Source organism: Streptomyces sp. NPDC020362, assembly GCF_040642095.1.
Lineage (GTDB): Bacteria > Actinomycetota > Actinomycetes > Streptomycetales > Streptomycetaceae > Streptomyces.
The window spans coordinates 20,369-62,556 of the sequence record NZ_JBFAET010000039.1; the positions used below are offsets into that span (position 1 = coordinate 20,369).

Sequence of the window (42,188 nt, forward strand, 5' to 3'; positions counted from 1 at the left end):
GACTTCACCGTGCTGATCGCCGCCGTCGAGCCGTTCGCGCCGTTGGTCAGTGCCAGCTCCCTCGGGGAGAGCACCGGCGGGCGGGTGGAGGGCGTACGGCGGGAGGAGCCGGTCCACGCGGGCCGCGGCGGGCGCTTGTGGATCGTGGCGAAGACCTCGGCGATCTCCTCCTTGCCCAGGGTCTCCTTCTCCAGCAGGTGGAGGACGAGCTGGTCGAGCACGTCGCGGTTCTCGACCAGGATCTCCCAGGCCTCGTTGTGCGCGGTCTCGATGAGCTTCTTGACCTCTTCGTCGACCAGCGCGGCGACCTCTTCCGAGTAGTCGCGCTGGTGAGCCATCTCACGTCCGAGGAAGGGCTCGCTGTTGTCGCCGCCGAACTTGATCGCGCCGAGCCGCTCGGTCATGCCGTACTGCGTGACCATCGCGCGGGCCAGGTTGGTGGCCTTCTCGATGTCGTTGGCAGCGCCGGTGGTCGGGTCGTGGAAGACCAGTTCCTCGGCCGCGCGGCCGCCCAGCATGTAGGCGAGCTGGTCGAGCATCTCGTTGCGGGTGGTCGAGTACTTGTCCTCGTCCGGGAGCACCATCGTGTAGCCGAGGGCACGGCCGCGGGAGAGGATTGTGATCTTGTGGACCGGGTCGGAGTTCGGTGAGGCCGCCGCGACCAGGGCGTGGCCGCCCTCGTGGTACGCGGTGATCTTCTTCTCCTTGTCCGACATGATCCGGGTCCGCTTCTGCGGGCCCGCGACCACGCGGTCGATCGCCTCGTCCAGCGCCTTGTTGTCGACCAGCTTCTGGTCGCTGCGGGCGGTGAGCAGCGCGGCCTCGTTCAGCACGTTGGCGAGGTCGGCGCCGGTCATGCCGGGGGTACGGCGGGCGACGGCCGCCAGGTCGACGTCGGGCGCGACCGGCTTGCCCTTCTGGTGGACCTTGAGGATCTCCAGACGGCCCTGCAGGTCCGGCGGGTCGACCGCGATCTGGCGGTCGAAGCGGCCGGGACGCAGCAGCGCCGGGTCCAGGATGTCCGGGCGGTTGGTGGCGGCGATCAGGATGACGCCGCCCTTGACGTCGAAGCCGTCCATCTCGACGAGCAGCTGGTTCAGCGTCTGCTCACGCTCGTCGTGACCACCGCCGAGGCCGGCGCCGCGGTGGCGGCCGACCGCGTCGATCTCGTCGACGAAGACGATCGCCGGGGCGTTCGCCTTGGCCTGCTCGAACAGGTCACGGACACGGGAGGCACCGACACCGACGAACATCTCGACGAAGTCGGAACCGGAGATCGAGTAGAACGGGACGCCCGCTTCGCCGGCGACCGCGCGGGCGAGAAGGGTCTTGCCCGTACCGGGGCGGCCGTAGAGCAGCACGCCCTTGGGGATCTTGGCGCCGACGGCCTGGAACTTGGCCGGCTCCTGGAGGAACTCCTTGATCTCGTGGAGTTCCTCGACGGCCTCGTCGCAGCCGGCGACGTCGGAGAAGGTCGTCTTCGGGGTGTCCTTGGTGATGAGCTTGGCCTTGGACTTGCCGAAGTTCATGACCCGGGAGCCGCCGCCCTGCATCTGATTCATCAGGAACAGGAAGACGACCACGATCAGGACGAAGGGCAGCAGGGAGAGCAGCACGCCGACGAACGGGTTCTGCTTGGACGGCGAGACCGTATAGCCGTCCGGAATCTGCTTGTCCTGGTACTTGGTCTGCAGCGTGGCGGCGATGGTCACGCCCTGGTCGCCGATGTAGCTCGCCTGGATCTTCGAGCTGTCGTCGACCTTCTGACCGTCCTTGAGCGTGACCTTGACGGTCTGCTCGTCACCGGTGGTGAGCTTGGCCGACTGGACCTTGTTCGCGTTGATCGCTGCCACGACCTGGCCGGTGTCCACCGTCTTGTAGCCGCCGGACGAGCCGACGACCTGCATCAACACGACCACGGCAAGGACGGCCAGCACGATCCACATGACCGGCCCACGGAAGTATCGCTTCACGTCCATCCATACGGAGCGGAATCGCCCCGTCCCTCCTGCCATAGTGAGTTTGATAAGACAGTTCTTCTGACGGTACCCCAGCATTGTTGTCCGAAGCCGCACGGAGTGGCATGGACGGCCGACGTTCCCGTCTCTGCATGCTCCAACGGCGCGAAACCCGCTGGGGTTCCCGATCGTCTTACGAGAGCTGGCCCGGTTGGCCCAGCCGCCCGGTCAGCCGCCGTAGACGTGAGGCGCGAGCGTACCGACGAACGGCAGGTTGCGGTACTTCTCGGCGTAGTCGAGGCCGTAGCCGACGACGAACTCGTTCGGGATGTCGAAGCCGACCCACTCCACGTCGATGGCGACCTTGGCGGCGTCCGGCTTGCGCAGCAGCGTGCACACCTTCAGCGACGCGGGCTCGCGGGAGCCGAGGTTGTTGATCAGCCAGGACAGGGTGAGGCCCGAGTCGATGATGTCCTCGACGATCAGGACGTGCCTGCCCTTGATGTCGGTGTCGAGGTCCTTGAGGATGCGCACGACACCGGAGGACTGGGTGCCCGCGCCGTAGGAGGACACGGCCATCCAGTCCATGGTGAGAGGGGTGGACAGCGCCCGGGCGAGGTCCGCCATGACCATCACGGCGCCCTTGAGGACGCCCACGATGAGCAGGTCCTTGCCCGCGTACTCCGCGTCGATCTTCGCGGCCAGCTCGGCCAGCTTCGCGTCGATCTCTTCCTTGGTGATGAGCACCTGCTGGAGGTCGGCACCCATGTCTTTCGCGTCCACCCGCATCACTTTCGGTCGTCCCGCACTTACGGCCGCACTGACGGCGACCGGCTGTCCGGCCCCGTCGGAGGGTCGCTCCGGGAGGTCGGGATTCAGCCTTGCCGAATCACCAGTCTGCCACCCTGCCGCTGTGCGACGACTTTGCCGGGGAGATTGATGGCTCCCTGGCCTCGCCAGCCGGTGATCAGCCGGTCGACTTCCTCGATGTGCCGGGCGAAGAGGGATCCGGCGGGGGCACCGGCCTCGATGGCCGCGCGGCGCAGGATGCGGCGGCGTACGGCGGGCGGGAGGGCGTAGAGCTTGGAGCACTCCAGCAGGCCCGCGGCGTCGCGTACGGAGGCCTCGGCCTGGCTGGCCCAGGTGTCGAGGGCGTCGGCGTCGTCGCGGGAGAGCTGGGCGGTGCGGGCGAGGGCCTCCACTACGCCTTTGCCGAGGGCCTTTTCGAGGGCGGGCAGGCCCTCGTGCCTGAGCCGCGAGCGGGTGTAGGCGGGATCGGCGTTGTGCGGGTCGTCCCAGACGGGCAGGGACTGGACCATGCAGGCCTTGCGCGCGGTCTGCCGGTCGAGGTGCAGGAAGGGGCGCCGGTAACGGCCGCCGGCCCCCGAGACCGCGGCCATGCCGGACAGGGAGCGGATGCCGGAGCCGCGGGCGAGGCCGAGCAGGACGGTTTCGGCCTGGTCGTCGCGGGTGTGCCCGAGCAGGACGGCCGTGGCGCCATGGCGTTCGGCTGCGGCGTCGAGGGCGGCGTAGCGGGCGTCGCGGGCGGCGGCCTCGGGGCCGCCGTCGCGGCCGACGGTCACCGCGATGGACTCGACGGGGTGGAGGCCGAGTTCGCGCAGCCTGAGGGCGACCTCGTCGGCCCGGAGGTCGGAGCCGGGCTGGAGGCCGTGGTCCACGGTGATGCCGCCGGCGCGGATACCGAGCTTGGGGGCCTCGAAGGCGAGGGCGGAGGCGAGCGCCATGGAGTCGGCGCCCCCGGAGCACGCGACGAGCACGAGGGGGGACGGCGGGCGCTCGCGCAGGCGGGGTTCGCGGGCTGCTCCGCCGGACGTCACGGCTGCTCTCGCTGCCGCTGTCGCCGCCGCTTCGGGGTTGCGGCTGTGGTCGGTGAGGATGTCGTGGAGTACGCGGCGGACCGCCAGGCGTATCGCCGCGACCGCAGGATGGGGACCCATGTCCGGTTCCCTTCATGAAGTTTTCGGGGGGTGAGCCCGAGGTCGGTCACTCAGAGTGTGTAGATGGTGACAGAAGCGGGCCGTTCCCCGAGCATTGCACGCCTACCCATGGCTCACGGTCCCTCGGACGGGTGATTGGAGGGGCGTTCGCCTGCCGTCGGCCGGATTCGTTTCACGACTTCCCCACGGGGTTCACGCCTCGGGCCTGCGGTGCACCCGTGCGACCCAGTCCGCTGGTTTGGCGATCTCGGCCTTGGTGGGCAGGGTGTTGGGGGAGGTCCACACGCGGTTGAAGCCGTCCATGCCGACCTCGTCGACGACGGATCGCACGAAGCGTTCGCCGTCCCGGTACTGCCTGAGTTTGGCGTCCAGGCCGAGCAGCTTGCGCAGGGCGAGGTCGAGCCGGGAGGCGCCCTTGGCGCGACGCTGCTGGAACTTCTCGCGGATCTCGGCGACGCTCGGCACGACCTCGGGGCCGACCCCGTCCATGACGAAGTCGGCGTGGCCCTCCAGCAGGGACATGACCGCGGTGAGGCGGCCGAGGATCTCGCGCTGGGCCGGGGTCTGGACGAGTTCCACGAAGGAGCGTCCGCCGTCGTCCTCCTCGCCCTCGGGGCGGCCGCCGGCGAGGGACTGGGCGGCTTCGCGGACGCGCTCCAGCACGGTCATGGGATCGACGTCGGTCTCCGCCAAGAAAGACTGGATTTCACCCTCCAGGTGGGCGCGGAGCCAGGGCACGGCGGTGAACTGCGTGCGGTGGGTCTCCTCGTGCAGGCACACCCAGAGCCTGAAGTCGTGCGGCTGGACGTCGAGTTCGCGCTCCACGTGGACGATGTTGGGCGCGACCAGCAGGAGACGGCCGCCGCCGTTGGGCGAACCAGGAGGGCCGCCGGCCGGGAGGTCGCGGGTGGCGGGGGCGAAGGTCTCGTACTGGCCGAGGACGCGGGAGGAGAGGAAGGACAGCAGCATGCCGAGTTCGACGCCGGTGACCTTGCCGCCGACGGCGCCGAGGACGGCCCCCGACGGGCTGCTGCCGCGTCGTTCCTGCATCTTCTCCAGGAGGGGCTTGAGGATCTCCCGGAAACCGGCGACGTTCGCCCGGACCCAGCCGGGGCGGTCGACCACGAGGACCGGGGTGTCGTGGGTGTCCTCGGTGCCCATACGAGTGAAGCCCCGGACATGCTCCTCCGAGGCTTTCGCGTGCCGGCGCAGCTCCGAGACGACGGCTCTGGCCTCGTCGCGGCTGACGTCGGGGCCCGGCCGTACGAGCCGGGTCGCGGTTGCCACCGCGAGGTTCCAGTCGACCATCCCGGAAGATGCGGTGCCACCGAAGCTCGTCATGTGTCAACCGTACGTGAGCGCTCCCCCTCGGGGCAGGCCGTGGCGTCGGGCGGGGCACGAAGCGGCTGCCCCCGGCGGACGCCGCGGCCCCTACCGGCAGCCGCAGCCCGCCAGCGCCGTCGCCGCCTTGTCCAGGGCTGCCTGGGCCTCCAGGGGGTTCGTCGTCCCGGAGGCGAGGAAGGCGAAGACCAGCAGGCGGCCGTCCCGGTCGACGACCGTGCCGGCCAGGGTGTTCACCCCCGTGAGCGTGCCGGTCTTCGCCCGTACGAATCCTCCGGCGCCGTCGGTGTAACGGCTGGTCAGGGTGCCGGTGAAGCCCCCGACGGGGAGGCCGGTGAGGACCGGGCGCAGACCGGGGCTGGCCGGGTCGCCCGCCTTGACCAGCAGCGCGGTCAGCAGGTCCGCGGTGAGCCGGTCGTCGCGGCTGAGGCCGCTGCCGTCGTGGAAGGCGGCGCCGGACATCGGCAGGCCGAGTTTCCCGAGCCGGGTGGCGATGGCCCTGGCGCCGCCGGCGAAGTCGGCCGGCTCGCCGCTCGCGAGGGCGGTGTGCCGGGCCAGTGCCTCGGCGATGTCGTTGTCGCTGTTGGTCAGCATCCGCTCGACCACGTCGGACAGCGGGGGCGAGGTGACGCCGGCGAGGGTCGTGGCGCGGCCGGTGGCCTTGGAGGGGCCGGGGGAGGTCGTCCGGATGCCGGCGGCCCGGAGGAAGCCGGCGAACTTGCCGGCCGCGTCCGCAGCCGGGTCGGACACGCGGAGCGCCGGTCCCCTGGTGGAGTCGTCCGTGCGGCCCTCGTCGGCGCTGAGGGCGCTGACGGGGGCGAGATTGTCGTTGACGCCGATGGGGTGCAGTGCGGGGCCGGAGTAGAGCGTGGTGTCGTAGGAGAGTGTGATCTTGCGGATGCCGCGCTTCTGGAGCGCGGCGCCGGTCTCGGCGGCCAGGGTGCGCAGTCCGGCCCAGCCGTCCGTCTTCTCGTGGGCGGTGAGGGTGGGGTCGCCGCCGCCGACCAGGACGAGTTCCCCGGTGTCGGGTTCGAGAGCGGTGCGGGTGGTGAAGCGGTGGTCGGGGCCGAGGGCGGACAGCGCGGCGACGGCGGTGGCGATCTTGGTGGTGGAGGCGGGGGCGAGGGCCTTCGCGACGTCGGTGCCGTAGATCCGCTTGCCGGTGGCGACGTCCACGACGACGGCCGCGTGGTTGCCGCCGAGCGCGGGAACGCCCAGGAGCGGCCCGAGGACGCCGCTGAGGGGCTTTCCGCCGGGCGGGGCCTTCTTGGTGCTGACGGTTCCCGTGGCGGAGCCCAGGCCCGCCAGGACGGGCGCGGCGCTCGGTGCGGGCAGGGGCGCTCCGGCGGAGCCGCCCGGGGTGCCGTGATCTGCGCCACCTGACCGCTCCAGGGCGGCGGCCCGGTCCCGCTCGGCCGTACGCTGACCGTTGGCGTCCCAGGGACCGGCGGCGGTCACCACACCGGCGGCCAGTGCCAGACCGGCGGTGGCGGCGCCCGCGGTGTACTGCCAGGTCCTGACGGTCCGCGGACGGGGGAGGTACGCGATCCGGGCACGTCCGGGCCGGACCACCCGCGTCAGCCGCGCGACCCGCGGTCCCGCGGCCGTCGCGGCGCGTGCCAGACGCGGTCGTACGGCGTTCGCGATCCGCTCCACCTGCGGTCTCGCGGCTCGCCAAGGCCTCAGCTCTGGCACGACCACCAGCCCCTTTCGCGATCACACACCTGCGTGAGGGACACTTAATCACCAGAACTATGTGCTGATCATGGAGGAGCCACCGGTGGAGTTCGACGTCACGATCGAGATCCCGAAGGGTTCGCGCAACAAGTACGAGGTGGACCACGAGACCGGTCGGATCCGCCTGGACCGTCGCCTCTTCACCTCGACCGCCTACCCGACCGACTACGGCTTCGTCGAGAACACCCTCGGCGAGGACGGCGACCCGCTGGACGCGCTGGTCATCCTGGACGAGCCGACCTTCCCGGGCTGCCTGATCAAGTGCCGCGCGATCGGCATGTTCCGGATGACGGACGAGGCGGGCGGCGACGACAAGCTGCTGTGCGTTCCGGCCACCGACCCGCGTGTGGAGCACCTGCGCGACATCCACCACGTGTCGGAGTTCGACCGCCTGGAGATCCAGCACTTCTTCGAGGTGTACAAGGACCTGGAGCCCGGCAAGTCGGTCGAGGGTGCCAACTGGGTGGGCCGCACGGAGGCCGAGGTGGAGATCGAGCGGTCCTACAAGCGCTTCAAGGAGCAGGGCGGTCACTGACGCCCCCTGCTGCCGTGGAAACGGGCCGCACGCGCACGCGTGCGGCCCGTTTGCGTACGCGGGGGCATCGAGCCCGGTACGGATGCGCATACTGAGGCTTACGGAAGGTGTCGTTCAAGGAGCAGGTCGAGGTGACGGAGGCGGAGGACCGCAAGCCCCGGTCGGACGAGGCGCGGTACGACCCGGAGATCACGTCCGAGTTCGCCGTTCCCGAGGGGATCGAGGTTTCCGAGGGTGGCAGTGAGCCGGAGACCACGTCCGAGTTCACCGTGCCGGAGGGACTGCAGACGCCGGAGCCGCCGAGTGCCGGGCCGGAGGGGTCGGCGTTCAGCCTGCCGCGCACCTACAGCGCCAAGGACGCCCCGACGGCGTTCACCCCGGCCACCGGCATACCGTTGGTCAGCCTGGTCAAGGACGCGCCCTGGCAGGACCGGATGCGCACGATGCTCCGCATGCCGGTGGCCGAGCGTCCGGCGCCCGAGCTGGTGCAGCGGACCGAGGAGGGCGGGCCCGCCGTCCCGCGCGTGCTCGACCTGACCCTGCGTATCGGGGAGCTGCTGCTGGCGGGCGGCGAGGGCGCGGAGGACGTGGAGGCCGCGATGTTCGCGGTGTGCCGGTCCTACGGTCTGGACCGCTGCGAGCCGACCGTCACCTTCACGCTGCTGTCGATCTCCCACCAGCCGTCCCTGGTGGAGGACCCGGTGACGTCCTCTCGGACGGTACGGCGGCGGGGCACGGACTACACGCGGCTCGCGGCCGTGTTCCGGCTGGTGGACGACCTGACCGACCCGGAGACGCATGTCTCCCTGGAGGAGGCCTACCGGCGCCTGGCGGAGATCCGCCGCAACCGGCACCCCTACCCCGGCTGGGCGCTGACCCTGGCGAGCGGGCTGCTCGCGGGGGCGGCCTCCGTGCTGGTCGGCGGTGACCTGATCGTGTTCGTCGCGGCGGCACTGGGCGCGATGCTGGGCGACCGGCTGGCGTGGCTGTGCGCGGGGCGCGGGCTGCCGGAGTTCTACCAGTTCACGGTGGCCGCGATGCCGCCCGCGGCGATCGGTGTGGCCTTCGCGCTGTCCGGCGTCGACGTGGCGGCGTCCGCGGTCGTCACCGGTGGGCTCTTCGCGCTGCTGCCCGGTCGGGCGCTGGTGGCGGGGGTGCAGGACGGGCTGACGGGCTTCTACATCACCGCCGCCGCGCGCCTGCTGGAGGTCATGTACTTCTTCGTCGGCATCGTCGCCGGGGTGCTGGTCGTCCTGTACTTCGGTGTGAAGGTCGGCGGCAAGCTGAATCCGGACGCGGCGCTGATCGTCTCCGAACGGCCGCTGATCCAGATCGCCGCCTCCATGGTGCTGTCGCTGACGTTCGCCGTGCTGCTCCAGCAGGAACGGTCCACCGTGGTGGCGGTGACGCTCAACGGGGGTGTCGCTTGGTGCGTGTACGGCGCCATGCACTATGTGGGCGGCATCTCACCGGTCGCCTCCACGGCCGTGGCGGCGGGGCTGGTGGGGCTGTTCGGGCAGTTGCTGTCGAGGTACCGGTTCGCGTCCGCGCTGCCCTACACGACGGCTGCGATCGGGCCGCTGCTGCCCGGGTCGGCCACGTACTTCGGGCTGTTGTCCATGGCTCAGAACGAGGTGGACAAGGGGCTGGTGTCCCTGGCGAAGGCCGCCTCGCTGGCGATGGCGATCGCCATCGGGGTCAATCTGGGGTCGGAGATCTCCAGGCTGACCCTGCGGGTCGGCTCCGCCGGCAAGCGGAGGGCTGCGAAGCGGACCCGGGGCTTCTGAGCGCCCAAGAGCTCGGGGGTTCCGGCTCGCCGGCGTCTGCGGGTGCGCCCTGGCTTGTCGCGCAGTTCCCCGCCCCCCTTCAGTGGTTGCGGGAGTCGTACGGCTGACCGTACTGGTCGTACTGCTGCTGCGGGTACTGCTGCTGGTCGTAGTACTGGTTGCCGTAGCCCTGGTTGTCGTAGCCCTGGTCCCAGTGCTGCTGGTTCTGCTGCTGCTGAGGCTGCTGCTGGTACGGCTGCTGCTGAGGCTGCTGCTGGTACGGCTGCTGCTGAGGCTGCTGCTGGTACGGCTGCTCGTAGGGCTGTTCCGGCTCGATGCGGCGCAGCCGGGTCGTCGCGTCGTCCATGGGCGGCCGGTGCTGGTGCAGGGCCTGCTGCTGGGGAGCGGGATGCGGCTCGGGCCGGGCGGACTCCGCCTTCTTGCTCTTGCCGCGGGCGCGGAGGAACTCGATCGCGATCGGGACCACGGACACGAGGACGATCAGGATGAGGATCGCCTCGATGTTGTTCTTGACGAAGCCGATGTTGCCGAGCCAGGAGCCGAGCAGGGTGACGCCCGCGCCCCACAGGACGCCGCCGATGACGTTGAAGGTCAGGAACGAGCGGTACTTCATGCCGCTGACGCCGGCGATGATCGGCGTGAACGTGCGCACGATGGGCACGAAGCGGGCCAGGACCAGGGACTTCGGGCCGTACTTCTCGAAGAACTCGTGCGCCTTGGTGACGTTCTCCTGCTTGAACAGGCGTGAGTCCGGGCGGTTGAACAGGGACGGTCCGACCTTCCTGCCGAACATGTAGCCCGCCTGGTCGCCGAGGACCGCGGCGAGGCAGATCAGGGCGATCGCGCCCCACAGCGGGAAGTCGAGCTGGTGCGACGTGATCAGCAGGCCGCAGGTGAACAGGAGCGAGTCGCCCGGCAGGAAGAAGCCGATGAGCAGGCCGGACTCCGCGAAGACGATGAGCAGCAGGCCCCAGATGCTGTAGGTGTCGAGCAGGTAGTTGGGATCCAGCCAGCTCGGGCCGAGGGCGAGTGTCATCACGGGTCCGGGCTCCTGAGGGGATGAAGGCGGCTACGGCGTCCTTGTGCGGCGCACAAAGCTATCAACGCGACGTGACCGCCCCAGGTTCCACCGGTGACTCCAGGATGCACTGTGGGGCAACCGGGACAAAGCTGTGAGCCATGGGACTCGATGACTACGGCGGCGGCCAGGGGCCCCAGCCGGACGTGCTGGTGGTCACGACCAACGACGTGCCGGGATACCGGGTGCAGCAGGTGATCGGTGAGGTCTTCGGGCTCACCGTGCGCTCGCGGCACCTCGGCAGCCAGATCGGCGCCGGACTGAAGTCGATGATCGGCGGCGAGCTGAAGGGGCTCACCAAGACGCTCGTGCAGACCCGCAACCAGGCCATGGAGCGGCTGGTGGAGCAGGCACGCGCGCGTGGCGCCAACGGGGTGCTGGCGTTCCGGTTCGACGTGACGGAGGCCGCGGACACGGGCACGGAGGTCTGCGCGTACGGCACCGCGGTGGTCCTGGCCCGGGAGTAGGCCTCCTCCCGGACCGGGGATCAGGCGGTGTGCCGGTCGGCGTTCGCGGCGATCGCCCGGCTCAGGTGATCGGCGAACCCGGGCCGCACGGCGTCGTAGAACGCCGTGAAGCGCTCGTCGGCGACGTACATCGCGCCCAGGCAGCGGTGCATGGGGTGCGGGCACTCGTAGAACCACTCGCTGATGTGCAGGCGGTGCTCCTCGGCCAGGTCCATGGCCGCCTCGCCGGACGGCTGCTCACCGGCGGTCATCAGGGCGACGTAGCGCTGGTTCCAGTCGTCGTTCGCGGCCTGCATGCGCTTCCAGTCGTCCTTGGTGTAGCGGGCGGCCCTGCGCTGTGACTCGGCGTACGCCTCGGTGCCGCCCCAGCGCCGCTCGGCCTCCTCGGCGTACTGCTCGGGGTCGTTGTCCCCGAAGACCTCGAACCGCTCCTCGGGGGTGAGATTGATGCCCATCGTGCGTGCCTCCATGGCGTGCTCCACGGCCGCGGCCATCTTCTGCAGCTTCTCGATCCGGGCGGTCAGCAGTTCGTGCTGGCGGCGCAGGTGGACGCGCGGGTCCGCGTCCGGATCGTCGAGCAGGGCCGCGACCTCGTCGAGCGGGAAGCCGAGCTCCCGGTAGAACAGGATCTGCTGGAGCCGGTCGAGGTCGGCGTCGCCGTAGCGCCGGTGGCCGGCGTGGGTGCGCTCGCCGGGCGCGAGCAGGCCGATCTCGTCGTAGTGGTGCAGGGTGCGCACCGTGACTCCGGCGAACCCCGCGACCTGTCCCACGGAGTAGCTCACTTTTCCGCTCCTTGTCGTCGGTACGCCCTCCACGTTGAGGCCTCACGCCACGTGAGGTGCAAGCCCGTTTCCCGAGCGTGCCCCCGCCTGCCCCGTTCCGGATGTTCAGCCCGTTTCATCCGCTTATGGTGAGCCCGTGGCCCAGGACTCCGCACGGCAGGCGCCCAGCACCGCTCCCGCGGCCCCCGCACGCGCCCTGCTGCCGCTGATCCTGCCCGCCCTCACCGTGGGCGTGGTGTCCAGCCTGCTCTTCGTCGGGGTGAGCGTCGGGGCCGAGAAGCTCCAGGGCGTGCTGTGGCAGAACCTGCCCGACGCCCTGGGGATCGGCCGCTACTCCGCGCTGTGGATCTTCGTCATGCTCATCGCGACCGGTGTCGCGGTCGGTCTGGTGGTGTGGAAGGTGCCGGGGCACGCGGGGCCCGACCCGGCCACCATGGGGCTGAACGCGCCCGCGCTGCCGCCCGTCGTGCTGCCCGGCCTGCTGCTGGCGGCGGCCCTGATGCTCGCGGGCGGCCCGAGCCTCGGCCCCGAGAACCCGATCATCGCCGTCAACGTCGGGCTGGCGGTGTGGCTGGGCCGCCGGTTCGTGCCCGCGCTGCCGGGTCCGCTGTGGATGGCGCTGGCGGAGGCGGCGACGCTCGGCGCGCTGTTCGGCACCCCGGTGGGCGCCGCCCTGGTCATCTCGGAGGCGCTGGCCGGGCAGCGGATCACGGGGCTGCTGTGGGACAACCTCTTCGCCCCGCTGGCCGCCGCCGCGGCGGGTGCCCTGACGACCGACCTGGTCCACCACGCGACGTTCGACCTCCATCTGCCCCCGATCGGCCGGCCCGACGGGGGCGACATCCTGGCGGCGATGGTCGTCGCGTCGGCCGGCGCGGTGCTCGGCATGTGCGCGGTGTACGTGTTCCCGTACCTCCACCGCGCCTTCCAGCGGTTGCGGCACCCGATGCTGATGCTTCCGGCGGGCGGAGCCGTCCTGGGGGCGCTGGGAGTCCTGGGCGGGCCGCTGACGCTCTTCAAGGGGCTGGACCAGGTCGGGGAGCTGGCGCGCAATCCCGAGGGCTGGTCGGCGGGTCAGTTCGCCACGATGGCCGTGGTGAAGCTGGCCGCCCTGGCCGTCGCCGCGACCTGCGGCTTCCGTGGCGGCCGGATCTTTCCCGGCGTGTTCGTCGGTACCGCCCTCGGTCTGTGCGCCCACGCCCTGGTGGCTGCCGTTCCGCCGGCCGTGGGCGTGGCGGCCGGCGTACTGGGCATTCTCCTGGCCATCACCCGGCAGGGCTGGGTGAGCCTGTTCACCGCGGCCGTCCTGGTGGCCTCCCCGGTCATCCTCGCGCTGCTGTGCATCGCCTCGCTGCCGGCCTGGCTGCTGGTCACGGGGCGGTCGCAGATGCAGCTGCGGGCGGACGGCACACCGATCCGCTGACAACCTCCCCTGTCTGGAGGCACGTACATGGCCCTGCACAAAGGTCCCGAGAAGCACGACGAGCGGCCGATGTCGGTCAACCCGTTCTTCGGGGAGGCGAACCCGGTCGTCGAAATGGCCCAGGCCCCGCCCAAGCACCGGCTCCCCGACACGCCCCTGCCCCCCACCACGGCGGAGCAGATCGTGCACGACGAGCTGATGCTGGACGGCAACTCCCGGCTGAACCTGGCCACGTTCGTCACCACCTGGATGGAGCCGCAGGCCGGGCTGCTGATGGCGGAGTGCCGGGACAAGAACATGATCGACAAGGACGAGTACCCGCGCACGGCCGAGCTGGAGCGGCGCTGCGTGGCGATGCTCGCCGACCTGTGGAACGCGCCGGACCCGTCGTCCGCCGTGGGCTGTTCGACCACGGGATCCAGCGAGGCGTGCATGCTCGCCGGGATGGCGCTGAAGCGGCGCTGGGCGAAGCGCAACGCCGACCGCTACCCGGCGGCGCGCCCGAACCTGGTCATGGGCGTCAACGTCCAGGTCTGCTGGGACAAGTTCTGCAACTTCTGGGAGGTGGAGCCCCGGCTGGTCCCGATGGAGGGCGAGCGGTACCACCTGGATCCGCAGGCGGCGGCCGAGCTGTGCGACGAGAACACGATCGGGGTCGTCGGCATCCTCGGCTCCACCTTCGACGGGTCCTACGAGCCGATCGCGGACCTGTGCACGGCCCTCGACGGCCTCCAGGAGCGCACCGGTCTCGACATCCCGGTGCACGTGGACGGCGCGTCCGGGGCCATGGTGGCGCCCTTCCTGGACGAGGACCTGGTGTGGGACTTCCGCCTCCCGCGCGTGGCCTCGATCAACACCTCGGGCCACAAGTACGGCCTGGTCTACCCGGGCGTCGGCTGGGCCCTGTGGCGGGACAAGGAGGCGCTGCCCGAGGAACTGGTCTTCCGGGTGAACTACCTGGGCGGCGACATGCCCACCTTCGCGCTCAACTTCTCCCGGCCCGGCGCCCAGGTGGTCGCGCAGTACTACACGTTCCTGCGGCTGGGCCGGGAGGGCTACCGGGCGGTGCAGCAGTCGACACGGGACGTGGCACGCTACGTCGCCGGCAAGATCGAGGCGCTGGACGACTTCCGCCTGCTCACGCACGGCGACGAACTGCCGGTGTTCGCCTTCACCACCACTGCGGACGTGACGTCGTACGACGTCTTCGACGTCTCCCGGCGGCTGCGCGAGGGCGGCTGGCTGGTTCCCGCCTACACCTTCCCGCCCAACCGGGAGGATCTCTCCGTGATCCGGATCGTGTGCCGCAACGGCTTCTCCCACGACCTCGCCGACCTGTTCGTGGAGGACCTGAACCGCCTGGTGCCGGAGCTGCGCCGGCAGCCGCATCCCCTGACCCGGGACAAGGACGCGGCCACCAGCTTCCACCACTAGCGGCCCAACCGCCCGAACTTTCTCACGGCCAACGGGAAGAACACCGCCAACAGGCCGAGCGGCCAGGCCACGGCCGCCCACAGGTGTCCCGGCTCGCCGCCCTGGCCGCCGAGCAGGTCCCGTACCGCCGTCGCCGTCCGGGACAGGGGGTTCCACTGGACGGCCGTGCCGAGCCAGTCGGGCATGGCGTCCGGTGTGGCGAGGGCGTTGGACAGGAAGCCGACCGGCCAGACGAGGATCTGCACGGCCTGGACCATCTCGGGCCGGCCGGCGACCAGAGCGAGGTGGATGCCGACCCACAGCATCGCGAAGCGGAGCAGGAGGAGCAGGCCCACGGCGCCCAGAAAGGCGCCCGGGCCGCCGTGCACCCGCCAGCCCAGTGCACAGGCGGCGCCCGCCATCAGCGCGAGCCCGGCGGCCGACTGGATCATGTCGGCCGCCGAACGGCCCACCAGGACGGCTCCGTCCGCCATGGGCAGGGAGCGGAAGCGGTCGATGACCCCCTTGGTGAGGTCCTGGGTGACGTTGAGCATCGTGCCCTCCAGGCCGAAGGCCATGGTGAGCGCGAGCATGCCGGGCACCAGGTAGTCGAGGTACGCGCCGGTGACGCCCCGGCCGCCGCCGATCAGGTAGCCGAACATGAGCAGCAGCAGCACCGGGAAGACCAGCGCGACCAGCAGCTGCCCGGGCTGCCGTGCCCAGTGGGCGAGTTCGCGCCGGGTCATGGTCCAGGAGTCGGTCAGGCCGTGCGGGGACACCGCCATCACGCCGCCTCCTTCACGCGGTCGCCCCCGCCGGTGAGGTGCAGGAAGACCTCGTCCAGCGTGGGCCGGCGCAGGGCGACGTCGGCCGCCTCGATGCCGGCGTCCTCCAGGGCGCGTACGACCCCGGAGAGGGCGCTCATGCGGTCGGCGACCGGGGCGCTGAGCAGCCGGCGGTCGGTGTCCACCGAGACGCCGGTGACGGGCAGCAGGGCGACGGCCTCGCCGAGTTGGCCGGCCTCGCGCAGGACGACGTCGATGCGGTCGCCGCCGGTGAGGGTCTTCAGCTCGTCGGGGGTGCCGTCGGCGACGACCCGACCGTGGTCCACGAACGCGATGCGGTGGGCGAGCTGGTCGGCCTCCTCCAGGTACTGGGTGGTGAGCAGGACGGTGGTGCCGCCGCCGACCAGGGACCGGACGGCGGCCCACACCTCGGCGCGGCCGCGCGGGTCGAGACCGGTCGTCGGCTCGTCCAGGAACAGCACCTCGGGGTCGGTGAGCAGGCAGACGGCGAGGTCGAGGCGGCGGCGCATGCCGCCGCTGTAGCGGGCCACCGGGGTGCGGCCGGTGCCGGCGAGGTCGAAGCGCTCCAGGAGTTCGGTGGCGCGCACGCGCGCGTGACGGGCGCCGAGGTGGTGGAGACGGGCGAACATCTCCAGGTTCTGCCGGCCGTCCAGCTGCTCGTCCAGGGCCGCGTCCTGGCCCAGCAGACCGATGCGCCTGCGGACCGCGCGGGCCGCGGTGAGCACGTCGTGCCCGGCGACCTCGATGCGGCCGCCGTCCGGCCTGAGCAGGGTGGACAGGATCCGGACCAGGGTGGTCTTGCCCGCCCCGTTGGGCCCGAGCACCGCGTGCACGGTGCCCCGGGTGACGTGCAGGTCGAGCCCGTCCAGGGCGTGTTTCGTGCCGTAGGTCTTGCGTGCGTCCTCGACGGTGATCGCCGTGTCGGCCACGTGCCGCTCCCTCACTAGTCAAGCTTGACTACTGCTGCGAAAGTAACTCCGCGAACGCTATTGGTCAAACTTGATTAGCTGCGGTCCGCCGCGTCAGCGCTCGTCCCCCGGATGCCGCTCCCCCGTCGCGTACGGGTTCTCCTGCCCTTCCCCGAGGACGCCGATGAAGGGCTCTCCCTCACCGGCGAAGGTGTAGGCGCCCGCCTCCAGGCGGGCGATCAGCCCCCGGGTCCAGGCCGCGTCGGAGTCGGCCGTGTGGACCCAGAGGTTCATGATCTCGCCGATGTGGCCGAGCTGTTCGGGGCCGTCCCCGGGGATGTAGTGCTCCGTGACGGCGGCCCGCCACTGCCCGATCCGCCGGATCCGCTCCCTGAGCAGATCCAGCGCCTCGGTCCGCTCCAGCTCGACCAGGAAGCCGATGGCCGCCGACTGGATGTCCATCTTCTGGTCGTAGGCGACCAGGGACTCGCGCAGCAGCCGGAAGAACTCCTCCGCGCCCCGGTCCGTGATCTCGTACTCGGTGCGCGGCGGGCCCCCGGCGGTGGACGGCGCGATCTCGTGGGCGTGCAGCAGCCCCTGCTTCTCCATCTGTTTCAGGGCGTGATAGATGGAGCCCGGCTTGGCGTTGGACCACTCGTGCGCGCCCCAGTACTCCAGGTCGTTGCGCACCTGGTAGCCGTGGGCCCGCCCGTGCTGGCGGACCGCGCCCAGCACGAGAAGACGGATCGCTGACATGCGGTCCAGGTTATGGCCGGGCCCTACCCGGCCTGCTCCAGGGCCACCAGCTCGAACGCCGTCTTCCCGTCCAGCGACTCGCGGATGATGTCCGCGTGCCCCGCGTGCCGGGCCGTCTCGCGGATCAGGTGCAGGCACAGCCAGCGCAGGGAGACGCGGCCCTCGGGCGGGAACCAGGGGTCGTTCGGCAGCGGGAAGGTGTCGTCCAGGCTGGGCGCGGACAGGACGAACTTCTCCGTCTCGGCGGCGACCTGCTCCCAGTACGCCAGCTGCGAGGCCACCGTCTCGCCGTCGCTCAGCCGGAAGCACTCGTGCCAGTTCGACTCGTCGCGGTGGACCGCCGGCCGCTCCTGCTTGGCCCGGGCCACCCAGCCCTGCTCGACCTCGGCGACGTGCTTGAGCAGGCCGCCCAGGGACAGCTCACTGACGCTCGGGCGCTCGTTCGCCTGCTCCTCGGTCAGCCCCAGCAGCGCCCTGCGGATGCCGCCGCGCTGTTCCTCCAGGAAGGACAGCAGCGCCCCGCGCTCGTCGCCCTGCGCCTCTGCCCGCACATGCGTGACCATGACCGGCCACCTTTCATCGGAGTCCTCGGGGGCCTTTCCCCTGACACCGATGACGTTACGGGCCCTTGCGGTCAGCTTCTGTCCGCAAGTGCGGGCGGCTCAGAACGGGAACTCGCTGCGCCGGTGCTGCACCGAGATCCACTTCAGCGTGGTGAAGGCGTCCAGGGTGGTCTCGCCGTTGAGCCGTCCGATCCCGGAGTTCTTCTCGCCGCCGAACGGCACCAGCGGCTCGTCGTGGATGGTCCCGTCGTTCACGTGGAACATGCCCGTGTCGACCCGCTTGGCGAAGGCCACGCCGCGCTCGATGTCCGCGGTGTGCACGGCCCCGCTGAGGCCGTAGGGGGTGTCGTTGACGATGCGGACCGCGTCCTCCTCGCCGTCGAACGGCACGAGCAGGGCGACCGGCCCGAAGATCTCCTTGTGCAGGAGGGAGGAGCCGGACGGCACGTCGGTGAGGACGGAGGGTTCCACCAGGTTGTCGTTCGCCCCGCCGCGGACGAGCACGGTGGCGCCCTCGGTGACCGCCTGGTCGATCGCGGCCGAGATGGCGTTCGCCTGAAGGGAGTTGATGACCGGCCCGATCACCGTCTGCGGGTCCCTCGGATCACCTGTCTTCAGCGTCCTGACCTTGGCGACGAACTTCTTGGTGAACTCCTCGGCCACCGACCGGTCCACCAGGACCCGGTTGGCGGCCATACAGACCTGCCCCTGGTCGACGTAGCGGCTGAAGACGGCCGCGTCGACCGCGTAGTCCACGTCGGCGTCGTCCAGGACCACCAGCGCGCTGTTGCCGCCCAGTTCCAGCACCGAGCGCTTGAGCTGCGCCGCGCACACGGTCGCGATGTGCCGGCCGACCTTGTCGGAACCGGTGAAGGAGATGACCTTCGGGACCGGGTGCTCGATGAACGCGTCGCCTATCTCGGCTATGTCGGTCAGGACGACGTTGAGCAGGCCGGGCGCCAGCCCCGCGTCCTCGAAGAGCCTGGCGATCAGCGTGCCACCGGTGATCGGGGTGTCCTGGTGGGGCTTGAGGACGACGGCGTTGCCCAGGGCGAGGGCGGCGGCGACCGGCTTGACCGACAGCAGGAAGGGGAAGTTGAAGGGGCTGATGACGCCGACCACGCCGACCGGGAGCCGGTAGAGGCGGTTCTCCTTGCCGTCGATCGGCGAGGGCAGGAAGCGGCCCTCGCAGCGCAGCGCCAGCTGGGCCGCCTCGCGCAGGAACTCCTTGGCGAGGTGGATCTCGAACCGGGCCTTCAGATGCGTGCCGCCCAGCTCCGCGATGATCATCTCGGTGATCTCGTCCTCGCGCTCCTCGACCAGGCGCAGGACCTTCTCGAAGAGCACACGGCGGGTGTACGGGTTGGTCCCGGCCCAGTCGCGCTGGGCACGGGCGGCCGCTCTGTAGGCGTCGTCGACCTCGTCGACGGTGGCTATGGTGATCGAGGCCAGCTTCTCACCGTCGTACGGGTTGAAGTCGATGATGTCCCAGGAACCGGTCCCCTGGCGCCACTCGCCGTCGATGTACTGCTGAGCCAGGTCGGTGAAGCAGGACGACATGTGTTCCCTCGATCCCCCGCTGCTCGATGGCAGCCAGACAGACACCCGGTCGACTACACGGTCTGATCACGCGTCATCGTACTTGTGTTTCCCGGGAGTTGTGAGGTCAAGACAACTGCAGAAGTCCCCGCAGCAGGTCACGGCTCTCGTCCGGGCCGGGGCTGTCCTGCTGGAGCTCCTTGAGCGCCTGCTCGTACTGGGCGACGTCCTCGCGCTTGTCCAGATAGAGCGCGCTGGTCAGCTGCTCCATGTAGACGACGTCGGACAGGTCCGACTCGGGGAAGCTGAGGATGGTGAAGGCGCCGCTCTCACCGGAGTGCCCGCCGAAGCCGAACGGCATGATCTGCAGCCGTACGTTGGGGCGCTGGGAGACGTCGATCAGATGCTGGAGCTGGCCGCGCATCACGTCGCGGTCGCCGTAGGGGCGGCGCAGGGCGGACTCGTCGAGGACGATGTGGAACTCGGGCCCGTTCGCGTCGAGCAGATGCTTCTGCCGCTCGAGGCGCAGCGCGACCCGCCGCTCCACGTCGGCCGCGCTCGCGCCCCGCATGCCGCGCCGCACCACCGCGCGGGCGTACTCCTCGGTCTGCAGCAGGCCGTGCACGAACTGCACTTCGTACACCCGGATCAGGGAGGCCGCGCCCTCCAGGCCCACGTAGGTGGGGAACCAGCTGGGCAGGACGTCGGTGTAACTGTGCCACCAGCCCGCGACGTTGGCCTCCCGGGCCAGCGAGAGCAGCGACTCGCGCTCCACCTCGTCCGTGATGCCGTACAGCGTCAGCAGGTCTTCCACGTCTCTGGTCTTGAAGCTCACCCGGCCCAGCTCCATCCGGCTGATCTTCGACTCGGAGGCGCGGATCGAGTAGCCCGCCGCCTCCCGCGTGATCCCCCGCGCTTCACGCAGTCGCCTGAGTTGCGAGCCGAGCAGCATGCGCCGCACCACCGATCCGGGCTCTCCCGCGCTCACGTTCGCCAGCCTCCCCAACCGTCTTCAGGGGGCGAAGTCTGCCACTAAAACACTTCGAGCAGTACTCGTCCGGTTACGGAAACGGAAAGAGGTCAGCCGTTTTGGGCAGTAAGAGGTCAGGACCTGTGACAGCAACCTGTTCAACTTGGCGGAAAAAATGGCCAAGAAGCGGGGCGGGCAGGTTCAATTCGGTCGCGTGCACGTGCATCTGCCCTTGCATCTGCCCTTCGCATCCGAAAGCATGGTGCCGCGCCACCGCTGCATCGCAACGACCGCGAATTCCCGGGAGTGCCTCGCATGGGAACGAATGGATCGACCATGCTCAAGCCGTTACGGCAGGGTCTTCCGCCGCTCGACCCCGCGGCCGTGTCCGATGCCGCCTCCTGCGCCCTGCCCGCCCGCTACGAAGCCGTGCGCGAGGCCCGGCAGTTCACCCGCCACACGCTGGACCAGTGGGACGTCGGCGACCGCTTCGACGACGTATGTCTCGTCGTCTCCGAACTCGTCACCAACGCCCTGCGCCATGCGCTGCCGGCCGGACCGGGATGCTCCGACCACCAGTCCTCGGTACGGCTGCACCTGATGCGCTGGACCGAGCGCCTGGTGTGCGCGGTGCGCGACCCCAGCCACGAGACCCCCGTCCCGCGCGACTCGGACGACTTCTCGGCCGAGTCGGGCCGGGGCCTGTTCCTGGTCGACTCCTTTGCCGACAGCTGGGGCTGGCACCCGCTCGCGGGCTCCCTCGACGGCAAGGTCGTCTGGGCGCTGTTCCGGCTCCGGCCGACCGACTGACGGGGCATTGCACCGACGGACGCCGCGTTTCTACGCGCGTACACCCCGATCCGTGCGCGGCTTCCCGGACTCCGCCCGGCCGCCACCGGCCCGCCGTCACCAGCCCGCCGCGACAGGCGCGTCGCGCCGGGGCCGGCGAGCAGTCAGGGCCGATGAGTCGTCAGGTCCGATGAGTCGTTTCAGCCGACCACGAGATGGTCGAACTCGCCGTCCTTGACGCCGAGCAGCATGGCCTCGATCTCCGCGCGCGTGTAGACGAGCGCGGGACCGTCCGGGAAGCGCGAGTTGCGTACGGCCACGTCGCCGCCGGGCAGTCGCGCGAACTCCACGCAGGAGCCCTGCGAGTTGCTGTGCCTGCTCTTCTGCCAGGCCACGCCGTCCAGCTGCGCGGCAGCCATGCCGTTGTACACGTCGTACCCCCCGTACACGCCGTCAACGTCGCGGTCCACAGATCGCTCCCCGGTGGTGCACTGGCTGGTGAGGCCATAGATGCTGTAGTCAACTGACCCGGATCATAACCTTGTTCATATGCAGATGCTCGAGCAGATGCACGTGCACGGGGGGTGTTCCCGTGATTACAGCTTTGACGCCTGCTTTACCGAAGCCGATCCAGCGTCTGCCCCAGAGACGGCAGCACATGCCCCCTCCAACCCCCGCCCATGATCCTCCGCGCCATCAGCTGCGCCGGGTCGTCCGGGTCGAACCCTTCGTGCACTAGGAAGAGACGCGTACCGCGCCCTTCCTGTTCCAGGGTCCAGGTGATGGTCCAGTCCGCGGGATTGGCGGGATCGGCATCCGCCCACCGGAGGGACAGCATCCGTTCGGTGTCGTAGGCGAGAACCTGCACTTCTACGACGCCGGAGAAGCGGGTGTTGGGACGCGGGACCGAGGTCATCCGGTACCGGTGGCCGACCTCCAGCCGGAAGTCCTCGGCGCCGGGCATCTGCCACTCGGCGAGCAGTTCGGGCTCGGTCAGGGCCCGCCAGACCTTGGCGGGCGGGTGGGGGTAGAACTGGTCGACGCGGATCGTGGTGAGGTCGTCGGCGTCGCCGGGCGGTGCGGTGCTCATGGGTGGTCATCGTCGGGCATCCGGTCGAGCAGATCGCCGAGCCCCTTCATCCGGTCCCGCCAGAACCGCTCGTACGGATGGAGCCAGTCCTGGACCTCGGCGAGCGGGGCCGCCCGGAGGCGGTAGATGCGCTGCCGGCCCGAGCGCTGCTCGGAGACGAGGCCGGCCTCCCGGAGCACCCTGAGGTGCTCGGAGAGGCTCGGGCGGCGCATGGCGAAGTGGTCGGCCAGGCTCTGCACGGACTGCGGTCCGCTCTCGCGCAGCAGCCGCAGCACTTCCCTGCGCGTGGCGTTCGCGAGCGCGGCGAAGACGCGGTCCTCGGCGGCGGTACCCGTCCCGTTCATGGAGCGGTCAGAAGCCTTCCTTCTCCGTCAGCAGCATCAGACCGTTGCCGTCGGGGTCCGCGAAGGAGGCCATCCGCCCCCAGGGGAGTTCGTCCGGTCCCTGCACGGGGATCCCGGCCCCGGCGAGCCGGGCACAGTCCGCGTCGACGTCGGTCGTGACCAACATGATCCCTCGCGCGGAGCCGGGCTCGAAACCCCCCATCCCCGGTCCCGACAGGGTGAAGACGGTCTGTGCACCTCTGGGAGCCACCTGGAGCCAGCGGCTCTGGGGCATGACCCGGTCGGCGGTGACCTCCATTCCGAGGAGTTCCGTGTAGAAGCGCAGCGCGCGGTCCTGGTCGGAGACGGGAAGCGTGACGAATGAGGCGTGCGTGATGGTCATGTCCGCAGAATAGGTAGGCAATATCCTACGCGTCAATCGTAGGATATTGCCTACCCATAGAGCTTCACCTGCTGGAATACGACATCAGCACCCTCTCCTGGGTGTTCTCGTCGGCGCGCGCCGACCGCCGCTGCCGCCGGGCGGCGCCCCGGGGAGCCGGTCCGCGGCCGCCCCGCGGGCCGCGGTGCGCGGCCCGCCGACGACGGTCACGGACAGGTTCACGCCCCGCCCCGCTTCCCGTACCGGCGGTCGAAGCGCTCCACACGGCCGACCGTGTCCAGGACGCGGGCGGTGCCGGTGCAGAAGGGGTGACTGAAGACGCCGGGCCCGTAACCGGGGTGGGCCCCCCTGCGCATCGCGGTTCCTCAGCGCTCCTCCCGGAAGTCGACGTGCCGGCGGGCGACCGGGTCGTACTTGCGCAGCGTCATGCGGTCCGGGTCGTTGCGGCGGTTCTTGCGGGTCACGTAGGTGTGGCCGGTCCCGGCGACGGACCGGAGCCTGATGACCGGGCGGAGTTCGTTGCGTGCCATGCCGCTATAGTACTGAAAATGAAATCCATTACCAAACACTGGCGAGGAGAGGTGCGTCACCCGTGTCCGCCCACTGCATGCTGACCGGCGCCCGGCCGGGCTTCGGCAACCGCGTCTCCCGCTCCCGCCGGCGCACCTCCCGCCGCTTCGACCCGAACATCCAGGCCAGGCGCTACTGGCTGCCCGACGAGGGCCGGTACGTCCGGCTGCGGCTGAGCGCGAGGGCGGTCAGGACCGTGGACGCCATCGGCATCGAGGCGGCCGTGGCCCGGATCCGCGCCCGGGGAGTGGAGGTCTGATGGCGAAGAAGAGCAAGGTCGCGAAGAACGAGCGGCGCAAGCAGGTCGTCGCCCGGTACGCAGAGCGCCGCGCCGAACTGACGGAGATCGTCCGGCGACCGTCCGGCACGGAGGCCGAACGACTCGCCGCCCAGCGCGAGTTGCGCAGGCAGCCGCGGGACGCCAGTGCCACGCGGGTGCGCAACCGGGACCAGGTGGACGGTCGGCCGCGCGGCTTTCTGCGCACCTTCGGCCTGTCCCGGGTGAACGTGCGCGAGCAGGCTCACAAGGGATTCCTGCCCGGCGTACGGAAGTCGTCCTGGTGACGGCTGATAGCTTGCTGCGGTCTCTCCGGCCACGGGCGGCCGGCCACCGAAGCTTGGGAGCTTGACGTGACGACGGCGACTGCAAGGGTGCGGACGGCGGCCGCGGCCGCGGGGCTGGTGGGCGCGCTGGTCCTGACCGCGTGCAGCGGGGGCGGCTCCAAGGACGGCTCCGCGTCCGGTTCGAGCGCGACCCCGAAGCCCAGCGGCAGCGCGACGGGCGCGGTGACGGGCGCCTCCGACTCGCTGCAGGGCAGTTGGATCACCACCAGCAAGGGCAAGATCGTGGCCCTGGTGGTCACCGGGAAGAAGGCCGGGCTCTTCGCGACCGGCGGATCCGTGTGCAGCGGCACCGCGGGCGCCGAGTCGGGCATGCAGATGATCCATCTGACCTGCACCGACGGCAGCAAGGACCGGGTCACCGGCATGGTCGACTCGGTGAACAAGGACGGCATGAAGGTGACCTGGTCGGGCAGCCTCGGCCAGGAGACCTACACCAAGGCCGACGGCGGCAAGCTCCCCTCCGGGCTGCCCTCGGTGCCCGCCACGTCCTGACGGCCCGCCCGCCGTGTCCTGACGGCCCGCCCGGGGCGGCCCGCGGCGTCCTGACGGCCCGCCCGAGGCGGTCACCTTCCCGGCCGCTTCCTCCCCGGCGTCAAGCGCGGGCCCGTCCTCGCCGGAATGAGGTGAATTCGGCCGGGCCGCGTGATCGGGCCCGGGACATATGGGCCATGATGCGGGAAGACCGCCACGACCTCGATGGGGACCTGCTCATGCGCGCCATTCCGCTCACCGTCACCACCCTCGCCGCCGCTCTCCTGCTGACCGCCTGCAACGACAGCGGCGGCGGCAAGAACGGCAAGAGCAGCTCCGCCTGCCAGATCGGCGGGGTGTCGGTGCAGATCGGGTCGGCGAGCATGGCCCCGAAGGCGGGCGACACGGGCGAGGTGCCCGTCAGCATCACCAACCAGAGCGCCCCCTGCGTCCTGGACCACTTCCCGGACGCCCTGCTGCACACGGGCGGCACCGACGTGCAGGTGCCCGTGCAGCCGGGGGCGAAGGCGCAGAAGCTGAAGCTCGCCAAGGGCGACTCGGCGAGCTTCACCATCACCTACGTGCGCGGCAAGGAGGGCGACAAGTCCAGCGTGGCGGCGAAGAGCGTGAAGATCGCCCTGCCCGGCTCCGACTCCGCCCGGAGCTACCCGTGGTCCTACGGTCCCGTCGCCACCAAGGGCGGCTCGACCACTCCGGACGCCTCCATCAGCGCCTTCCAGCAGGTCGGCGACTGATCATCCGCACGACGGCGCGAAGCTGCACGGCGGCACGGGACCTCACGGCGGCACGGGGCCGCACGGCAACACCGGACCTCGCGGCAGCACGGGACCTCACGGCAGTGCAGGGCCTCACGGCAGCCTGGGGCGGGCTCTGACCTGGGCCCGGTCCGCCGCTCGTGCACCCTCCGTCCAGCCGGCCGCGTCGCTCACGCCGCGCAGCCGGGTCGTGGTCGTCTCGGGGAACATGCGCTCCAGCCGGCCGGCGACGGCGATGTCCCGGGTGGCGAGGACCGGCAGCAGGTCCTGGGTCACCTGGGTCTCGGCCGCCGCCGCGAGCCGGTCCCCGACACGGTGGGCGTAGGCCGCGAGGAACGACTGCCGGAAGGTCTTGGTCCGCTTGCGGCCGCCGGCTCTCTGGGCGGCCTCCGCCTTGCTCATGGCGTGCGTGGCCTGCACCAGCAGCGAGGTGTAGAGCAGCTCGACCGCCTCCAGGTCCGCCTCGAAACCGACGACCGTGGAGAAGGCCAGCGGTTCGTTCCACACCGCGCGGCAGTGGTTGGCGGTGGCGACTGCGTCCAGGAGGACCGCCTTGGCCTGTTCGTACGGCGGCTCGACGCCTATGCGGCAGGCACCGGGCGCGTCCGGCGCGGGAGCACCGGCGGACAGCAGCGCCTCGTCGATGCTGTGCCGGGCCATCAGCTCCTGCGCCTTGGCGCTCAGCGCCTCGGCCTCCTCCGGATACCCGGTCGCCTCGGCCTTGGCGAGCAGGGCGCGGATCCGGGTGAGCATGCGCGAGGCGGCGGGCCCGTGCACGCGGCGGGGTTCTTCCAGGGGCTCCAGGGCGGGCAGGCGCAGCAGCAGGCGGTACAGCTGCAGGACGGCGGTGGCGTGCGAGAAACGGTCGCCCGGGCGCGCGGGGTCCGCCGCCAGGGCCTCCAGCTGGCCGGCCCAGCGGTGCCCGCGCGGGCGGTCCCGCCCTGCCTGCGCCCGGATCAGGCCCGCGGCCAGACGTACGTGGAGGTCGTCCAGCTCCCGCCGCACCAGCCGTACGACGTCCGCGGGCTGCCAGCCGCGCTGCCAGGCGGCCGCGACGAACTCCTCGCCCCGGCGCGCGAGTTCGGCGTCCGCGGCGAGGTCGGCGGCGAGCAGGGAGGCGCCCGTGTCGAGTCCGGTGTCCGTGTCGTCGTACAGGGCGGCCCGCAGGGCCCGGTCGACGGTGCTGGCAGTGCTGGTCACACCGTCGATCGTGCCACGCGCCACGGACAGCGGGACCCGAGGCTGTCCACACCCTGTGGACAGCCTCGGGAGCGGCGCGACGGGGCCGGCTCCGTCGTACTCCCGGAGCGGCTCGGAGCGGCACCGTCATGACCTTGCTCACCCCCGGGGCGATCCTCTTCGACACCGCCTTCCCGGTGGCCGGGCACCGGACGGCCGGGCCGGGAAGGAAAACCCGACTGTCAACCGCTGGTTGACAGTCGGGGGGTGGCAACCTACGGTTGACACATGGCGAGCAATCCGAACATCACGGCATCCGTACGCCTCGACGACCTGATCGCGGCCATCAAGACGGTGCACACCGAACCCCTCGACCAACTCCAGGACGCGGTGATCGCCGCCGATCACCTCGGTGACGTGGCCGACCACCTGATCGGCCACTTCGTGGACCAGGCCCGCCGCTCGGGTGCGTCCTGGACCGACATCGGCAAGAGCATGGGCGTGACCCGGCAGGCGGCGCAGAAGCGGTTCGTGCCGAAGGAGTCGGCCGACCTCGACGCGGCCCAGGGCTTCAGCCGCTACACCCCCCGCGCACGGAACGTGGTCATGGCCGCCCACAACGAGGCGGTGGCGGCACGCACCCCCGAGGGCCGCCCCGAACACCTGGTCCTGGGGCTGCTGGCCGAGCCGGAGGGCCTGGCCGCGAAGGCGATCACCGCGCAGGGCGTCGTGCTGGACGCCGTACGCCAGGCCGCGGCCGCCGCGCTCCCGCCCGCCGCGGAGGAGGTCCCCGACCTCGTCCCCTACGGCCCGGAGGCCAAGAAGGTCCTGGAACTCACCTTCCGCGAGGCGCTCCGGCTCGGGCACAACTACATCGGCACCGAGCACCTCCTGCTGGCCCTGCTGGAGCACGAGAACGGCGAAGGCGTCCTCAGCGGGCTCGGCATCACCAAGGAGGCGACCGACGACTACGTCGGCAGGATTCTGGCGTTGCTGCTGGAGCAGCAGCAGGAGGCGCCGACGGCAGCCGGGCCGAAGACCGGCCCCATGGACCGTAGGGAGGACTGAAGCCGCAGGTCAGGCCGATTGTCAGTGCAGCCTGCCACACTCACGGATATGACCGACCGGTGGGCACTCGCGCCGGCCGAGGACGGTGGCGTGGACGTCGCCCCCCTCGGCCCGGACGGGCTGCCCGCCGGTCCGGTTCGGCGGGAGAGCGATCTCGCCGGGGCGGTGCGGAGCCGTCCGGAGGTGTCACGCTGGGTGTGGCGGTCGACCGCCGAGGTCTACCCGCGTCTGCTCGCCACGGGGGTGCGAGTGGAGCGGTGCTACGACATCGAGGACGCCGAGACACTCCTGCTGGGCCACGAGGGCCGGTCCGGCGAGCCACGCTCGGCCGCCGCCGCCCTGGCCCGCCTCCGCGGCGGCCCCGTACCGCCCGACCCGCCCCAGCGCTCGGCCGAACCGGGCGCCCAGTCCCCGCTGTTCGAGCCGTCCGGCACCCGCATGCCCCTCGACGACCTCCTCGCGGTCTATGCCGAGCAGCAGCGGCGGCACGAGAAGACCACCCACCCCGACCGGATGCGACTGCTGACCGCCTCGGAGTCGGCGGGGATGCTGGTGGCGGCCGAGATGAACCGGTCCGGCCTCCCCTGGAGCGCCGAGGTCCACCGCGAGCTGCTGCACGACCTGCTCGGCGAGCGGTACGCGGGCGGCGGCGAGCCGCGCCGCCTGGCCGAACTGGCGGACGAGGTGTCCGCGGCCTTCGGCCGCCGGGTGCGGCCCGACCTGCCCGCCGACGTGATCAAGGCCTTCGCGCAGGCCGGGATCAAGGTGAAGTCCACCCGCCGCTGGGAGATCCGGTCCCTCGACCACCCGGCCGTCGAACCCCTGCTGGAGTACAAGAAGCTGTACCGCATCTGGGTCGCACACGGCTGGTCCTGGCTGCAGGACTGGGTGCGTGAGGGCCGGTTCCGGCCGGAGTTCCTCGCCGGCGGCACGGTCACCGGGCGCTGGGTGACCAACGGCGGGGGCGCGCTGCAGATCCCCAAGGTGATCCGGCGGGCCGTGGTCGCCGACCCCGGCTGGCGGCTGGTCGTGGCCGACGCCGACCAGATGGAGCCGCGCGTGCTCGCCGCGATCTCCCGCGACCCCGGCCTGATGGAGGTCGCCGGCCGGGCGAGCGACCTCTACCAGTCCGTCTCCGACCACGCCTTCTCCGGCGACCGTGACCAGGCCAAGATCGCCGTGCTCGGCGCGGTCTACGGCCAGACCTCCGGCGACGGCCTGAAGAACCTCGCCGCGCTGCGCCGCCGCTTCCCCCGCGCGGTCGCCTACGTCGACGAGGCCGCGCGGGCCGGGGAGGAGGGCCGGCTCGTACGCACCTGGCTGGGCCGCACCTGCCCGCCCGCCGCCCCGGCGGGCGAGGACGCGTCGGAGGAGGCCGGCATCCCGGTCGGCGAGGACGACTCCGAGGGCCAGGCCTGGGTCCCCGGCTACGCCTCCACCAACTCCCGTGCGCGGGGCCGCTTCGCGCGGAACTTCGTCGTGCAGGGCAGCGCCGCCGACTGGGCCCTGCTGCTGCTCGCCGCGCTGCGCCGGGCCTGCGCAGACCTCTCGGCCGAGCTGGTCTTCTTCCAGCACGACGAGGTCATCGTGCACTGCCCGGCCGAGGAGGCCGACACGGTCGTCCGGGCCATCCGGGACGCCTCCGACCTGGCCGGACGGCTGACCTTCGGCGACACCCCGGTGCGCTTCCCGTTCACGACGGCGGTGGTCGAGTGCTATGCCGACGCCAAGTGAGCGCCGTTGACGGCACGGTGAACCCCGTTGACGGCACGGTGAATTACATTCACGGCAGGGTGAACTCCGTTGTCGGCACGGCGCATTCCGTTCACGGCACGTCGGCCTCCGTTCACGGCGCGCTGCAGTCGGCCAGCAGCTCGCGCAGCTCCTCCAGCACCGTCTGCTCGTCCGTTCCGGCCAGCGCCGTGAGAGCCGCGCGCCAGGTGTCGTACGCCTCCGGCCGCCGCCCCTGCTCGCGCAGCAGAAGCCCGTGCTGGTGGCGGGCGAGGCCGCCGATGTAGCGGTCGGCCCGGGCGTCGGCCCGGTGCAGCAGCTCGGTGCACTCGTGGGTGGCCCGCTCGGACTCGCCCAGCTGCCGCAGCGCGCGGACCAGACCGAGCCGGGTCCGTGACTCGCCGTGCCAGTCGCCGTGGCCGCCGAGGATGCGCAGGCTCTCCTCGAAGTGCCGGGCCGCGGAGGCCGGTTCTCCGAGGGTGAGCTGCGCGTAGCCGATGTTGCAGTGCGCCGAGTGCTGCACGATGACCGCGCCGATCGCGTCCCCGATCGCCAGCGAACGCCGGTGCTGTTCGATGGCGGACCGCGGGTCGGTGTGCTCGTAGAGGTTGCCGAGGTGGCTGTAGGTGACGGCCTCGCCGTAGGGGTCGTTCAGCCGGCGGGAGTAGCCGAGGCTCTGCCGCAGCGCCTCCCCGGACTCCGCGAACCGCCCGAGCCCCTCCAGGAGCAGCCCGCGGTTGTTCAGGCTGCGCCGGATCCAGGAGACCCTGCCGAGCCGCCGCCAGATGACGAGGGCCTGGTCGGTGAGGGCGAGGGCGTCGTTCTGCCGGCCGGTCAGGAAGTGCAGGCCCGCGAGGTCGACCAGCGCGTACGCCTCCGCCGGCGCGTCCCCGAGCCGCCGTGCCGTACCGAGCGCGGCCCGCCCCAGCACCTCCATCTCGGCGACCCGGCCGCTGCGCTGCACATAGGGGAAGAACAGCCGTACGAGCGCGGAGAGATGAGCGGCGCGGCGCTCGTCGGCCGTGTCCGCGTTGCGCTCCACCAGCGCGACGATGTTCTCCAGCTCCACCTCGCCCCAGGCGAAGGCCATGTCGGTGGACTCGAAGGTCGTCAGGGCGGCCACGTCCGCCGCGTGCTCCGGCGGCTCGGCGGCGGTGGGCCGCCGGCGGTCCTCCTGGTCGAGCCCGGCCTCCACGATGGCGACCAGGACACGCTCGGCGACGGCGGAGTACCAGCGCAGGGCGATGAGATCGGCGTCGGCGCAGGGCTGCGGGCTCTTGCCGGCCAGTTCGCGGGCGAAGTCGCGCACCAGGTCGTGCGGGGTGTAGCGGCCGTACGACGTCTCCTCCAGCAGGGCCACGTCGACCAGCCGGTCCAGCGCGGCCTCGGCACGGCGCTCGTCGGTGCCGGTGAGGCGGGCGATCAGCGGGGCGCCGTAGGTGGAGAGGTCGAGGGCGCCGATGTGGCGCAGGACGAGGGCCGCGTCCCGGTCGGCCTCGCGTTCGGCGGCGGCGAGCGCGTCGTGGGCGACGGCCAGGGAGCGGCGGACGCTCAGGTCGTCGTACTCCAGGTGGTGCAACCGGCCCTCGGTGGCAGCCAGTTGCCCGGCCAGCACCTCCGGGGTCAGCGCCCGGCGGGCGGCCAGGCGGGCGGCGACGACCCGCAGCGCGAGCGGGAGTCTGCCGGTCAGCTCGACCAGGGCGTGGTCCGCATGGAGCCCCGCGCGTCCGCTCACCGCGCGGAGCAGCGCCGCGCTGTCCTCCCCGCTGAGCGGGCCGAGCGGGAAGCGGCGGGCGCCGTCCAGTGCGGTCAGTGGCGAGCGGCTGGTGACGATCACGGCGCAGCCGGGGCCGGCCGGCAGCAGGGGACGCACCTGGGCCGCGCTCGCCGCGTCGTCCAGCACCAGGAGGATGCGGGCCGGGGCGAGGAGCGAGCGGAGCAGGGCGGCGGCCGCGTCCGGGTGTTCGGGGATGTTGCGGGGCTCGGCACCGAGGTCGCGCAGGAGTGCGGTGAGGGCCTGGGCGGTGGTGAGCGGGGGCATGCCGGGGGTGGCGCCGTGCAGGTTGACGTACAGCTGGCCGTCGGGAAAACGCTCCCGCAACGCATGGGAGACGTGGAGGGCGAGGGCGCTCTTGCCGACGCCGGCCATGCCGCTGACCACGGCGAGGCGGCTTTCCTGGGTGGCGAGGGTCTGCTGCAGCTCGTGGAGTTCGGCGGCTCGGCCCGCGAAGATGGCCGGGGCGGGGGGAAGCTGGGCCGGGGCGGGCGGCCCCTGGGGAGCGGATGCCGCACCGACGGGTGCGGGTGCGCCGTGGGGGGCTGATCCGCCGTCGACAGGTGCCGGAGCGCCGCGAAGGGCCGACTGGGCGTCTGCGCGTGCCGGTGTGCTGTGGAGACCCGACTCGGCATCGGCGCGTACCGCTGTGCCACGCAGAGCCGGCTCGGCGTCGGTGCGCGGCCGGGGAATCGGGGAGACCGGCTTGCCGTCCGCCGCGGCGGGTGCCCTGGGCGGGGTCGGGGTCGGTTCGCCGTCGGCGCAGGACGGAACACTGTCGGCCTGCGCGGGGGCGGGTCTGCGCGGGGGCAGAGGCACGGGTCCGGCGGCCGGGTTCTCGGGCTTCGGGGGCGAGAAGGTGCGCAACACCTCCAGGTGGGCCTCGCGGACTGTGTGGCCGGGCTCGACCCCGAGTTCCTCGACGAGGCGGGCGCGCAGGTCGCGGTGGACGGCCAGGGCCTCCGCCTGGCGGCCGGTGCGGTACAGGACGAGCATGAGCTGGCGGTGGTATGCCTCACGCAGCGGATGCTCGGCGACCAGCGCCGTCAGCTCCGGGACGAGCCCGGCCGTCCGGGCACCGCCGAGGGCGAGTTCGGCGTCGTACCGCCACTCCAGCAGGAGCAGCCGTGCCTCCTCCAGGCGCTGCACGAAGGCGTAGCCGCCGAGGTCGGCGGGGAGGCCGCTGAGCGGTGTGCCGCGCCAGAGCGCGAGCCCGGCCGTGCAGGCGCGCACGACGACCGCCCAGTCCCGCCGGGCGTGCGCGGCACGCGCCTCGACGACCCGGGCGTCGAACACGTGCACGTCCAACTCGCCGTCGTCGACCCGCAGCAGATAGCCGGGCGGTACGGCCCTGAGCCGCTCGGGGTCGTCCAGGAGACGGCGCAGCCGGGTGACGTGGTTGTGCAACGAGGCCTGCGCCGAGACGGGGGGTGCCCCGCCCCACAGGACGTCCTTCAGGGACTCCACCGACACCACCCGGCCGGCCTCCAGCAGCAGCGCGGCGAGCAGGGCACGCACCTTGGGGCTGCCGATGGAGTGCACGAGGTGGTCGGGGGCGGCGTCGTGGGCGTCACCCGGTTCCGCGTCACCGAATTCCGCGTCACCGGGCTGCAGGGGGACGCCGCCGGAGGCGCCCGCCGAGGCAGCCCGGGCGGCGTCGTGCGAAATACCGTACGGCGGTCGGTCGTAGAGGATGGGCGGCCCCAGGAGTCCGAAACGCAGCTTGCATCGCCGCATCACGCCGCCACTGCCTTCCCGCGGTCCTGTCCGACCGTGCTGTGCGGGCGCGCGCCCGCCGTTCCCTGGCGGAATTCCGCCCCGTCCTCAACGGTTTCCCGCCGCATGCCTGCCGGTCGAGGCCGGACTCCGTTAGGGTCCGGCTTGCTGCCGCCGCCTCCGGACGGCTTCCGGCCAACCGGTTCGCGGCCTGCGGAGGAACCGTTGGCCACATGTTAGCGATCTGTTGGTGAGCCCTGATGTGATCATTCCATCGGATCCGGCTCATCGGCGCGCGCGCTGTGTCGCGCAACTCGGGGGAGTGTCGCCGCAGGCCTGGTCCGGGGACGTGAGTGGGCCCCGGTCGGCGGAGGTGAACGACCGGGGCCCTGTCCCGCACCCTCGCATCCCCGGCTCGGACCCTGCTCGATGTCTGCTCAGACCCCGTCGGCCCCTGCCCGGCCCCCTCGAACCCTGCGTGCCCGCGGCTCAGACGACGGGCGGGCGCCCCAGCCGGGTGAGCCGCCACACCGTCCGCCAGTGCATGGGCCGGCGCTCACCGGCAGGCTCCCGCAGCCCCTCCATGAATCCACCGAACCAGGCGCGCAGCCCGGCCACCGACCGGGTGCGGGCGAGGGTGAGCAGCGTCCACACCCCCAGATGCACCGGGATGAGCGGCAGCGGCAGCCGGCGCCGGACGAGCCAGACGCGGTTGCGGGCGTTGACGCGGTAGTAGATGGCATGCCGGGCCGGCGAGGTCTTGGGGTGCTGGAGGAGCAGTTCGGGGACGTAGCGGATCCGCCAGCCGGCGTCGGCGGCCCGCCAGGCCAGGTCGGTCTCCTCGTGCGCGAAGAAGAACTCGGCGGGCCAGTCACCGGTCTCGGCCAGCATCTCCATGCTCAGGGCGTGTCCGCCGCCGAGGAAGCCCGTCACGTCACCGCCGCGCATCGGATCGGACTTGCCCACCCTGGGCACGTGCCGCTGCTGGGTCTCGCCGTGCTCGTCGGCGATGCGGAAGCCGACGATGCCCAGGCGCGGGTCGGCCGCGTACAGCTCACGCACCCGGCGCAGCACGTCGACGTCCACGAGCAGCCCGTCGTCGTCCAGTTCCACCACGACGTCGACATCGCCGTACTCGCGCAGCCGGGCGAGGGCCACGTTCCGCCCGCCCGGGCATCCGAGGTTCTCCTCGACGTCGATGGTGGTGACCCGGCCGGGCAGGGACAGCCGGGCGGCGAACTCGGGCAGCCGGCAGCCGTTGCCGACGATCACGATGCGGGCGGGTTCGATGTCCTGCTTGGCCACGGACTGCAGCAGGGCGTCGACTTCGGCGGGCCGGTTGCCCATGGTCACCACGGCGACCGCGATCCTCGGCTCCACCACGTCCCTCACCCCATCCGGCAGACGGCGGCACCGCGTCCCGACCGCGCAGTGCTCGCCGTTCACCAAGATGTTGCCTCAAGGGTGCCGGTTCACTGGAGCCCGGTTCACTTGACAGCCCCTTTGCTCTGGTTTTGTCCGTGCGTTTGCTTGCCTTTCCCTGCGCACTGCGCGAGGCCCCGCAACCCGGCGGACGCCCCCGGGCACCGCGTCCGGGCCCACAGGACCGGGCAGCCGCGTTCGGCCGGCACCGCCGGGAGGCGCGCGCCGGCCGGAGGCCACGAGGCGGACGAGGGCCACCCGGCCACGAGGCGGGCGAGGGCCGCCCTGCCATGCACCTCACCAAGGATCCCCGCTGCTGCCGGACACCCGCCCGGGTGATGGATCTTCTCCCGCTCTCTCCTCCCGCCGGGCCTGCTCCTTTTCCCGCTCGACGCAACCCGCCGAGCCGCCCGGGGACTCTTCCTGACGACCGCGCACCGCTCACGACCGGTTCGCACCACTACTTCGGGGGCCTCGACAACTTCATGACATCCCACATAGCCGTCCGGCGGCGCCGCCTGCCCAGGCTGCCCATCTGGTTGCTCCCGGTCCTGTGGACCCTGGCCCTCGGCCTGTGGGGACTGGCCCGCCAGCACAGTGTGTGGCGGGACGAGGCCGCGACCTGGCAGGTGGCCGAGCGGTCCGTCCCCGAGATCTCGCGCATGCTGAGCCATGTCGACGCCGTGCACGGCCTCTACTACCTGCTGATGCACGGTCTCTTCGAGGTCTTCGGACCCGGCACCACGACCCTGCGGCTGCCCTCCGTGCTGGCCATGGCCGTGGCGGCGGCCTGTGTGACGGTCATCGGCCACCGGCTGGCCGGACCGTGGACAGGACTGGGCGCCGGCCTGGCCCTGGGGCTCCTGCCGGCCGTGCAGTTCTACCTCCAGGAGGGGCGGCCGTACGCGCTGGTCGCGGCCGGAGCGGCGATCTCGACGCTGCTCCTGGTGACTTCGCTCAACGGCCGCTGCCATGGGCTCCGTTGGGCGGCGTACGGCGGCGCCGTCCTGCTGTGCGGCCTGCTCAACTGGCTGTCGCTGATGATCCTGCCGGCGCACGCGGCGACCCTGATCTGGACGCGGGCCGGGCGCCGGGTGTGGATGCGCTGGGCAGCGGCCTCGGCGGCCGCCACGACGGGTGTGCTGCCACTGATCCTGTTCAGCCGGAGCCAGTCCGACCAGATCTCCTGGATCCCGCCGCTGACATGGCACATGCTGATCGGCCCGGCGGTACTGCTGGCGATCGGCGGCCTGGGAGCCCTGCTGGACCGTCCGCAGTCGGGCCGCCTGTCGGCCGCGGCCGTCGGCCTGCCCCTCCTGGCGCTGCCCCAGCTCACCCTGATCGGGCTCTCCCTGATCCAGCCACTGTTCCTCGACCGCTACGTGCTGTTCAGCCTGCTGGGTCTGGCCCTGCTGATCGGGGCGGCGCTGGGCGGCGCGGTACGGGCGGCCGCGCCCCGCTTCCCGCGAGCGTCCCGGTGGATCCTTCCCGTGGCTCTCGCCGCGGCGCTGGTGGCCCTGCTGCCGCAGTCGCTGGCCAAGCGTTCCGCCTCCAGCCGGGTGGACGACGTCCTGTCGGTGGCGGCGGACGTACAGCGGCTCAAGCAGACCGGGGACGCGGTGCTCTTCGTACCGGCCGCGCGGCGCGACACCGCGCTGGTCTCCCCCGGGAAGTTCACCGGCCTGAACGACATCGCCCTGCGGGACGGCCCCGAGGACTCCGGGACCCTGAAGGGTGTGGAGGCCGGCCCCGACCGGATCCGCGCGGCGATGCTGGCCCAGCACCGCATCCTGCTGGTCACGGACGCGACCGAGGTCGCGAAGCCGGTGTCCGCGGAACGGGACAGGGTGAAGACCTCGGTGCTCAGGAGCTACTTCACCGTGGTCGCGGACGAGCAGGTACGCGGCCGCAGGGTGACGGTGTACGAGCGCCGCGCCCATTGAGCGGAGGACGGTCACCCGTGATCGTCGAACTGGTCGAGGAGGAAGTCGACCGGTGCGTGGCTCGTGGCGGCGGACGTGCCGTCGTGGAGGGACTGTTCCGTCCAGATGACCTTGCCGCGCGCCGTGTACCGCGTTCCCCATCGCTGGGCGAACTGCGCCACCAGGAACAGTCCCCGCCCGCCTTCGTCCATGGTCGCCGCCCGCCGCAGACGCGGCGAGGTGCCGCTGCCGTCCGACACCTCACAGATCAGACAGCGTCCGTGCAGCAGTCGCACACCGACCGGCGGCGAGCCGTACCGGATCGCGTTCGTCACCAGTTCGCTGAGGATCAGTTCCGTGGCGTATCCGGTCTCCTCCAGTCCCCACTCCCGCAACGTCTCCCTGCACCGCGCCCGCACCGAGGGAACCACCGCCGGGTCCGACGGCACCTCCCACTCGGCCACGCGCGAGGGCGGGAACATCCGGGTACGCGCCGTCAGCAGCGCGATGTCGTCGAAGGAGTGCGACGGCTTCAGCGCGTCGATCAACGCCTGACACGTCTCCTCCGGGGTGCGGCGCCCGGAACCGTCCAGTGCCCGGCGCAGCCTCTCCATCCCGACGTCGATGTCGTGGGTGCGGTCCTCCACCAGGCCGTCGGTGTAGAGCACCAGTTGTGAACCCTCCGGCAGGGAGAACTCGGCGGTCTCGAAGGGGTAGCCGCCCAGGCCGAGAGGCGTCGAAGCCGGGACGCCAGGACAGGTGACCGTCCCGTCCGGACGCACCACCACCGGTTCCGGATGTCCCGCGCGGGCCATCGTGCAGACTCCCGCCACCGAGTCGTAGACCGCGTAGAGACAGGTCGCGCCGGTCACCCCCTCCCCCTCGTGACCGTCGGCGGCATCGCCCGCCTTCTCCTCGTTGTCCATGCGGGCGACGAGGTCGTCCAGGTTCCCGAGCACCTCCTCCACGGGGAGGTCCAGGGTGGCGAAGTTGTGCACCGCGGTGCGCAACCGGCCCATCGTCGCCGCCGCGTGCAGCCCGTGACCGACGACGTCACCCATGACCAGGGCCACCCGAGCGCCCGGCAGCGGAATGACGTCGAACCAGTCCCCGCCCACCCCGGCCTCCGCGGGCTGATACCGCCAGGCCACCTCGAGTGCGTCCTGGTCCGGCTGTGCCCGCGGCAGCAGACTGCGCTGCAGCGTCACCGCCATCGCGTGCTCCCGGGTGAACCTCCGGGCATTGTCGATGGCCAGGGCCGCCCGCGCGGCCAGTTCCTCCCCGAAGGAGAGATCCTCCGGCTCGAACGCCGGGGAATCAGCCGTCCGGTAGAAGTTCACCACGCCCAGCGGTACGTTCCGCGCCCGCAGCGGTACGGCCAGCAGCGAACGCAACCCGCACTCCAGGGACTTCCGGGCGCGCTCCGGATCCTGTTCCCGCCAGCCCTGTGCCTGCCGCAGGTCCGTCTCCAGCACGACCCGGCGCTCCTGCAGCGTCCGCATCTGCGGCGTCCGGTGCGAGAACGTGATCACCTCACCCACCGGATACACCGGGATCATCCGCTGTTCTCCGCCGATCGCGGCCCGGCGCAGATGCCGCCAGCCCTCCGCAGTCGGCTCCCAACCCCTCAGTACCGCGTCGAGCAGGTCCACCGTCACCAGGTCGGCGAACTGCGGCGCCACAACGTCGGCCAGCTCCTGGGCCGTACGCCCCACGTCCAGAGTCGTGCCGATCCCCACCCCGGCCTCGTACAGCAGCTTCAGCCGCTCCCGCGCGACCGCGGCGCGCCCCGAGACCGCCGCCAGCTCCGTGGTGTCCCGCAGGGTCACCACGCTGCCTCCCCGGTCGGCCTGCGGGTACGTCGGCCGCTTGTTCACCGCCAGCAACCGGTCCCCCACGAGACGCACCTCATCGGTGACCGCCTCCGGCGACGACAGCAGTCGCGTGATCGGCTCCGCCAGTCCCAGCTCCCGCACCGGGCGCCCCCGCGCGCCCGCCGGCAGTTCGAGCAGCCGTGCCGCCTCGTCGTTGGCCAGCAGCAGTCGTCCGTCGGCGCCGGTGATCAGCACTCCTTCCCGCACCGCGTGCAGGACCGCGTCGTGGTGCTCGTACAGCTGCGCCAGCTCCGCGGGAGCCATGCCGTGGGTCTGCCGCCGCAGCCGCCGGGACACCAGCGTCGTTCCCGTCACGGCCAGCGCCAGCGCGGCCGCACCGCTGCCCAGGATGATCGGCAGCTGCGGCAGCCACAGTGCCGCCACGTTCTTGACCGTGATTCCGGCGGAGACCAGGCCGACCACCGTGCCGTGCGAGTCGGTCACCGGGACCACCGCCTGCACGTCCGTCCCCCTGCCCGCGGGCAGCGGCGGCCCGCCGGCCTGCTCGACGACGGTGCGGCCCTTCAGTGCCGGTGCAATGGTGCCGACGAACTTCTTACCGATCTCCCGCGGATAGGGATACGTGTAACGAATCCCCTGCGTGTTCATGGCGACGATGAAGTCCACGCCCGCGCGTTTGCGGGCCTCCTCGGCCCGCGGCTGGAGCACTGCCGTCGGATCACGGCCGCGCAGCGCCTCGGCCGTGCCGGGGGCACTCGCGAACGCCTGGGCCGCGACCACCGCATCACGACGCCCCTGCCGCACCGCGTCACGCGCCGTCTGGAGCACCATGGCCCACACCGCGACCACGACCAGCAGGACCACGATGACGACCTGGAGAAGGAACACTTGACCGGCCGCGCTGTGCAGGTCCAGCAGGGAGTCCCGGTGTTGCCGTGAGCGCCCGTTGAGCGGATGACGTTCCGGGCTCCGAGGGCGCCCGGAAAATACCTCCATACACCCTTGATAGCACCGCTGCGCGGAAGCCGACCGGCAACACCTCCGGACGGGGCGGCGCGGCGGACGTGACCAGCGGCGGCGGGAACGCACCCGGCACTGCCGTCGCCTCCACGGAACGACAGAACCCCAGGTCAAGTAGTGCCTGACCTGGGGTTCCAGAAGAGAGCCGCTTTCGGGATTCGAACCCGAGACCTACGCATTACGAGTGCGTTGCTCTGGCCATCTGAGCTAAAGCGGCGCGCTGCCCGCACTATGGTGCGATCAGCAACGTCGGTAAGTCTACACAGTTTCCGAGGGTGCTTCGCACACGCCCCGGAGCACGGGATCCGGGGCGGGCGCGAGGCGCTATGAGCAGCGCTTTCCGTGGGCCGGCGGGGTGCCGTGCAGGAGGTAGGTGTCGATCGCGGAGTCGATGCAGGTGCTGCCGCGGCCGTAGGCGGTGTGGCCGTCGCCGACGTAGGTCAGCAGGTGGCCCGAGGCGAGCTGGCGGGCGAGGGACTCGGCCCAGGGGTAGGGGGTCGCCGGGTCGCGGGTGGTGCCGACGACCACGATGGGAGCCGCGCCCTTCGCCTCGATGCGGTGCGGCTCGCCCGTGGCCTTCACCGGCCAGTACGCGCAGTTCAGCGAGGCCCAGGCCAGGCCCGCGCCGAAGACCGGGGACGCCTTCTCGAACGCGGGCAGGGCCTTCTTCACCTGCTCGGGGCTGGTGAACGCGGGTGACAGGTCGAGGCAGTTCACGGCGGCGTTGGCCATCATCAGGTTGCTGTAGTGGCCGTTCGCGTCGCGCTCGTAGTAGCTGTCGGACAGAGCCAGCAGGCCCGCGCCGTCGTTGTTCTTCATCGCCGAGTGCAGCGCCTCGCGCAGCTCTCCCCAGGTCGCCTGGTCGTACATCGCCGCGATCACCCCGGTGGTGGCCAGCGACTCGGTGAGCTTGCGGTGGTCCGCCGGGATGGGGTGGGCGTCCAGCTTGCGGAAGAAGGCCGTGAGGTGGTTGCCGACCTGCGCGGGCGTCGTGCCCTTGCCGCCGAGCGGGCAGTCGCTCTGCCGTACGCAGTCCTTCGCGAAGGCCTGGAACGCCGTCTCGAAGCCGGCCGTCTGCTCCAGGTTCAGCTTGCGCGAGTCGAGGTCCGGGTCCATCGCGCCGTCCAGCACCACGCGGCCCACCCGGTCCGGGAACAGACCGGCGTACGTCGCCCCGAGGAAGGTGCCGTACGACGCGCCGACGTAGTTCAGCTTCGGGTCGCCCAGCACCGCCCGCAGGACGTCCATGTCCCGGGCGGCCTCGACGGTGGACACGTGCCGCAGCAGGCGCGCCGAGTGCGCCCCGCAGCTCTCGGCGAGCTTCTTGTACTCGCCGACCAGCGTGTTCGTCTCCGCCTGGTCGTCGGGGGTGGTGTCCGTCTGGGTGTAGGTGTCCATCTGGCGCCCGCTCAGGCATTCGACGGGCTCGCTGCGGGCGACGCCCCGCGGGTCCATGGCCACCATGTTGTAGCGGGCGCGGACGCCGGCGGGGTAGCCGATGCCCGCGTACTGCTGGAGGTAGGCGATCGCCGAGCCGCCCGGGCCGCCCGGGTTGACCAGCAGTGAGCCGAGCGGTTTGCCCTTGCCGGTGGCCTTCTTGCGGGCGACGGCGAGCCGGATGTCGCCCGCGCCGGGGTGGGCGTAGTCCAGCGGGGCCTTCATCGTGGCGCACTGGAAGCCCGGGGCGCCGCAGCTGTGCCAGCTCAGGTGCTGTGTGTAGTACGGGGACAGTGCCGACGGCGTGGCACGCGGCAGTGCGGCCAGCGCCGCCTCCGCCGCATCACCGGACGACGTGGTCGAGCTCCCGGAGGAACAGGCGGACACGAGCAGCGCGGCGGCCGCGAGGAAGATGCCCGAGACGCGCGCGGTCGTCCGGGTTCGGTTTCCGGTCCGAGTTCCGGTTCGGGTCCGGCGGTTCCGGCGGAGGGATGACCAGGTGTGCATCGGACGAGCGTAACGGTGAGCAACGGGGTGGGTGCGGTGCGTGCGAGCCATGGCCTCGTACGGGGGATACGGCGCGGGCGGGCCGTGGCCTCGTACGGGGGATGCAGTGCGTCAACCACCGTACGCCCGGTTCACCCCGCCCGCAGGGCCATCGTCATCGCCTCCACCGCCAGCAGCGGGGCCACGTTGCGGTCCAGCGCCTCCCGGCAGGCGGCGATCGCCTCGATGCGGCGGAGCGTGGACTCCGGGCTGCTGCCGCGCGCCAGCCGGTCCAGGGCGTCCTCGGCGTCCCCGTTGGCGATCGCGACCCGGGAGCCGAGCTGGAGGGCGAGGACGTCGCGGTAGAAACCGGTCAGGTCGCCGAGGGCGACGTCGAGGCTGTCGCGCTGCGTACGGGTTCTGCGGCGCTTCTGCATGTCCTCCAGGTCCTTCATCACACCGGCCGTACCGCGCGGCAGCCGACCGCCCTGGGCCGCGCCCAGCGCCGCCTTCAGCTCCTCGGTCTCCTTGCCGTCCATCTCCTCGGCGAGCTGTTTGGCGTCCTCGGCGGCCGCGTCGACCAGTTCCTGGGCCGCCCTGAGGCAGGCACCGACCTCGTCCACACGCAGCGGGAGCTTGAGCACGGCGGCGCGGCGCTCGCGGGCCGCCGGGTCGGTGGCCAGGCGGCGGGCCCGGTCGACATGGCCCTGGGTGGCACGGGCGGCGGCCGTGGCGACGCCGGGTTCGATCCCGTCGCGGCGTACGAGCATGTCGGCGACCGCGGCGACCGAGGGCGTCCGCAGATTCAGGTGGCGGCAGCGGGAGCGGATCGTGGGCAGGACGTCCTCGATGGAGGGGGCGCACAGCAGCCAGACCGTACGGGGGGCGGGCTCCTCCACCGCCTTGAGGACGGCGTTGGCCGACTTCTCGTTCAGCCGCTCGGCATCCTCGACCAGGATGATCTGCCAGCGGCCGTTCGCCGGGGCGGTGAACGACTTGCGGACCGTGTCCCGCATGTCCTTCACCAGGATCTCGGAACCGACGGCGGCGACCGTGGTGACGTCCGCGTGGGTGCCGAGCAGGGCGGTGTGACAGCCGTCGCAGAAGCCGCAGCCGGGGGACCCGCCGAGCGCGCGGTCGGGGCTCACGCACTGCAGGGCCGCGGCGAAGGCCCGCGCCGCCTGGTTCCGGCCCGCGCCGGGCGGGCCCGTGAACAGCCAGGCGTGGGTCATCTTCGACGCCTCCGGCAGCGGCTCGGCCGCCGCGGCGGCCGTGACGAGGGCGTCGGCGTCCCGCGCGGCGGCGTCGAGCACCGCGCTCACCTTCTCCTGCCCGACGAGGTCGTCCCACACGGTCATGGGTCACGCCGCCCTTCCGTCACACTCCGCGTTCCGCAATCCATTGTGCGGGTCGGCACTGACAGAGCGGGGCCGCGGACAGCATGCGGCGGCGCCCATCGGTTCTCCGACGGGCGCCGCCCCATGTCCGCACTCGTCCGCTCGGCCGCGACCGACGGCCGCGACCGAGCGAG

General features: G+C 71.6%; 38 protein-coding genes and 1 tRNA gene. 13 read left to right on the forward strand and 26 right to left on the reverse strand.

What is annotated here, in order from left to right:
• The 5 genes from ftsH to dacB all read right to left on the reverse strand — a co-directional run.
• Positions 1–1,979: ATP-dependent zinc metalloprotease FtsH (ftsH, locus tag AB0H32_RS17220; RefSeq protein WP_361120476.1), on the reverse strand; the 1,979-nt coding region annotated here is incomplete at its 3' end.
• 207 nt (positions 1,980–2,186) lie between these two features.
• Positions 2,187–2,747, reverse strand: coding sequence for a hypoxanthine phosphoribosyltransferase (gene hpt / locus AB0H32_RS17225; RefSeq protein WP_184975300.1), 561 nt, complete (start codon positions 2,745–2,747; stop codon positions 2,187–2,189).
• An 86-nt stretch (positions 2,748–2,833) separates the two neighbouring features.
• Positions 2,834–3,916 (reverse strand): tRNA lysidine(34) synthetase TilS, encoded by a 1,083-nt coding sequence (gene tilS / locus AB0H32_RS17230; RefSeq protein ID WP_361120479.1) that lies wholly within the window; start codon positions 3,914–3,916, stop codon positions 2,834–2,836.
• A 192-nt stretch (positions 3,917–4,108) separates the two neighbouring features.
• Entirely contained in the window at positions 4,109–5,257 is a 1,149-nt protein-coding gene (locus tag AB0H32_RS17235) for a zinc-dependent metalloprotease (RefSeq protein ID WP_361120482.1), read from the reverse strand.
• 90 nt (positions 5,258–5,347) lie between these two features.
• Entirely contained in the window at positions 5,348–6,958 is a 1,611-nt protein-coding gene (gene dacB / locus AB0H32_RS17240; protein WP_361120485.1) for a D-alanyl-D-alanine carboxypeptidase/D-alanyl-D-alanine-endopeptidase, read from the reverse strand.
• A 79-nt stretch (positions 6,959–7,037) separates the two neighbouring features.
• Between dacB and AB0H32_RS17245 the strand changes: the two genes are divergently transcribed.
• Both AB0H32_RS17245 and AB0H32_RS17250 read left to right on the forward strand, forming a co-directional pair.
• A complete protein-coding gene (locus AB0H32_RS17245) occupies positions 7,038–7,529 on the forward strand; it encodes an inorganic diphosphatase (protein ID WP_360981796.1) in 492 nt (163 codons plus the stop codon).
• Between the two features lie 131 nt (positions 7,530–7,660).
• Positions 7,661–9,316, forward strand: a complete 1,656-nt coding sequence (locus tag AB0H32_RS17250) for a threonine/serine exporter family protein (RefSeq protein ID WP_361120571.1) — start codon at positions 7,661–7,663, stop codon at positions 9,314–9,316.
• Between the two features lie 79 nt (positions 9,317–9,395).
• Here AB0H32_RS17250 and AB0H32_RS17255 read toward each other — a convergent pair whose 3' ends face one another.
• Positions 9,396–10,355, reverse strand: coding sequence for a VTT domain-containing protein (locus tag AB0H32_RS17255; RefSeq protein WP_361120488.1), 960 nt, complete (start codon positions 10,353–10,355; stop codon positions 9,396–9,398).
• Positions 10,356–10,495: 140 nt separating this feature from the next.
• Here AB0H32_RS17255 and AB0H32_RS17260 point away from each other — a divergent pair, with 140 nt between their 5' ends.
• A complete protein-coding gene (locus tag AB0H32_RS17260; RefSeq protein WP_361120491.1) occupies positions 10,496–10,861 on the forward strand; it encodes a YbjQ family protein in 366 nt (121 codons plus the stop codon).
• Positions 10,862–10,881: 20 nt separating this feature from the next.
• Here the strand turns inward: AB0H32_RS17260 and AB0H32_RS17265 are convergent, their stop codons facing one another.
• Complete coding sequence (locus AB0H32_RS17265; RefSeq protein WP_361120494.1) at positions 10,882–11,643, reverse strand: MerR family transcriptional regulator; 762 nt, start codon at positions 11,641–11,643, stop codon at positions 10,882–10,884.
• Positions 11,644–11,779: 136 nt separating this feature from the next.
• On the opposite strand from AB0H32_RS17265, the gene AB0H32_RS17270 reads away from it, so the two are divergent.
• Both AB0H32_RS17270 and AB0H32_RS17275 read left to right on the forward strand, forming a co-directional pair.
• Positions 11,780–13,066, forward strand: coding sequence for an ion channel protein (locus AB0H32_RS17270; protein ID WP_361120497.1), 1,287 nt, complete (start codon positions 11,780–11,782; stop codon positions 13,064–13,066).
• A gap of 27 nt (positions 13,067–13,093) precedes the next feature.
• A complete protein-coding gene (locus AB0H32_RS17275; protein ID WP_361120499.1) occupies positions 13,094–14,500 on the forward strand; it encodes a glutamate decarboxylase in 1,407 nt (468 codons plus the stop codon).
• Here AB0H32_RS17275 and AB0H32_RS17280 read toward each other — a convergent pair.
• The 6 genes from AB0H32_RS17280 to AB0H32_RS17305 form a co-directional block, all read right to left on the reverse strand.
• Positions 14,497–15,258: an ABC transporter permease gene (locus AB0H32_RS17280; RefSeq protein ID WP_361120574.1), complete on the reverse strand. Its 762-nt coding sequence runs from the start codon at positions 15,256–15,258 to the stop codon at positions 14,497–14,499. The genes AB0H32_RS17275 and AB0H32_RS17280 overlap by 4 nt on opposite strands.
• 5 nt (positions 15,259–15,263) lie before the next feature.
• Positions 15,264–16,214, reverse strand: a complete 951-nt coding sequence (locus tag AB0H32_RS17285; RefSeq protein ID WP_361120502.1) for an ATP-binding cassette domain-containing protein — start codon at positions 16,212–16,214, stop codon at positions 15,264–15,266.
• Between the two features lie 93 nt (positions 16,215–16,307).
• On the reverse strand, positions 16,308–16,949 hold the full coding sequence (locus tag AB0H32_RS17290) for a PadR family transcriptional regulator (protein WP_361120505.1): 642 nt from the start codon (positions 16,947–16,949) through the stop codon (positions 16,308–16,310).
• 23 nt (positions 16,950–16,972) lie between these two features.
• A complete protein-coding gene (locus AB0H32_RS17295) occupies positions 16,973–17,512 on the reverse strand; it encodes a DinB family protein (protein ID WP_361120508.1) in 540 nt (179 codons plus the stop codon).
• 99 nt (positions 17,513–17,611) lie between these two features.
• The gene (locus AB0H32_RS17300; protein ID WP_361120511.1) at positions 17,612–19,072 is read right to left on the reverse strand and encodes an aldehyde dehydrogenase family protein; all 1,461 of its coding nucleotides are present in this window, start codon (positions 19,070–19,072) and stop codon (positions 17,612–17,614) included.
• 106 nt (positions 19,073–19,178) lie between these two features.
• Entirely contained in the window at positions 19,179–20,003 is an 825-nt protein-coding gene (locus AB0H32_RS17305; protein ID WP_361120577.1) for a helix-turn-helix transcriptional regulator, read from the reverse strand.
• 354 nt (positions 20,004–20,357) lie between these two features.
• Here AB0H32_RS17305 and AB0H32_RS17310 point away from each other — a divergent pair, with 354 nt between their 5' ends.
• Positions 20,358–20,831, forward strand: a complete 474-nt coding sequence (locus tag AB0H32_RS17310) for an ATP-binding protein (RefSeq protein ID WP_361120514.1) — start codon at positions 20,358–20,360, stop codon at positions 20,829–20,831.
• Between the two features lie 179 nt (positions 20,832–21,010).
• Here AB0H32_RS17310 and AB0H32_RS17315 read toward each other — a convergent pair whose 3' ends face one another.
• The 6 genes from AB0H32_RS17315 to rpmG all read right to left on the reverse strand — a co-directional run bounded on the left by AB0H32_RS17315 (position 21,011) and on the right by rpmG (position 23,156).
• Positions 21,011–21,229, reverse strand: a complete 219-nt coding sequence (locus AB0H32_RS17315; protein ID WP_333775466.1) for a DUF397 domain-containing protein — start codon at positions 21,227–21,229, stop codon at positions 21,011–21,013.
• 197 nt (positions 21,230–21,426) lie between these two features.
• Positions 21,427–21,900, reverse strand: a complete 474-nt coding sequence (locus tag AB0H32_RS17320) for an SRPBCC domain-containing protein (protein ID WP_361120517.1) — start codon at positions 21,898–21,900, stop codon at positions 21,427–21,429.
• Positions 21,897–22,244 (reverse strand): metalloregulator ArsR/SmtB family transcription factor, encoded by a 348-nt coding sequence (locus AB0H32_RS17325; RefSeq protein WP_361120519.1) that lies wholly within the window; start codon positions 22,242–22,244, stop codon positions 21,897–21,899. The genes AB0H32_RS17320 and AB0H32_RS17325 overlap by 4 nt, the downstream gene beginning before the upstream one ends.
• A 7-nt stretch (positions 22,245–22,251) precedes the next feature.
• Entirely contained in the window at positions 22,252–22,626 is a 375-nt protein-coding gene (locus tag AB0H32_RS17330) for a VOC family protein (protein ID WP_361120522.1), read from the reverse strand.
• 218 nt (positions 22,627–22,844) lie between these two features.
• Entirely contained in the window at positions 22,845–22,982 is a 138-nt protein-coding gene (locus AB0H32_RS17335; protein ID WP_361120525.1) for a 50S ribosomal protein L31, read from the reverse strand.
• Between the two features lie 9 nt (positions 22,983–22,991).
• Positions 22,992–23,156, reverse strand: a complete 165-nt coding sequence (gene rpmG, locus AB0H32_RS17340; RefSeq protein ID WP_361120528.1) for a 50S ribosomal protein L33 — start codon at positions 23,154–23,156, stop codon at positions 22,992–22,994.
• Positions 23,157–23,218: 62 nt separating this feature from the next.
• On the opposite strand from rpmG, the gene rpmB reads away from it, so the two are divergent.
• The 4 genes from rpmB to AB0H32_RS17360 all read left to right on the forward strand — a co-directional run bounded on the left by rpmB (position 23,219) and on the right by AB0H32_RS17360 (position 25,046).
• Positions 23,219–23,455 (forward strand): 50S ribosomal protein L28, encoded by a 237-nt coding sequence (gene rpmB, locus AB0H32_RS17345; RefSeq protein ID WP_361120531.1) that lies wholly within the window; start codon positions 23,219–23,221, stop codon positions 23,453–23,455.
• On the forward strand, positions 23,455–23,760 hold the full coding sequence (rpsN, locus tag AB0H32_RS17350) for a 30S ribosomal protein S14 (RefSeq protein ID WP_361120534.1): 306 nt from the start codon (positions 23,455–23,457) through the stop codon (positions 23,758–23,760). The genes rpmB and rpsN overlap by 1 nt, the downstream gene beginning before the upstream one ends.
• A gap of 66 nt (positions 23,761–23,826) precedes the next feature.
• The gene (locus AB0H32_RS17355; protein WP_361120537.1) at positions 23,827–24,312 is read left to right on the forward strand and encodes a hypothetical protein; all 486 of its coding nucleotides are present in this window, start codon (positions 23,827–23,829) and stop codon (positions 24,310–24,312) included.
• A 218-nt stretch (positions 24,313–24,530) separates the two neighbouring features.
• Positions 24,531–25,046: a DUF4232 domain-containing protein gene (locus tag AB0H32_RS17360; protein WP_361120582.1), complete on the forward strand. Its 516-nt coding sequence runs from the start codon at positions 24,531–24,533 to the stop codon at positions 25,044–25,046.
• Positions 25,047–25,160: 114 nt separating this feature from the next.
• Here AB0H32_RS17360 and AB0H32_RS17365 read toward each other — a convergent pair whose 3' ends face one another.
• Positions 25,161–26,267, reverse strand: a complete 1,107-nt coding sequence (locus AB0H32_RS17365) for a DUF2786 domain-containing protein (protein ID WP_361120540.1) — start codon at positions 26,265–26,267, stop codon at positions 25,161–25,163.
• Between the two features lie 267 nt (positions 26,268–26,534).
• On the opposite strand from AB0H32_RS17365, the gene AB0H32_RS17370 reads away from it, so the two are divergent.
• Together AB0H32_RS17370 and AB0H32_RS17375 are read left to right on the forward strand one after the other, a co-directional pair.
• Positions 26,535–27,314: a Clp protease N-terminal domain-containing protein gene (locus AB0H32_RS17370; protein WP_361120543.1), complete on the forward strand. Its 780-nt coding sequence runs from the start codon at positions 26,535–26,537 to the stop codon at positions 27,312–27,314.
• Positions 27,315–27,362: 48 nt separating this feature from the next.
• Positions 27,363–29,048: a bifunctional 3'-5' exonuclease/DNA polymerase gene (locus AB0H32_RS17375; protein ID WP_361120546.1), complete on the forward strand. Its 1,686-nt coding sequence runs from the start codon at positions 27,363–27,365 to the stop codon at positions 29,046–29,048.
• 112 nt (positions 29,049–29,160) lie between these two features.
• Here AB0H32_RS17375 and AB0H32_RS17380 read toward each other — a convergent pair whose 3' ends face one another.
• Both AB0H32_RS17380 and AB0H32_RS17385 read right to left on the reverse strand, forming a co-directional pair.
• Positions 29,161–32,556 carry a BTAD domain-containing putative transcriptional regulator gene (locus AB0H32_RS17380; protein WP_361120549.1) on the reverse strand — a complete coding sequence of 1,132 codons (3,396 nt, stop codon included), beginning with the start codon at positions 32,554–32,556 and terminating at the stop codon, positions 29,161–29,163.
• A gap of 468 nt (positions 32,557–33,024) precedes the next feature.
• Entirely contained in the window at positions 33,025–33,918 is an 894-nt protein-coding gene (locus AB0H32_RS17385; protein ID WP_361120553.1) for a glycosyltransferase, read from the reverse strand.
• 524 nt (positions 33,919–34,442) lie between these two features.
• Here AB0H32_RS17385 and AB0H32_RS17390 point away from each other — a divergent pair.
• The gene (locus AB0H32_RS17390; RefSeq protein WP_361120556.1) at positions 34,443–35,900 is read left to right on the forward strand and encodes a glycosyltransferase family 39 protein; all 1,458 of its coding nucleotides are present in this window, start codon (positions 34,443–34,445) and stop codon (positions 35,898–35,900) included.
• A gap of 11 nt (positions 35,901–35,911) precedes the next feature.
• Here AB0H32_RS17390 and AB0H32_RS17395 read toward each other — a convergent pair whose 3' ends face one another.
• The 4 genes from AB0H32_RS17395 to AB0H32_RS17410 all read right to left on the reverse strand — a co-directional run bounded on the left by AB0H32_RS17395 (position 35,912) and on the right by AB0H32_RS17410 (position 42,015).
• Positions 35,912–38,710: a SpoIIE family protein phosphatase gene (locus AB0H32_RS17395; RefSeq protein ID WP_361120559.1), complete on the reverse strand. Its 2,799-nt coding sequence runs from the start codon at positions 38,708–38,710 to the stop codon at positions 35,912–35,914.
• Positions 38,711–38,877: 167 nt separating this feature from the next.
• Positions 38,878–38,951 (reverse strand) — tRNA-Thr (locus AB0H32_RS17400).
• A 107-nt stretch (positions 38,952–39,058) separates the two neighbouring features.
• Complete coding sequence (locus AB0H32_RS17405) at positions 39,059–40,678, reverse strand: alpha/beta hydrolase (protein WP_361120562.1); 1,620 nt, start codon at positions 40,676–40,678, stop codon at positions 39,059–39,061.
• A 131-nt stretch (positions 40,679–40,809) separates the two neighbouring features.
• On the reverse strand, positions 40,810–42,015 hold the full coding sequence (locus AB0H32_RS17410; RefSeq protein WP_361120565.1) for a DNA polymerase III subunit delta': 1,206 nt from the start codon (positions 42,013–42,015) through the stop codon (positions 40,810–40,812).
• Between the last annotated feature and the right edge of the window lie 173 nt (positions 42,016–42,188).

Coding starts and splice junctions, on each gene's coding strand:
- AB0H32_RS17290 (WP_361120505.1), bottom strand. CDS start 16,949: ATGTCAGCGATCCGTCTTCTCGTGCTGGGCGCGGTCCGCCAGCACGGG.
- AB0H32_RS17320 (WP_361120517.1), bottom strand. CDS start 21,900: ATGAGCACCGCACCGCCCGGCGACGCCGACGACCTCACCACGATCCGC.
- AB0H32_RS17370 (WP_361120543.1), top strand. CDS start 26,535: ATGGCGAGCAATCCGAACATCACGGCATCCGTACGCCTCGACGACCTG.
- AB0H32_RS17410 (WP_361120565.1), bottom strand. CDS start 42,015: ATGACCGTGTGGGACGACCTCGTCGGGCAGGAGAAGGTGAGCGCGGTG.
- AB0H32_RS17315 (WP_333775466.1), bottom strand. CDS start 21,229: ATGGCTGCCGCGCAGCTGGACGGCGTGGCCTGGCAGAAGAGCAGGCAC.
- AB0H32_RS17395 (WP_361120559.1), bottom strand. CDS start 38,710: ATGGAGGTATTTTCCGGGCGCCCTCGGAGCCCGGAACGTCATCCGCTC.
- rpmG (WP_361120528.1), bottom strand. CDS start 23,156: ATGGCACGCAACGAACTCCGCCCGGTCATCAGGCTCCGGTCCGTCGCC.
- AB0H32_RS17275 (WP_361120499.1), top strand. CDS start 13,094: ATGGCCCTGCACAAAGGTCCCGAGAAGCACGACGAGCGGCCGATGTCG.
- AB0H32_RS17310 (WP_361120514.1), top strand. CDS start 20,358: ATGCTCAAGCCGTTACGGCAGGGTCTTCCGCCGCTCGACCCCGCGGCC.
- AB0H32_RS17235 (WP_361120482.1), bottom strand. CDS start 5,257: ATGACGAGCTTCGGTGGCACCGCATCTTCCGGGATGGTCGACTGGAAC.
- AB0H32_RS17330 (WP_361120522.1), bottom strand. CDS start 22,626: ATGACCATCACGCACGCCTCATTCGTCACGCTTCCCGTCTCCGACCAG.
- rpsN (WP_361120534.1), top strand. CDS start 23,455: ATGGCGAAGAAGAGCAAGGTCGCGAAGAACGAGCGGCGCAAGCAGGTC.
- tilS (WP_361120479.1), bottom strand. CDS start 3,916: ATGGGTCCCCATCCTGCGGTCGCGGCGATACGCCTGGCGGTCCGCCGC.
- hpt (WP_184975300.1), bottom strand. CDS start 2,747: ATGCGGGTGGACGCGAAAGACATGGGTGCCGACCTCCAGCAGGTGCTC.
- AB0H32_RS17360 (WP_361120582.1), top strand. CDS start 24,531: ATGCGCGCCATTCCGCTCACCGTCACCACCCTCGCCGCCGCTCTCCTG.
- AB0H32_RS17295 (WP_361120508.1), bottom strand. CDS start 17,512: ATGGTCACGCATGTGCGGGCAGAGGCGCAGGGCGACGAGCGCGGGGCG.
- AB0H32_RS17260 (WP_361120491.1), top strand. CDS start 10,496: ATGGGACTCGATGACTACGGCGGCGGCCAGGGGCCCCAGCCGGACGTG.
- AB0H32_RS17300 (WP_361120511.1), bottom strand. CDS start 19,072: ATGTCGTCCTGCTTCACCGACCTGGCTCAGCAGTACATCGACGGCGAG.
- AB0H32_RS17335 (WP_361120525.1), bottom strand. CDS start 22,982: ATGCGCAGGGGGGCCCACCCCGGTTACGGGCCCGGCGTCTTCAGTCAC.
- AB0H32_RS17380 (WP_361120549.1), bottom strand. CDS start 32,556: ATGCGGCGATGCAAGCTGCGTTTCGGACTCCTGGGGCCGCCCATCCTC.
- AB0H32_RS17375 (WP_361120546.1), top strand. CDS start 27,363: ATGACCGACCGGTGGGCACTCGCGCCGGCCGAGGACGGTGGCGTGGAC.
- AB0H32_RS17325 (WP_361120519.1), bottom strand. CDS start 22,244: ATGAACGGGACGGGTACCGCCGCCGAGGACCGCGTCTTCGCCGCGCTC.
- AB0H32_RS17390 (WP_361120556.1), top strand. CDS start 34,443: ATGACATCCCACATAGCCGTCCGGCGGCGCCGCCTGCCCAGGCTGCCC.
- AB0H32_RS17405 (WP_361120562.1), bottom strand. CDS start 40,678: ATGCACACCTGGTCATCCCTCCGCCGGAACCGCCGGACCCGAACCGGA.
- AB0H32_RS17305 (WP_361120577.1), bottom strand. CDS start 20,003: ATGCTGCTCGGCTCGCAACTCAGGCGACTGCGTGAAGCGCGGGGGATC.